General features: G+C 64.2%; 51 protein-coding genes, 1 tRNA gene and 1 riboswitch (1 of these 53 cut by a window edge). Of the genes, 26 read left to right on the forward strand and 26 right to left on the reverse strand.

Features of this window, described 5'->3' with window-relative positions; all coding sequences use genetic code 11:
- Positions 1–559 (forward strand): MerR family transcriptional regulator (locus AC4D16_RS14600; protein ID WP_490955501.1); only part of this gene is annotated, 559 nt, incomplete at its 5' end.
- A gap of 763 nt (positions 560–1,322) precedes the next feature.
- Here AC4D16_RS14600 and AC4D16_RS14605 read toward each other — a convergent pair.
- The gene (locus AC4D16_RS14605) at positions 1,323–2,063 is read right to left on the reverse strand and encodes an SDR family oxidoreductase (RefSeq protein WP_490955502.1); all 741 of its coding nucleotides are present in this window, start codon (positions 2,061–2,063) and stop codon (positions 1,323–1,325) included.
- A 32-nt stretch (positions 2,064–2,095) separates the two neighbouring features.
- On the opposite strand from AC4D16_RS14605, the gene AC4D16_RS14610 reads away from it, so the two are divergent.
- The gene (locus AC4D16_RS14610) at positions 2,096–2,476 is read left to right on the forward strand and encodes a MerR family transcriptional regulator (RefSeq protein ID WP_490955503.1); all 381 of its coding nucleotides are present in this window, start codon (positions 2,096–2,098) and stop codon (positions 2,474–2,476) included.
- A 611-nt stretch (positions 2,477–3,087) separates the two neighbouring features.
- On the opposite strand, the gene AC4D16_RS14615 is transcribed toward AC4D16_RS14610, so the two are convergent.
- Together AC4D16_RS14615 and AC4D16_RS14620 are read right to left on the reverse strand one after the other, a co-directional pair.
- Complete coding sequence (locus AC4D16_RS14615; RefSeq protein ID WP_490955504.1) at positions 3,088–3,891, reverse strand: hypothetical protein; 804 nt, start codon at positions 3,889–3,891, stop codon at positions 3,088–3,090.
- Positions 3,878–4,624, reverse strand: a complete 747-nt coding sequence (locus AC4D16_RS14620) for an ABC transporter ATP-binding protein (RefSeq protein ID WP_490955505.1) — start codon at positions 4,622–4,624, stop codon at positions 3,878–3,880. Before AC4D16_RS14620 ends, AC4D16_RS14615 begins: the two co-directional genes overlap by 14 nt.
- A 349-nt stretch (positions 4,625–4,973) precedes the next feature.
- Here AC4D16_RS14620 and AC4D16_RS14625 point away from each other — a divergent pair, with 349 nt between their 5' ends.
- Together AC4D16_RS14625 and AC4D16_RS14630 are read left to right on the forward strand one after the other, a co-directional pair.
- Positions 4,974–6,284: a sensor histidine kinase gene (locus AC4D16_RS14625; RefSeq protein ID WP_490955506.1), complete on the forward strand. Its 1,311-nt coding sequence runs from the start codon at positions 4,974–4,976 to the stop codon at positions 6,282–6,284.
- A gap of 41 nt (positions 6,285–6,325) precedes the next feature.
- Positions 6,326–6,931: a response regulator gene (locus tag AC4D16_RS14630; RefSeq protein ID WP_490955611.1), complete on the forward strand. Its 606-nt coding sequence runs from the start codon at positions 6,326–6,328 to the stop codon at positions 6,929–6,931.
- Positions 6,932–7,257: 326 nt separating this feature from the next.
- On the opposite strand, the gene AC4D16_RS14635 is transcribed toward AC4D16_RS14630, so the two are convergent.
- The 5 genes from AC4D16_RS14635 to AC4D16_RS14655 form a co-directional block, all read right to left on the reverse strand.
- The gene (locus AC4D16_RS14635) at positions 7,258–8,895 is read right to left on the reverse strand and encodes an alpha/beta fold hydrolase (protein WP_490955507.1); all 1,638 of its coding nucleotides are present in this window, start codon (positions 8,893–8,895) and stop codon (positions 7,258–7,260) included.
- 62 nt (positions 8,896–8,957) lie between these two features.
- Positions 8,958–9,698, reverse strand: coding sequence for an SDR family oxidoreductase (locus AC4D16_RS14640; RefSeq protein WP_490955508.1), 741 nt, complete (start codon positions 9,696–9,698; stop codon positions 8,958–8,960).
- A 269-nt stretch (positions 9,699–9,967) separates the two neighbouring features.
- Positions 9,968–10,753, reverse strand: coding sequence for an MBL fold metallo-hydrolase (locus AC4D16_RS14645; RefSeq protein ID WP_490955509.1), 786 nt, complete (start codon positions 10,751–10,753; stop codon positions 9,968–9,970).
- A 427-nt stretch (positions 10,754–11,180) separates the two neighbouring features.
- Positions 11,181–11,588 carry a RidA family protein gene (locus AC4D16_RS14650; protein ID WP_490951006.1) on the reverse strand — a complete coding sequence of 136 codons (408 nt, stop codon included), beginning with the start codon at positions 11,586–11,588 and terminating at the stop codon, positions 11,181–11,183.
- A 96-nt stretch (positions 11,589–11,684) separates the two neighbouring features.
- Positions 11,685–12,311 (reverse strand): TetR/AcrR family transcriptional regulator, encoded by a 627-nt coding sequence (locus tag AC4D16_RS14655; RefSeq protein ID WP_490955510.1) that lies wholly within the window; start codon positions 12,309–12,311, stop codon positions 11,685–11,687.
- Between the two features lie 188 nt (positions 12,312–12,499).
- Here AC4D16_RS14655 and AC4D16_RS14660 point away from each other — a divergent pair, with 188 nt between their 5' ends.
- From AC4D16_RS14660 to AC4D16_RS14670, 3 genes are all read left to right on the forward strand, one after another.
- Positions 12,500–13,177, forward strand: coding sequence for a GOLPH3/VPS74 family protein (locus tag AC4D16_RS14660; protein ID WP_490955511.1), 678 nt, complete (start codon positions 12,500–12,502; stop codon positions 13,175–13,177).
- A gap of 151 nt (positions 13,178–13,328) precedes the next feature.
- Complete coding sequence (locus AC4D16_RS14665; protein ID WP_490955512.1) at positions 13,329–13,688, forward strand: putative quinol monooxygenase; 360 nt, start codon at positions 13,329–13,331, stop codon at positions 13,686–13,688.
- A gap of 367 nt (positions 13,689–14,055) precedes the next feature.
- Positions 14,056–15,957 (forward strand): S9 family peptidase, encoded by a 1,902-nt coding sequence (locus tag AC4D16_RS14670; RefSeq protein ID WP_490955513.1) that lies wholly within the window; start codon positions 14,056–14,058, stop codon positions 15,955–15,957.
- Positions 15,958–16,081: 124 nt separating this feature from the next.
- On the opposite strand, the gene AC4D16_RS14675 is transcribed toward AC4D16_RS14670, so the two are convergent.
- The gene (locus AC4D16_RS14675) at positions 16,082–16,807 is read right to left on the reverse strand and encodes a GOLPH3/VPS74 family protein (protein ID WP_490955514.1); all 726 of its coding nucleotides are present in this window, start codon (positions 16,805–16,807) and stop codon (positions 16,082–16,084) included.
- 743 nt (positions 16,808–17,550) lie between these two features.
- Between AC4D16_RS14675 and AC4D16_RS14680 the strand changes: the two genes are divergently transcribed.
- Together AC4D16_RS14680 and bla are read left to right on the forward strand one after the other, a co-directional pair.
- Positions 17,551–18,252: a CPBP family intramembrane glutamic endopeptidase gene (locus AC4D16_RS14680; protein ID WP_490955515.1), complete on the forward strand. Its 702-nt coding sequence runs from the start codon at positions 17,551–17,553 to the stop codon at positions 18,250–18,252.
- Between the two features lie 604 nt (positions 18,253–18,856).
- Positions 18,857–19,774 carry a class A beta-lactamase gene (gene bla / locus AC4D16_RS14685; protein ID WP_490955516.1) on the forward strand — a complete coding sequence of 306 codons (918 nt, stop codon included), beginning with the start codon at positions 18,857–18,859 and terminating at the stop codon, positions 19,772–19,774.
- 525 nt (positions 19,775–20,299) lie between these two features.
- On the opposite strand, the gene AC4D16_RS14690 is transcribed toward bla, so the two are convergent.
- From AC4D16_RS14690 to AC4D16_RS14710, 5 genes are all read right to left on the reverse strand, one after another.
- Entirely contained in the window at positions 20,300–20,668 is a 369-nt protein-coding gene (locus AC4D16_RS14690; RefSeq protein WP_490955517.1) for a hypothetical protein, read from the reverse strand.
- Between the two features lie 399 nt (positions 20,669–21,067).
- Positions 21,068–21,874, reverse strand: a complete 807-nt coding sequence (locus AC4D16_RS14695; protein ID WP_490955612.1) for a phosphotransferase enzyme family protein — start codon at positions 21,872–21,874, stop codon at positions 21,068–21,070.
- 443 nt (positions 21,875–22,317) lie between these two features.
- A complete protein-coding gene (locus AC4D16_RS14700; protein ID WP_490955518.1) occupies positions 22,318–23,358 on the reverse strand; it encodes a PDDEXK nuclease domain-containing protein in 1,041 nt (346 codons plus the stop codon).
- 209 nt (positions 23,359–23,567) lie between these two features.
- On the reverse strand, positions 23,568–23,885 hold the full coding sequence (locus AC4D16_RS14705) for a hypothetical protein (RefSeq protein ID WP_490955519.1): 318 nt from the start codon (positions 23,883–23,885) through the stop codon (positions 23,568–23,570).
- A 717-nt stretch (positions 23,886–24,602) separates the two neighbouring features.
- Positions 24,603–24,677, reverse strand: a tRNA-Ile gene (locus AC4D16_RS14710).
- 1,466 nt (positions 24,678–26,143) lie between these two features.
- On the opposite strand from AC4D16_RS14710, the gene AC4D16_RS14715 reads away from it, so the two are divergent.
- Positions 26,144–27,277: a helix-turn-helix domain-containing protein gene (locus tag AC4D16_RS14715; RefSeq protein WP_490955520.1), complete on the forward strand. Its 1,134-nt coding sequence runs from the start codon at positions 26,144–26,146 to the stop codon at positions 27,275–27,277.
- Between the two features lie 60 nt (positions 27,278–27,337).
- Here the strand turns inward: AC4D16_RS14715 and AC4D16_RS14720 are convergent, their stop codons facing one another.
- On the reverse strand, positions 27,338–27,685 hold the full coding sequence (locus AC4D16_RS14720; protein ID WP_490955521.1) for a hypothetical protein: 348 nt from the start codon (positions 27,683–27,685) through the stop codon (positions 27,338–27,340).
- Positions 27,682–28,098, reverse strand: coding sequence for a hypothetical protein (locus AC4D16_RS14725; protein WP_490955522.1), 417 nt, complete (start codon positions 28,096–28,098; stop codon positions 27,682–27,684). The genes AC4D16_RS14720 and AC4D16_RS14725 overlap by 4 nt, the downstream gene beginning before the upstream one ends.
- 582 nt (positions 28,099–28,680) lie before the next feature.
- Between AC4D16_RS14725 and AC4D16_RS14730 the strand changes: the two genes are divergently transcribed.
- Complete coding sequence (locus AC4D16_RS14730) at positions 28,681–29,751, forward strand: hypothetical protein (protein WP_490955523.1); 1,071 nt, start codon at positions 28,681–28,683, stop codon at positions 29,749–29,751.
- Positions 29,752–30,060: 309 nt separating this feature from the next.
- On the opposite strand, the gene AC4D16_RS14735 is transcribed toward AC4D16_RS14730, so the two are convergent.
- From AC4D16_RS14735 to AC4D16_RS14750, 4 genes are all read right to left on the reverse strand, one after another.
- Entirely contained in the window at positions 30,061–30,837 is a 777-nt protein-coding gene (locus AC4D16_RS14735) for a hypothetical protein (RefSeq protein WP_490955524.1), read from the reverse strand.
- Positions 30,838–30,840: 3 nt separating this feature from the next.
- On the reverse strand, positions 30,841–32,385 hold the full coding sequence (locus AC4D16_RS14740) for a relaxase/mobilization nuclease domain-containing protein (protein WP_490955525.1): 1,545 nt from the start codon (positions 32,383–32,385) through the stop codon (positions 30,841–30,843).
- A gap of 76 nt (positions 32,386–32,461) precedes the next feature.
- Positions 32,462–32,899, reverse strand: a complete 438-nt coding sequence (locus AC4D16_RS14745) for a YybH family protein (protein WP_490955526.1) — start codon at positions 32,897–32,899, stop codon at positions 32,462–32,464.
- A 14-nt stretch (positions 32,900–32,913) separates the two neighbouring features.
- Complete coding sequence (locus AC4D16_RS14750; protein ID WP_490955527.1) at positions 32,914–33,864, reverse strand: EamA family transporter; 951 nt, start codon at positions 33,862–33,864, stop codon at positions 32,914–32,916.
- Positions 33,865–33,936: 72 nt separating this feature from the next.
- Between AC4D16_RS14750 and AC4D16_RS14755 the strand changes: the two genes are divergently transcribed.
- Together AC4D16_RS14755 and AC4D16_RS14760 are read left to right on the forward strand one after the other, a co-directional pair.
- Positions 33,937–34,857 (forward strand): LysR family transcriptional regulator, encoded by a 921-nt coding sequence (locus AC4D16_RS14755; protein WP_490955528.1) that lies wholly within the window; start codon positions 33,937–33,939, stop codon positions 34,855–34,857.
- A 134-nt stretch (positions 34,858–34,991) separates the two neighbouring features.
- Positions 34,992–35,399: a four-helix bundle copper-binding protein gene (locus AC4D16_RS14760; protein ID WP_490955529.1), complete on the forward strand. Its 408-nt coding sequence runs from the start codon at positions 34,992–34,994 to the stop codon at positions 35,397–35,399.
- A gap of 9 nt (positions 35,400–35,408) precedes the next feature.
- Here AC4D16_RS14760 and AC4D16_RS14765 read toward each other — a convergent pair whose 3' ends face one another.
- The 3 genes from AC4D16_RS14765 to aqpZ all read right to left on the reverse strand — a co-directional run bounded on the left by AC4D16_RS14765 (position 35,409) and on the right by aqpZ (position 37,672).
- Positions 35,409–35,657, reverse strand: a complete 249-nt coding sequence (locus AC4D16_RS14765; RefSeq protein ID WP_490949963.1) for a DUF2798 domain-containing protein — start codon at positions 35,655–35,657, stop codon at positions 35,409–35,411.
- Positions 35,658–35,733: 76 nt separating this feature from the next.
- Complete coding sequence (locus AC4D16_RS14770; protein ID WP_490955530.1) at positions 35,734–36,783, reverse strand: SGNH/GDSL hydrolase family protein; 1,050 nt, start codon at positions 36,781–36,783, stop codon at positions 35,734–35,736.
- 151 nt (positions 36,784–36,934) lie between these two features.
- Positions 36,935–37,672 (reverse strand): aquaporin Z, encoded by a 738-nt coding sequence (gene aqpZ / locus AC4D16_RS14775; protein WP_490955531.1) that lies wholly within the window; start codon positions 37,670–37,672, stop codon positions 36,935–36,937.
- Between the two features lie 191 nt (positions 37,673–37,863).
- Positions 37,864–37,966, forward strand: a riboswitch (glycine riboswitch).
- Positions 37,967–38,117: 151 nt separating this feature from the next.
- Between aqpZ and gcvP the strand changes: the two genes are divergently transcribed.
- The 3 genes from gcvP to AC4D16_RS14790 are packed head-to-tail and all read left to right on the forward strand — an operon-like array spanning position 38,118 to position 43,494.
- Entirely contained in the window at positions 38,118–40,976 is a 2,859-nt protein-coding gene (gene gcvP / locus AC4D16_RS14780) for an aminomethyl-transferring glycine dehydrogenase (protein WP_490955532.1), read from the forward strand.
- Between the two features lie 11 nt (positions 40,977–40,987).
- Complete coding sequence (gene gcvT / locus AC4D16_RS14785) at positions 40,988–42,124, forward strand: glycine cleavage system aminomethyltransferase GcvT (RefSeq protein WP_490955533.1); 1,137 nt, start codon at positions 40,988–40,990, stop codon at positions 42,122–42,124.
- Positions 42,121–43,494 (forward strand): L-serine ammonia-lyase, encoded by a 1,374-nt coding sequence (locus tag AC4D16_RS14790; protein ID WP_490955534.1) that lies wholly within the window; start codon positions 42,121–42,123, stop codon positions 43,492–43,494. Before gcvT ends, AC4D16_RS14790 begins: the two co-directional genes overlap by 4 nt.
- A 6-nt stretch (positions 43,495–43,500) precedes the next feature.
- On the opposite strand, the gene AC4D16_RS14795 is transcribed toward AC4D16_RS14790, so the two are convergent.
- Positions 43,501–43,686: a hypothetical protein gene (locus AC4D16_RS14795; protein ID WP_490955535.1), complete on the reverse strand. Its 186-nt coding sequence runs from the start codon at positions 43,684–43,686 to the stop codon at positions 43,501–43,503.
- Between the two features lie 527 nt (positions 43,687–44,213).
- Here AC4D16_RS14795 and AC4D16_RS14800 point away from each other — a divergent pair.
- Genes AC4D16_RS14800 through AC4D16_RS14810 form a run of 3 tightly spaced genes read left to right on the forward strand, consistent with a single transcriptional unit; the run spans position 44,214 to position 47,470 of the window.
- Positions 44,214–45,194: a carbohydrate ABC transporter permease gene (locus AC4D16_RS14800; protein ID WP_490949970.1), complete on the forward strand. Its 981-nt coding sequence runs from the start codon at positions 44,214–44,216 to the stop codon at positions 45,192–45,194.
- Positions 45,194–46,066, forward strand: coding sequence for a carbohydrate ABC transporter permease (locus tag AC4D16_RS14805; protein ID WP_490949971.1), 873 nt, complete (start codon positions 45,194–45,196; stop codon positions 46,064–46,066). The genes AC4D16_RS14800 and AC4D16_RS14805 overlap by 1 nt, the downstream gene beginning before the upstream one ends.
- 51 nt (positions 46,067–46,117) lie before the next feature.
- Positions 46,118–47,470, forward strand: a complete 1,353-nt coding sequence (locus AC4D16_RS14810) for an ABC transporter substrate-binding protein (RefSeq protein ID WP_490955536.1) — start codon at positions 46,118–46,120, stop codon at positions 47,468–47,470.
- Between the two features lie 317 nt (positions 47,471–47,787).
- Here AC4D16_RS14810 and AC4D16_RS14815 read toward each other — a convergent pair whose 3' ends face one another.
- The gene (locus tag AC4D16_RS14815) at positions 47,788–48,231 is read right to left on the reverse strand and encodes a MarR family winged helix-turn-helix transcriptional regulator (protein ID WP_490949973.1); all 444 of its coding nucleotides are present in this window, start codon (positions 48,229–48,231) and stop codon (positions 47,788–47,790) included.
- Between the two features lie 119 nt (positions 48,232–48,350).
- Positions 48,351–49,187, reverse strand: coding sequence for an alpha/beta fold hydrolase (locus tag AC4D16_RS14820; protein ID WP_490955537.1), 837 nt, complete (start codon positions 49,185–49,187; stop codon positions 48,351–48,353).
- Positions 49,188–49,299: 112 nt separating this feature from the next.
- On the opposite strand from AC4D16_RS14820, the gene AC4D16_RS14825 reads away from it, so the two are divergent.
- The 7 genes from AC4D16_RS14825 to AC4D16_RS14855 form a co-directional block, all read left to right on the forward strand.
- Entirely contained in the window at positions 49,300–50,058 is a 759-nt protein-coding gene (locus tag AC4D16_RS14825; protein ID WP_490955538.1) for a response regulator, read from the forward strand.
- Positions 50,059–50,128: 70 nt separating this feature from the next.
- Positions 50,129–51,811 carry an ABC-F family ATP-binding cassette domain-containing protein gene (locus tag AC4D16_RS14830; protein WP_490955539.1) on the forward strand — a complete coding sequence of 561 codons (1,683 nt, stop codon included), beginning with the start codon at positions 50,129–50,131 and terminating at the stop codon, positions 51,809–51,811.
- Between the two features lie 136 nt (positions 51,812–51,947).
- Positions 51,948–53,138, forward strand: a complete 1,191-nt coding sequence (locus tag AC4D16_RS14835; protein ID WP_490955613.1) for an MFS transporter — start codon at positions 51,948–51,950, stop codon at positions 53,136–53,138.
- A 32-nt stretch (positions 53,139–53,170) separates the two neighbouring features.
- Entirely contained in the window at positions 53,171–54,217 is a 1,047-nt protein-coding gene (locus tag AC4D16_RS14840) for an ATP-binding cassette domain-containing protein (protein ID WP_490949982.1), read from the forward strand.
- Positions 54,218–54,303: 86 nt separating this feature from the next.
- Positions 54,304–55,089, forward strand: coding sequence for an ABC transporter permease (locus AC4D16_RS14845; protein ID WP_490950134.1), 786 nt, complete (start codon positions 54,304–54,306; stop codon positions 55,087–55,089).
- A gap of 180 nt (positions 55,090–55,269) precedes the next feature.
- Positions 55,270–56,235 (forward strand): ABC transporter ATP-binding protein, encoded by a 966-nt coding sequence (locus AC4D16_RS14850; RefSeq protein WP_490955540.1) that lies wholly within the window; start codon positions 55,270–55,272, stop codon positions 56,233–56,235.
- Positions 56,236–56,237: 2 nt separating this feature from the next.
- Positions 56,238–56,911, forward strand: the 5' portion of a protein-coding gene (locus AC4D16_RS14855; protein WP_490955541.1) for an ABC transporter permease. The gene runs 214 nt beyond the window's last position; 674 of the gene's 888 nt are visible here — the first part of the coding sequence; it begins with the start codon at positions 56,238–56,240; its stop codon lies beyond the right edge, outside the window.

Genomic DNA, 56,911 nt, shown 5'->3' on the forward strand with positions numbered 1-56,911 from the left:
TGTGCCGCTCGACCGGATCAACGAGGTCACGGACGACGACGATTCCTCGACGGAGACGCTCAAGCTCATCGATGCCGAGCTCGCGGCGAGCATCGAGAGACTGCAACGGGCCAGGGTCGAGATCCGCGCGATCCTGGCGGGCTCCTCCGTCGCGGGAGTTCCCGCGGGGTTCGAGGACGTGGCCTCGCACCTCTCCGAGCCGGACCGCTCGCTGATGCTCATCTACGAGCAGCTGTACGACGACGCCGCCATGAAGGATCTACGTGAACTCCTGACGGCCGATCCCGATGCGGCGAGCAAGGAGTTCGACGCCCTGTCCCCGGATGCCGAGGAGTCGGTGAGAGGCGACCTCGCGGTTCGTCTCGCCATCACGCTGGCCCGCACCATCGCCGACTACCCGTGGCTCCTCGACCCCGGGGAGCACCTGTCGAAGAGCCTTGCCGTGACGGAGCGGACGTTCCTCGAATCGGTCACCGCCCTGTACAACCCGGCGCAGCTGGACGTCCTCGCCCGTGCCGGCGAGATCGCGAAGAAGCTCCGGACACCCGACGAACCCTGAGGGTCGAGCGGCCAGGTTTGATCGCCCGACGAACAGGCGTCCTGCTGCAGCGCCCCCACCGTCGGCGGGGGTGCTGACATGGGCCAGTGGTGCGCGAATCGACCCGGTCCGACGGCGAGCCCGTACTGCTGGCCGATCACGACCGATCACGATGGAACGAGACCCCCATCGCTCGCGCACACGCAGAGCTGTAACGCGCCGCCCGGTTACGTCGGCTCGGCCGGCAGCCGCACGCCGCGATCGACGCGTGTCACACCGATGCCGAAACGGCACCCGAAACCGACTGGCCACAGGTCCTCGTTCTTCACGACGTCCTTCTCGGCTACGACCCATCGCCTATGTGCGGCTCAACCGCGCTGTCGCGCCGGGTCGGGTTGGAGCCCCCAACCGCCGCGCTCACCGAGATCGACACCCTCAGGAACGACCTCGAGGGTGCTCACATCTGGCACGCCGTGCGCGCGCACCTCCTGCAGGGGACCATCGTCGCCGCTTTGGGTACGGGCTGCTCGACACCGGGGCGCGTGAGGAGCCTAGGGATGCTGTTGATTTCCAGTCACCGCCCTTGACCGCGCCATCCGCATGCAGCTGCTGGTCCGATGGGAAGGGCTATCTGACGATCCCGCCGATCTGCTTGCGTCAATACAAGCCGAGGCGATTTTCGAGTATCGGCGATTTACAAGCTGTTCGGCCGCACGCGATCTACTTCGCACCACGACCTGCTACCAGGTCGTGGTGCGAGGCAAGCTGCGCTTCTGTCGTGGTCTCAGCGAGCGATGTCGAGCTCAAGCTGCTCATATAGGTCGGCTGGATCCTTGTCGAGGAACGACTTCACCCAACGCGTCCAATCGTCGGTCAGCACCTCAATGTCGCCGCGTTCAACGCCTTCCAGGAGGACGCGGGCGATGTCTGCCGGGTCCTCCTTCGGGCCGTCGTACCCAGCCGAGAATTCCGTGTCGAACGCTCCGGCGTGGACTCCGATCACTCTCGTCCCTTGACCCGCCAGCTCCAGCCTGAAGCCGTTGGTCAGTGCCCAGGCTGCCGCTTTGCTTGCGTGATAGCCGTTGGTGCCGGGGTAGGCGAACCATGACTGAGCTGAAAGGACGTTGACGATGGTTCCGCTCTTGGAAGCAGCCAGTGTTGGGGCGAATGCCCGCACCATGCGTAGGATGCTCCCGTAGTTCGTGTCCATCTCCGCTTCTAGGTCGGAGATGGGGCTGCTGAGGAGTGAGCCAGGGCGACTGATGCCGGCATTGTTGATCAGTAGAGTCACATCGGATGCTACGTGTGCCGCGGCCTCGATCTGTTGGGGGTCGGTCACGTCAAGGACGATGGGAACAACGCCCGGAAGGTCGAAGCCCAGGGGTGAGCGGACACCGGCGTATACCTTCGCGGCCCCGCGCTCGAGCAGTTGTGTGACGAGGTGCCGGCCAAGGCCACGATTCGCGCCGGTCACGAGAGCCACAGAGCCGGAGATGGATGAGGATGGATCAATATTTGAGTTCATTCCAGTACTGTAAAACCTGACGCTAACGTCAGATGCAAGTTCAGGATTGTCGCGAGGAGAACGCTGTGAGGATAGGTGAATTAGCTACGCGTGCCGGCGTGAGCGTTCGCGCTCTGCGGTACTACGAGGAGCAGAAGTTATTAGAGAGTGAGCGTACCGCCGGCGGTCAGCGTCATTACCCTGACAGTGCCGTGGAACGGGTCCGCTTTTTCCAGGCGATGTTTGCCGCTGGCCTCTCGAGCCGGCGGATCGCTGACATGTTGCCGTGTTTTGACAACGGCACGACGAATGCGCAGCAGCGGGAGATGCTTGCCGAAGAGCACGTGCGGATCAACGAGCGCATCGCCGAGCTGATGGACGCCCGAGGGCGACTTGAACAGCTCATCGTCGCGGCAAGCCAACGCGCCGCCTGATCCTCAAGCCCGTTCAGCTCCAGGTAGTAGTTAGTCGTTCAGTGGACCTAGCGACGCCGCAGGTCCGCACCAGCAGCGTGGGAGAGGCGAAAGCGATTCCTCCCGCGTTCTAGCCCGGGAACACAGTAATTGCGGATAGCTCGTTGATCGGTAGGTCGACTGAAACTGTCCGCTTCAACCCGTTCGATGGTGCGACGATCGTCCTGCAGCCTTCGCAGCGTCAGTTTTCCTGGCGGTGCCCCCAGCACGCGTCCACTTGAGGGCAGGTGTATTGCGGGCGAGATCGGATGTACAGGCGATGAACTCGGACGACGCACCTTCCCATGTCAGTTCTGCGATCCGGGGTGTGAGGTTGTTCTTGCTGAGGTGCGTCTGCGGCACCGGTGAGCCTGAACGAGCAGTACTGCGCATGCGAGGGCCGTCACTCCAGTGGGGATCGAGACAGCTGGAATGGAAGTGATCGTCGTGGTCAGGATGTTTGCGATCAGTGCTGCGATGAGCGCTGCCCAGAGGACGGCAGCGCGCCCGAAGCCGCGTTTTCGATCAGAAGGATTGTGAGTCATGTGAACTACGTCCAGGTCAGTGGGTTGGGTAGGGGTTAGGTCCGGGAGTCAGAGGCTGCGACGTTCCAGGGTGAAGGCGGCGCTGCCCAGCAGAAGTGCGGTCAGGACGGCAAGCCCTCCAAGAGTGGTTGAGGCGGTAACTGCATCGGGCGCGCTGATCAGGGCATGGGACAAGGTAGTCGGCATGAGTTGTGCCCAGATCGGAAGAGTGCCCGTGGCGATCTGGACGATCGCGAGCAGGATCGGTTCCAGGACGAGGACACCAAGCATGACGAGGACCGCGGTGAGCTGGTTTCGAAGCAGCAGCCCGACAGCGAGTCCGATCAGGCTCAGAAACGTGATGGCCAGGACGCCGCGGCCGAGTGTGCCCAGCATGTCGGGCAACGTCGCGGTCAGGGTCGCTCCGTCGAGGACCAGGGCAAGGAGCAGCGTGATGGCGGATACGAGGGCGAGGACGAGTCCCGTTGAGACGCCAATGATCGCGGTGGCTCCACTTTTGGCCAGGACGATTCGTGCGCGGCGAGGTTCGGCCAGTGCCGTGCCGACCATTCCTCCGAAGCGGAAATCACTGATTCCAGCGAGGACACCGAGGAGTACGACGGCGAGGAGGACGATCCCGATGGAACCACCAGCTCCGAGGGGGCTGAGGGCGGCCAGCTGTTCGGAGGCCGTCGTCATATCGATCACCGGCAGGTCACTGGTGACTTCTGGGCCCGCGGCTCCGCTCTCGACAAGGTAGGGCAGGAGAACGGTAGAGGTGAGCTGCGTGGTGAGCAGGCCCAGTACCGCAATGAGGATCGCGAGTTTTGTCGCGCGTACGGTGGTGAGTTTGAGGATTTCAGCGCGCAGCATGGGTGGTCCGTTCCGTGGAGCTGATCATAGAGAGGTAGAAGTGCTCGAGGTTTCCCTCGGACGCGGTGAGGGCTTCGGTGAGGGTTGTCGCTGAGCGCACCTGCCCATCGGCGATGATCACGATGTCATCGGCGATCTGCTCGACGTCGGCGAGGATGTGGGAGGACAGTAGGACGCTGCCGCCGTTGTCGGCGAAGGAGCGAAGGTATTGCTTGAGCCAGTAGATGCCTGCGGGGTCCAGGCCGTTCGCCGGCTCGTCGAGCACGAGGATCTTCGGGTCGCCGAGGATCGCTGTGGCGATGGCGACGCGCTGGCGCATGCCGAGGGAGTAGTCACGGATCCGGCGATCGGCATCGGCGCTCATACCGACGATCTCAAGGACCTCTTCCACGCGGGTTCCTGCGTGATAGCCCTGTGCGGCAGCGATCCGTAGATGTTGGCGTGCGGTGCGGCCGGGATGAAGGCCCCCTGCATCCAGCACTGCTCCGACAAGCCGGGTGGGATCGGACAGGTGACGGAAAGGACTACCGAACACCAGCGCCGTCCCCGAGTCGGGCGCGATTAAGCCCAGCAGCATACGAATCGTCGTGGTCTTCCCAGCACCGTTGGGCCCGAGCAGGCCTGTGACACGGCCGGCGTAGACACCGAAGCTTACGTCCGCGACTCGCCGGGTGCCACGAAAGGACTTCGAGAGGTGCTCTATGAGCAGTGGTTCATTTTCATGCTGGTTCATACCTCTAACCTGCCAGCCGTACTGCTTCAGTGCCCCAGCCGCAGGACCAGTCCTTCACTAGCCAAAAGGACAGTCCGCTCATTGCAGCATGGCCGACCCCTCTTCTCCTGGCCTCGGAGAAAGACTCTTATGGCAGGGACATTGTTTTCGGTCCGCGTCCCGGCCTGAAGGACGAGATCGATGAGTTCCCTCGACTCGAAGGTGATAACTCACCGATGAAACCCTGTGGTTGGTCGTGATGTGCCGTTGAAGTGAGCATGGAGGACGGCGATGGCACTGGCGAGTTCATCCTTCCTTTGTCATGAGTTGAGCGCCTGTGCGTCCGTGATTGACTTATACCGTGCTGACTATGCGAACCTGGCAAAAGGCTTTAGACGGCGTCCCCAGCACAATGACGGGGTCCGGCCAGCCACGCTCACTTCGACGCGTAGTTGTCGTCCCCGGCGTCGTTCTCGCAATCGTTGCCGTCTCCCTCATCATCGAGAGCATCGATACGCTGGAACCGCCTCAGCCGCTGCATCTGACTGCGCTTCAGGCGGTTCTTGCAACTGGGCAGGCTGCGGCACTTCTGTTTCGCTACCGCGCCCCAGAGCCGGTGTTTGCTGTTATCGTGATGCTGCAGACGGTTCTCCTTGTTACCGGCGGGGCGGATCTAGGGTTAGGGAGCCTGGCAGTAACAATCTCGACCTTCTACCTCGTTCGATGGGGAGATCGGCCCCGGAGTTGGTACGTCCTAGCGGCGCTTGCGCTGACGAGCAGCGTCGTCGTCCTCGGGTTGGCACTGGACGGAAGCGATACCCCCCCTCTGATTCCCGTCGCCTTGGTCGCCGGGCGCTTGGCCGCCGAGTACACGGCACCGGCTGTGGTCGCCGAACTCGTTCGCAACCGCTCTCACCTTGCCACTGCTGCGCAGGAGCGGGACGAGATGATCCGTCGTGAACAGGAACGGGATGAGGGTCAGCGCCGGCGTGCCGAGCAGACGGCCCTTGCCAGGGAGTTGCACGATATCTCGGGACATCACCTATCCGGCATCATCGTGACGGCACAGGCGGCAGGAAAACTGGCCGAGAAGGATCCGCTGCGCACACGCGCCATGCTTCGTGAACTCGAACACGAGGCCCAGACGATGATGATTGATTTACGCAGGACTGTCGGTCTGTTGCGCCCGGACCCGGAAATAGAAGGTGCCAACGGTGAGATTCGGACGTCCATTGGCATCCCGGGACTGAGCGATCTTCCGGAGCTGATCGACGCAGCCGTGCGCCGCGGCCAGAACGTCACACTCAGGACCACGGGGCACACGAATCAACTCGGGCCGATTGCCCAGGCGACCGTGTACCGGGTAGCACAGGAATCGCTGGCCAACGCCGCGCGCCACGCTCCAGGCGCTACATGCTCAGTGACGATCGAGTATCGACCCGAGGCCACTGTTTTCACCGTGGAGAACACCTCGAGCATCCACTACCGGGAGATCACTTACGCTCAGCCGAAACCGATCCATGAGGGTGCGCACCACGGTTACGGGCTTATCGGCATGCATGAGCGGGCAAAACTCATCGGTGCCCAGTTGACCACCGGGCGCATGCCGACCGGCGGCTGGAGCAACCGATTACGAATCCCCAACCTCGCCCAAGGAGCACCACCATCATCCGCGTTCTGATCGTCGACGATCAAGTTATCGTTCGTGCCGGACTGTCAATCCTGCTCGACTCAGCCGCAGACATCACCGTCGTCGGGGAAGCCGGAAACGGGCAGGAAGCTATCCGTTTAGCTACCGAGCTCCACCCCGACGTCATATGTATGGATATCCGCATGCCCGTCATGGATGGCGTGACCGCGACACGCAACATCTCCGCCGATGCCAGCCTGACCAGCGAGATTCTGATCCTGACCACTTTCGACATCGACGACGACATCTTCTCCGCTCTCGAAGCAGGGGCAGCGGGTTTCCTCCTCAAGGGCGCCGACGAAGACACACTGCTCACCGCCATCCGCTCGGTCGCCCAGGGCGACGGTACCCTCGACCAACGGCTCACACGTCGGATCCTGCGCGAATTCGTGCAGCGTCGACCACCGACTCCATCTGGGTTGAACGCCCCTCTTCCGACGCCGCTGACCGACCGTGAGATCGAGGTCCTGCAACTCCTTGCGCAGGGCCTTTCCAATACTGAGATTGCCGCCCAACTATTCATCGAACAGTCAACCGTCAAGTATCACCTGGCACACCTACTTCAAAAAACCAACTCTCGCGATCGTCTACAGGCTGTCCTTTGGGGCATCCGAACAGGGATCGTGAGCGTTCAGTAAGAGCCACACCGTTGATGTCGTAATCGAAAGCTCGGCATCCCGATCCGCCTTCGAAGATGGCGTGTGCCGTGCAGCACCTGCGGGCAGTCATACCTGCGCCTGAGGCAGTGCGGACCGCTTCCCTTAAACGGTGTGATCCACCGTGAGGGGAAAGTCGGTAGGGGAACGCCGGTAGAAGCGGCGCCTGGTTCGAGAGAGGAACCGGTTGCTGAACTCAATGTCCCTAGGGTTGAACTAGCTCACGGTATACCGAACACACCGGAGGGCGTAGCGCTTTGCCCTCCGGTGTGCCCTGGGGTGGGGCAGCAGATCTGGGAGTGCCTAGATCAGCGTGAACAGTCGGGCATCTCGACAGGCAACTCAAGATCGATCAGATAATTGGATGCCACCTCATTGACGCAGTCATTCGTACCCTTGCTCACGATGGTGTGCTCGGCTCCCTCGAGCGTAAGAAGCGCGCTATCGAGGGCTTCTGCCAGTGCAATGGCTCCGGTGTGCGGCGTCGTGGGATCGCCGGTGAAAGATATGACGAGAGTATCGGTCAAGCCGTCAATGTTCTGGGCGTAGGGGAAGCCGAGCGTAGGCTCCGACGGCCACTGTTCACAAGCGTCCCGCGCGCCCTTCGTAGGGTCGCCGCCACGGTCCATGAATGGGGCACTCTCGTAGGTCAGTTCGTTCAGCCGCACGATGTCGTCAGGTGAAAGGCGTTGCTCGTCCATACAGTTGATGGCGAAGGATGCCTCGAACTGGTTCTGATTGACCGCTGTACTGGGATTTGCGGTGCTTGCGGTCGCGTACTTCAGCAGAGCGTCGCCGCGGCCCTGCTTCACTTCGGCGATTCCAGCGATGAGGGTCGGCCACGTTTCGGTCGAGTACAGACCGAGGATGACTGCGCCGATGGCGGTATCGAAGTCCAACTCCCCATCGAGGGCTGGAACTGGTTCGTCGTTCAGGGGCTGCATGATTTTCTGGAACGCTGCAGTCGCGTCGGCCGGATCAGTACCCAGCGGGCACTGTGCGTCCTGGGTGCAGTCTGCAGCCATCGCGTCGAATGCCGCCTGGAATCCGGCGTACGTCGTCGAGAATCGTTCGACAGTAGGTAGCGTCGGATCAAAGGCTCCATCGAGGATCATTGCCCTGACCCGCTGGGGGAACTCCTCCGCGTAGACAGCGCCCAGGCGGCTGCCATAGCTTTGGCCGAGGAACGTCAGTTTCTCATCCCCCAACGCTGCGCGCAGGATATCCATGTCCTTGGCAGTCGTCCTCGTACCCATTTGTACAAGGGCGTCAGTGCCACCGGAGCCCTCTGCGCAGCGATCTAGCACTGCCTGGGTGTCCTCCTCTGTGAGGGACGGTCTTTGAGCGAGGGTGGGGAACAATTCGTCACCGCGAGTAGTGCCGTCCTCTGAGTAGCAATCAGCAGCGGGAGTGGTGGCTCCCACGCCACGCGGGTCGAAAGAAACGATGTCGAACTGCTGCGCGAGGCGAGTCGCTGACGGTGGCCCGCCAGGTGCAAGACCACCGAGCTGTGCTCCGAGTGCTAGGGTACCCAGCACTCCTGATCCACCGGGTCCTCCGGGGTTGAAGACGAGCGAGCCTGTTGCCTCGCCGGTTGCACGCATTCGGCTGACTGCGACGGAAGCGGTTGGACCGCTGGGCTCGTCGTACCGCAACGGAACCTTAAGGAATGCACAGTCTGCGGGGCTCGCGGCAAGTATTTCTGCTTCTCGAGGGCTTGTGGCGAAGTTTTCATCGCACTCACCCCACGCAAGTTCCTGTTCGTAGAACTCATCCAGCTCCGTGTTGATCTCGGCTTCCGTGGGCTTTGCCTGCGGGGTTCCCGACGTACACGCAGTAACCGTCATCATGGCAGTGATCACAACGGTCAGCAGTGTCCACCGCCGTCGGTCGCGCTGTACATGTGGGTTCTGGATCGGATCTCTCGAGGTCATCTCGTCATTCATGTTCACAGTTCACGGCCTGTTCTCACCACAGAGTCAAATGACCTCTTGGGACCGGCTACCTCTTATGCCAGTCCGCCTCCTACCAGAATGTTCTGGTTCGTCACCCACCGGCCGCCAGGGCTGGCAAGGAAGGCAATCAGCTCGGCAATCTCTTCGGGTTGTCCCAAGCGGCCGAAGCTCGAAAGCGACTCCGCCAGCTCAAGCATCTCGGGCTGGAATGCGTCCGTGTTTGTCGCGCCAGGAGAAACGGCGTTGACCGTGATGTGACGGGGGCCGAGCTCTTTAGAAAGCACACGCACGAATTGCTCCACGGCTCCCTTCACGCCCAGATACATGCCCATCTGGGGCAATAGCATCCGAGTGTTCACACTTGAGACCGCGATGATGCGCCCGTGTTCGCGCACCCGGCGAGCTGCTTCCCGGAGGGTCAGGAAGGCCCCTCTCAACTCTCCGACCAACTGCTCGTCGAAGTCCTGCGTTGTGAGCTCTGCGAACGGTCCGACATACTGCCGCGCGGCGTTGGCAACAACGATGTCCACGCCTCCGAAACGATCGATGGTCTCGTCGAAGAGCCCGATGAGATGATGTTCGTCTCCGACGTCACCTGCCTTGGCGAAAGCTCGGCCTCCTCCTTGCTTTATGAGGCCTACGACGTCTTCGGCCGCGTCATGACGCTCTCGGTAGGACATGACGATGTCAGCACCTCGGGAAGCCAGAGCAAGAGCGGTAGAGCGTCCGATTCCCCTCGAACCTCCTGTCACGATCGCGGTCTGACCAACGAGGTCCATCGATTCTTGCTTCAAGCGGTACTCCTAGAGGTTCAAACGGTCTGGCAAGTGTCATTTGTGACTCCGGTGCCGAGCGCGTAGTTATGAAGCGCGCTTGTGCGCGCATGCTTGCGGCACCTTGATGGCCGCTTAAGATATTCGAGCGGCGTGGTCTCGCACCCGGCCAATGATGATGATTGGACCCGCCGAGCCGGAGGCGACCCTTTGTGAGTCGCGGTTGGATGTGACCGGCGCACGTCCTACAGCTCAGCGAGATCGCGCTGAGCAGGTATTACCACGCATCGTTAGATGCGGTAATCCTCGCCAACTTCGAGGACTACCGGTTCCACTCCCACTTCCCGTGCCTTAACTTCGAAGCGATTGATCGCATCGGGGGCTTGGGCATAGAGCGGTGGATGGTCAAGTCCGTAGTGGATGGGGACTGCAATGGGAGCCCCGAGTAGGTACGCCGCTATTGCCGCCTCTTCGGGCAGCATCACAGCCGGTTGAGGGCTCGATGGGTGAATGTTGGGTACATCGACCAAGGTCGGACCGTTGATCGGAAGGAACGCCACGTCAATCGGGCCGAGCCTCCGGACTATCGACCACCAAAAGCCGTGGAACATAGTGTCACCGCCATGGAACACACGGGTGTTCCCGCCCTCGATGACCCAGGAGACTTGCGGGTCGCCCAGCCCGTCAATTGCAGGGCAGGCAGTTACCCGGAAGGGGCCCACGGTGCGGCTCTCCCACAGCGGTACGGACTCGGCCCTGACACCGTTGAGGCTCAAGGCGTTCTCCACCGTCGATTCATGGTGCCGGTCGCCGAAAAGCCCTGTGTCGGGTTCGGGGCGGTACAGAGGGGCTCCCGGAGCGAGTGCTCGTCCGAGCGCTTCAGCGTCGGTGTGGTCTGTGTGCATGTGCGACACCAAAGCCGCATTCGTACGTCCGGGACGAGATGGGGGAGTGAGAGGGAAATTGAATTCAAGATGCTCGGACAACGGCGTGTGATCCTCGAGGAGATCGACGACCAACACATGGTCTTCGAGCTCAATCTCGATACCAGCCCACCCCAACCTGCGTAACCTCATGCTCTTCCTTTCTGATTCCACGCACATCTAGCTCCGCCCATAAATTGTTCCGTGGGAGTAGCTGACGAAAGCCAATATTGGTGCATCAACTCCTCATAATCGGTTCATGTCCAAGCATGAGCCGAATCAGGACGAGGTGCACCTTGCGGACGGTTGCAACGGTGTAGGAATAACGCCAGGGCAAGAGGCGTCACTATCGCCTCTTGCCACCTGGGCGCCACCTATGGATCGCTCCGCACGTCACTTCGAACGTGACCTGATCATCTGATGTGTAGATGTGCGATTATGAGCTGTGGAGCAGTATTCGCTTTTGAAAGGCTTCCGCGAAGACCCCTCAGGTTACTGCTGCACTATCCGTCGCGATCTTGATTTTCGACCAGCGGTCCACGTCCACTGGAGGAATATCTGTCGCAACGCTTGTCGGATATCAGTCCAGGATTGCTGTTGCCTCGATCTCGACGAGCAATTCAGGCACCCATAGTGCCTCGACGCCGATCACGGTGATGGGCGGCAAGGGGGAGCTGTAGCCATCACTCTGCTGGGCACGCGCCGCCCCTTCGAGCACTTGAGCGCCCATTTCCGGCTTCCACCCCACGACGTAGATGGTCATCCTCGCGATGTCGCTTACATCGCCACCTGCTCCCTTGACCCCGAGGACGACGTTCTGCATCGCGGAGTGCACCTGGCCGGCAACGTCTGTCGCGGTCACTGCGCCTTCAGGAGTGACGGCGCACTGACCTGCAAGGAGGAGGAAACGCGTGCCGGTCGCTGATGCGACTGGGGCGTAATCGTCCTGCGCGAGCAATCCCTCGGGGCGACTGAGGCTGACTGTCATTGGATTTCCTTTGCTTGCCGATGTGGGTGGTCGATTTTTGGCGGGGTTCCCGCTCGACCCACTCTAGCAGTGCTAAAGTCTAACTGTCTAGCACCGCTAGATGCTCAGCTCATGCTGTTCTATCCGTCGAAGTGAGTTGAGGACGAACCGTACGTGTGCCAGACGCAGCTGCTCCTTCTCTTCCTCAGGCCAGGCAGACATTGGTGTGTCGATGAGTAGAGCTGCGAGGCCATGGCAAGCTGCCCAGACGTGCAGTGCGTCCCGGCGAGGACCCGAAGTCATGTCGAGCTGCTCGGTGTGTGTGGCGACGGCTTGCTCGAGAATTTCGAATGCTGCGAGTCCAGCTACGCCGCGCGCGGCCTGCGCCGGCCGTATCAGCTCCTCGGTAGAGGAGTTCAGCACTATGACCTGGAACAAGCCTTGGTGGTCTCGCGCGAAGTGCATATACGCGAGGCAGGCGGCAGCTAGACCTGAGCCTCTGGAGGACAGGGTGTTGGTAACCGCGTCGCTGAGAGCGTCGGCGAGTTTGGCGGTGGCGCGCCGGCTGACGGCGAGGAGTAGATCAGCCCTGTCCTTGTAGTGCCAGTACGCGGTTGCTGCGGAAACGCCTGCTGCTCGTTGAACGGCACGAAGTGATAAGGCGGAGGGTCCGGAGGCGGCAGTGATGTCGTAGGCGATCGTCAGGAGGCGCTCGGCAAGATCGGAGGTTGGAGTTTCAGGCATAGTCCATTGTGCGATGACGGACGGTGTCTATGGCAGAGCACAAAAGCCTCCGTTCCACGGAGCTATAGGTGAACGAGTTGTCGTGCTGGACTTGAAGAGGGTTGCGGTCGACGGACATTGGGTGTCGAGCAAGACGCTGATAAGGGGAGATTTGACGTGTATGACAGCAACATTCGCGGGACGGCGCAATGACTGCATGTGAGCCGACACTGGTCGAAGATGTGCTTCTCTTGCTTTTTCAACCGTCATCGGGTGCCATCGCCGGTGAAAGCACGTTGTATTACGTTCTTGGCGGTGCTGTCATCGCTGATCTGGCGTTAGCTGGGAAGGTGGAAGCCAGGCTTTCTGGTCACTTCTCGAGTACCCTGCACCCGATTGGTGAGGATTCGCCTGCCGATGAGCATCTTCGATCAGCATGGCAGCAGATGGCAGCTAAACCGAGAAGTGCGCAATCCCTGATCGCATCAATCGGTCCAGCGCTTCGAGCGCCGATACTGGAACGGTTAGTTGATCGTGGTGATCTGCGTCGTCATTCCACCAAAGTTCTCGGCATCTTCAACTCGACCAAGCTGCGTGTTGGGAGTGAGCGCCGCGAGGGGCTCTTGACTGCCATCCGAAACACCCTCACCGAGGGTAGAGAGCCGGACGCTCGAACCGCCGCGTGTATCGCTCTTCTATCCGCGAGTGGCACGCTTCCGCAGTTCAACCAGGAGATTCCTTGGAACACGGATGTCTATGTTCGAGGAAAGCAGGCCGAGCAGGGTGATTTGGGGGCTCAAGCTGCTGGAGCCGCGGTAATCCGAACGTTGACAGCAGTCACGGTTAATCCTGTGATTGCCTCGACTTTCCTGCGATCTGAGAACTGAACTGCTCAGCTCCGGGCTTGAGCCTAGCTGATCGTAGATCTGCTCAAAGGAGATTTTCTCCTACGACCCGACGGCGTGCTGGGCGGGCAACACATACTCCTCCAAACCCTACCAACCCCATAACCAGCACATCTTATGAAAGGGACCCGCCATGGACACGACAGACATCAAGAGCCGCTCGATAAAGACCTCGTTCATCTTCAACTCCTACTACCGAGTACATCCCGAGGACCGCCAGAAGTTCATCGATGCGGTGGCAGAGCACATCCCCCCTACCGCGCAGATGCAGGGATGCGTGTATTACGTATTCGCTGCCGACATCCTTGACCCCAACACCTTCCACCTCTCCGAAGGGTGGGAGAGCGAAGAGGTCATTGCGCGCCACCATCAGTCGGACCTGTTCCAGGAAGCCCTGAAGAAGGCGACGACGACGGTGCGGATCCTCGACAATCAGGGGCAGCGCTACGAGGTCGCCGCGCAAAGTGACGGTCGTCCGCCGCGCCTGAACTGACGTCGGAGCTCACACCTGGACACCATCCGTCGCTGGAGTTCCGACGCGGTTCGTGCCCTGTGTACTTGCGCGGAATGCCCTTGAGGTGGCCTTGTCTGGTGTCACCGAGTGATCGATGCTGTGTCTGAGCTGAAGTCCTTACTGCAAGCTACAACGGCAGTTCACTCCGCTGATCCTCCGGTGGGCCACAGGGCTAACCTCGCTATTTGCTTGCGGGAGACGCGGGATCCCTCTGTAAAGAGTAGGTCCAGGCATGTGAGCATGACATCCCAAGCGTTGTGTGTACCTGATGTGCCCTTGTCGCCAGCGCGTCGATGGACGGGGTAGCAGGCGGAGGGCAGCGGAGGGCAGCGGAAGGAGCAGTGCTGTGGCAGGTGATCAAGAATCTCCAACCGGGCAGATAGAGGTCGAGAACTTCTTCGTAGACCCTGCTTTCTCCCATCCGCTGATCTCACCAGACGGGTCACAGATCGCGTACCTGGCTTCCGCTCTAGGGCGGCGAAACGTGTGGGTTCGCGGTGTCGACCAGGACCATCACCACGCAGTACGCGTAACCCATGATTCCCGACGTGGCATCACAAGCTATTTCTGGGCGGAGGATTCGCGATGGTTGCTCTACCTGCAGGACACCGACGGTAACGAGGATTGGCACCTGTTCAAGGTCGATTTGCATGCCCCAGAGCAACCCGCAACCGACCTCACACCGCTTCCGGCGGGGTCACGGGTATTCGGAGCTGAACCGCTGCCATCAAGGCCAGACACTGTGCTCGTCTCCATGAACAAAAGACCGACGGCCATCGACCTGTTCCGCGTTGATCTGGTCACAGGGGAGACAGTCTTACATTACGAACAGACAGATCCGTCCGAGATCGTCCTATTGAACTCCCTTGGAACGCCGGCCTTCTCGACCAAGATGACCGTGGAAGGCATACTCGAGATCTTCGCGATCGACGACGATACTGACAGGCGTCGTCTCCTCCGGCGCCTGGGAGGTGCTGAGTACCCGGTGGGTGTACAGCCCCAGGTCGTAACTCCCGACGGTAAAGGCCTGTTGATCGGTGCGTATCAGGATTCTGATGACTTGCGTCTCCTTCGAATCGACCATGAGTCGGGCGAGGAAAACGTAGTTGCCGCCGTTGCCGGGCACAGCCTGGACATCCTCGGCACGATGGCACCAGGTCTTCTCCCTCCAACAATCTTCACCAGCCGGCGAACCGGAAATGTCATCGCCGCACGGTTCGTCGACGACCGGCCCCGCATCGAAGTCCTGGATGACACTTTTGCCGATGTATACGCTGAACTCGCAAAGCTCTCAGATGGGGTATTGGGCACGCTGTCATCTGACCTGTCCGAGCAGCGATGGGTCGTTACCTTCATCCACGACCGCGATCCAGCGGTGACCTGGTTGTACGACCACGCCACCGGAAAGAGCCAACTTCTCTTCCGCCCTTACCCGCAACTCGATCCGGCAAGCTTGGCGCCAATGACATCGGTTCGTCTGAACGCTCGTGATGGGCTCCCCTTACACGGGTTCCTCACTCTCCCCACCAGCAGCGGATTGGAACCACCTGCGCTCGTGCTTCTTGTTCACGGTGGACCTTGGCAGCACGACACCTGGGGCTACAACCCCCAGGTGCAGCTTCTGGCCAATCGCGGCTACGCGGTGCTCCAGGTGAACTTTCGTGGTTCTACCGGATACGGACGAACCCACACTGTGGCCGCGATCGGGCAGTTCGCCCGCGCGATGCATACCGACCTCATCGATGCCTGCGACTGGGCGGTCGCGCAGGGTCATGCCGACCCGCGACGCATCGGCATCATGGGAGGGTCCTACGGAGGCTACGCCGCTCTCCTAGCCGCTGCCATTGCTCCCAAGTACTTTGCCGCGGCGGTCGACTATGTCGGCATCTCCGACCTCGAGAACTTCCTACGGACCCTGCCTCCATTCACGCGCCCTTACAGCATCAATAGCTGGTTCAGGTATGTTGGCGACCCTGACGATTCCGCTGCTGCTGCCGAGATGTTCAAGCGATCGCCGATCTCGATGATCCATCAGATCACCATTCCACTGCTGGTCGCTCAGGGAGCGAATGATGCGCGGGTCGTCCAGGCTGAATCAGACAATATCGTTACACCGCTGCGCGAACGCGGCGTTCCGGTTGAATATCTGCTAGCCACTGACGAGGGCCATGGTTTCGATAACCCGGAGAACAACATTCGATTGCACCGTGCGATCGAACATCACTTCGCGGAAAACCTCGCTAACTGATATGGCTGATGTTCTTTTCGGTGAAGTCCTTCTCCGTTTGCACGCCGGAGGGCGAGTGCTCGGATAGTTCGAGGTCGACCGCGTCGATGTGGGGATTCCCCTGTAGCGCCCGTCGATGGGGCAATCAATCGGGACGCAGAACCGTCGCGGCGATCAGAGGGTTGACCGTGATGGCCGTCATTGTCCTTGTCACTGCAGATCCGGCAGCATCGGCGCCCCAGTTCCCCTTCTGGATCTGCTTGCCACGGGTGTAAACGTCTTCGCTCCAGCGGATTTCGGGGTGGAAATGTGAGAGGGTGCCGCTGGCCGAGAGAAGGGCAATGGACGCGGCGGTCCGGGGATCGGGATCCCTGCCTTCGGTCAAGGCTGCCCGGACGGGGTCGAGGATCGCTGCGCGGCGCCTACTCCCCAGTGCGAGGCTCGTCGAGTTGAAGATGCCGAACGTCTTCGTCGCTCGGCTGCTCAGATCTCCTCGAGTAATAAGGCGTTCCAGTAGTGGGGCACGAAGCACAGGACCGATAGATGCGAGCACCGACTGCACGTTTCGGGGCTTCTCCGCAATGTATTCCCACGCGGATCGGAGATGCTCATCGGCAGGTGGATCCTCGCCGAGTGCATGCAAAGTACTGGAGAAGCGACCAGCTTCCCTAACCTCCGCTCTCCCTTTTAAGGCGAGATCAGCGATCACGGCACCTCCCAGCACGTAGAAGAGCGTGGTCTCTCCGGCGATGGTGCCCGAGGACGGCTGAAACAGCAGAAGAAGCACATCCTCCACAAGCGTCGGCGCAGGAATCACACCATCGCTTCTACCTTCCGTCGTCGAAGGGCTCTCATGCTCACTGCTCATCATCGTCTCGCTTCCACCAAGGTCTCGAACAGGTCGTCAAATCTCGTATCCCACTCCCACCCCCATGCCTGACAAACACTTGTCAGCCGGATTGGACGCGGGACGATACAAGCACTCGACATCTCATCTGATGCAACACCCTGTTCCAGCCACATGGTCAAGGAAGAGTTGGCTCTCGGACATCGACACCTGATAGTCAGCTTGATGAAGAAGGTTCGATCGATTGCTTCGGAGTGTCCCAGGCACAGTCGGCGCAGCACCCACCGGCCACTGCTCGTTCCCGTATAACCACCCCAACTTGACCATGTACCCGGAACACGGTGTCAGATCACGAATACAGCGATGGAAACTTCAATGCCATCCTTCGACATTCGAGAGGAACGCGTGGTGGGTATTCGGCAGCATAAGGAACTGGAAGAGGACTCGGACGCTATCAGCTCAGCGAAGTTGGCAACTCGGTTCGAAGGAAGACGCCGTCCTTCGGCAGCGCCTATCGGCCCGGTGGGGGTGACGAACCTTTGACCAGCGCTGAACTTCCCCAAGATCGGCAGCCTCTCCGCCTTGAGCGGAGCGACAAGACCGCTGAGGCTCTCATCCACACCAGACCTTTTGGCGTGCACACCCTAATGCCACGGTGGAAGTCCCTGATAATCCTTGGTGCGGCACCATTGACCTTGCTCATCACGCAGATCCTTCTATTCCAAGTAGTCGTACAGATCGAGGGTCCTGCTGATTCACTCCGACCAGTGCTCACTCCACTGACGATTCTCGCGGTCGGCCTCAGCACCGCCATTGCTGCGCTCATCACAACAGCGCTGATGGCCGGCTTGTCAGGCACATCGTGGCGGAGCATGTTCCGACATAACCGGTCATTCGACTGGCATCGCCTGCGCACTTACACCTGGGGCGCAGCCGCGCTGGTCGCACTAGGAACCCTCGTCACGACGCACATCGCCCCCGAAACCACTGGTTGGGGCGACCTCGAAGTAGGAACCACTGCACTCCTCCTCATCCTCATGGCTCTGGTAGCAACTCCGCTACAGGCAGCAGGCGAAGAGGTGTTATTCCGCGGAGCAGTCGTGCCCGCAGCTAGCTCCTGGTTTCGTGGCGTGCGTCCGGCGATCATTTTCGGCATCATCGTCTCAGGCGCGCTGTTCGCCGTGGTTCACGTGTCGGTGGAGCCATGGTTCGTCAGCTACCTCTTCGTCTTCTCCGCCTGCACGGTGATCATGGGGCTCATCAGTGGAGGGCTTGAAGCCGCGATTGCGTTCCACGTCGCCAACAACGTCGTCGTGGGGATCCTCAACGCGCTGTTCTCAGGCGATGGCACCGCCGCGCTCGACCGCGGCGCCGACTCCGGGCCGGGGCCGGCCATGATCATCCTGATGCTCATGAACGTTGCGGTAGTGATCATGGTGTGGCTACTTGAACGTGCGAGACGCACATGACACTCGTCGGACTCCTCAACCGGCAGGCCCATCCGACCTGAAGGTCGAGGTGTCCTCGCATCCTGACGGCGTTCCGAATCCGTTGATTCGCGGGAAGGCCGATGATCGTGGAGCAGTGGATCCGCGGGATCAGCAGTAGCCGGCAGACGCGCTCGCCTCGAATGGTCCGGCGGGTCGGTGCTCGCCGGACCACTTTTCTTCGAGGCAAGCATCTAACATCGTCCACACGATGCGTCAGGCCTAGACCCGCAAACATTACCGTTGCAAAAGCCGCGAAGGGACCCTAGAAAAAATAATCCCAGCCCATTCGGACTGTTGTGTTGAGGTGTACCTCAACGCCACACATGTGAATTGCAGCGGTGATAAGCGTTGGTTTCGCAGTGCTGTGTGGCCAGACAAGCCGCACGAGTTCCTTCCCCAGCGCGGAGCTAATAAGCGAACTCGTGTGTGCCGAATGCCGAATTAACCTGAGAGTTTGGCCACTGCTGCTTCCAACAGCTAACGTTGAAAGGCACCATTTGGGAGATTCCCACTTAGACGGAAAGGTTTCTACTTGTTTGATCGACAGCCCTCTCCTACTAGGCATGCCCTTCTCGGAGCGGTGATGATTCTCGCCCTGACCGGATGCGTCGGTGCGCCGGCGCCATCAAAGGAGGCAGCACCAACGCCTACCGCTACCTCGTCCGAAAAATCCTCCTCGACCCCTACATCTGGTCAAACCCTTATCCAGAAAAAAGACCAGGTTGAAGCAGAAATTGCAGCGCTTGAAACGGAATTTGATGCACGAGTGGGTGTGAGCGCCATAGAGACGGCCTCAGGTGGAACGGTGACCTATGGGGCTGAGGAGCGGTTCGGGTACGCGTCCACTCTGAAAGTCTTCGCTGCAGCGCAGATGCTGCGTCAAGTTCCATCAAACGAACGAAATACCAGAATCACCTGGACGCAGGGCGATGTCGATGCGGCGGGATACTCGCCAGTCACTAGCGCGAGCATCGACGAAGGCATGACTCTTATTGAGCTTGCCGAGGCCGCCGTTCGGGCGAGTGACAACACAGCTATGAACCTGGTGCTTGAACATCTTGGCGGCCCGCAGGCACTCGATGTGGCACTCCAGGACCTGGGCGATAACACCACCGAGGTCGTCAACAAAGAACCCGATCTGAACATCATCGAAGTGGGCCAGCTGGCTGACACCACAACGCCGACCGCTTTTACCGCCCTGCTGGCATCGTTGCTCGAAGAAGGTTCCATGGCGCCAGCGGACCGCGCCATCCTGATCGAGTGGATGAGCGATAACGCCACCGGGGATCCGCTGATTAGAGCCGGAGCCCCAGCCGGGTGGCAGATATCAGATAAATCGGGCGGAGCAGGACCTATACGCAACGACATCGCCGTGGTCACACCACCTGGACGAGCCCCGATCATACTCACCATCTTCACCACCCGAAACGACCCCGCGCAGGACTACGACGATGCTCTCGTCGCACGAACCGCCACCACGGTCCTGACCGCCTTCTCCTAGGTCCGCGTCGGACCATACATTCGTTGCGGTGCTACTTGACGCGCCAGGTGTACCCCAACGCAACAGGAACGCGACTGGTCGAACGCGCCGAGAAGCAGTTGAGTCGCGATTGAGTGGGTTGCACTCCTAGGGGAAATGAAAATGACCGGTTGCAAGCGTCGACCCACTGGTGCCTGAACGGTGATCGCCCGTTTCAACGAGGCTCGCTATGCTGGGGCTCATGTGGACCTACTGAGTCTTCTTCGACTCCCATTCATGCGCCCCTCTGCGGCGCGATCGAAAGGTTCACCATGACCACCTCCCTACCTCTGGAGCGTGTACACCCAGCACGTCATCGGCGACATCTCAGGCTCCTGCTTCGCAGAGGGATCCTTATAGATCAGTAAGTGCGATATAGGTGGTGTATGGCTGGTCGCTGTCAGCGCGGCATGCCATATATCCGCGTCAAGGGCCGTGTCCGGGCTTGAACTAGCGCTGAGGCGCGGTGCGCTGATGTGGGGCGGAAGCCGTAATCGGCTTTAAGGCCTACTGACTGAGGATTTTCTGGGCTGCTTGTTGTTCCTCTGGGTAGATCCCGTTCCAGCCGAACCAGCCGTCTTCGGTCTCAATGACAGCCCAGGTGTCGCAGACGAAGACCGTGGGGACGAAGGGGTTGGGAATCCAGTCAGGCGTGAAGGTCGGGGCTGATTGGCGACGGACTTCGGCGCATTCGGTCATGTCCAGGGTGCTTGTACTCGCGGCCAGGAGTACTGCTTGTTCGGTTGTTGTTGCTGCTTGCGTTCTGATCATGGTCGCGTCCGAGGGAAGCCAGGGTGCGGATCGGTCCCAGTTCCGGTTGAGGTCCTGCACCGTTGCGAAGTCCGCACTAAAGCGGTTGGTCACCAATTCGCGCATTGTTTGGATGGGGCTACCGAAGGCCGAATCCTCGATTGCGTCAACAGCGGAATGGAAGAGGGGGGTGCTACTCAGGCTGATGCCGCATCCCAAGATGACTACACTAAGGACCCCAATGATAAGGGGCTGGATCGGGCTGTGGCTTGAGAGAGTAGGGTTCCCGTGCGAATCATCAGGCATCCGAATAGTCTAGTGCTAGGCGGGACCCTGGGTCAGGTGGCCCCACCCACCAAAGGAGCCCTAGTATCGGCCATCCAAAGGACCTCAACAGAAGCCAGAAAGTCTCGGGCTGAGGACTCGTAGGGACCGCTTGTCTACGGCGGCTGGCACGTCCACCCCGCATCACGAACCTACATGCACAGGCGTTCATGACTACGCATCAGCTCGTCGCCGTGAGTGTTACGTCAAGTACACCCTGCTCAACGACGTCCCTAGAGAACGGCTGCCCATCCGCCGGTATCGTGCATCAGGGATCGCGTTGATGCCCAACCACAACACCAGTGCTTCGAGCCAGCGTCGCTCGGTCAACGTGAACGGTCGGACGCTTTCATACCCCTCGCGTAACGCGAGTCGGGTGGCGTTGTTCGTTGGGCCCCATTCTGTGAAACGGGTGCTGAGATAGACGCTTGCCTGTGCGAGGTCGTTGACTCGGTTATCGACCTGCACGTCATCGAAGTCGAGGATCCCGACAACCTCAGAGTTCCGCGTGAGGATGTTGGCAGCGCGGAAATCACGGTGTACCAGTTGAGGCTCATCCTCCAAATCGGGTAGCTCGTTTACGAGTTCGCGGAGTCGCAGGGAGTCCTCGGGGGCCCATCCGCGATCCCGATCACTCAGCCAAGTCGTCACTCGATCCCGGAGGTTCTCCGGGATCGGTGCCATCATCACGATGTCGTCGGAAACTTTCTCGAGGGCTTGATGGACTCGTGCCAGCCAAGCGCCGGCCGAGAAAACTGCAGTACGGTCTTCAACATTCAGCCAGCTCCCTCGTAGTGCGGGAAGTACCGTCGTCGAAAGAGGCCCGATCGGCCCATTCAACACGATCCGATCACGACCTTCCCTCGTCGGAAGTGGTGGTGCCACCGGGATGCCATTGGTGGCCACTGTGCGCAGGAGTCGGGTCGACGCGTCCAGATTGGCAAACTTCTCTCGTGCGCAGGACAACTTCACGACGACCTCGCCCAGGTTGGTCTCCGCCCACGCGATCGCGTTCTAATCACTTATCACCAGCCGTAGGCACCTGACGAAGTCGAGGCCCCATGTCTGGTCGAGTACGTTGGAGATCCAACCGGCAGCTGCGTCGAACCCGTCAAAGCCGAATCGCTCTCTCAGTGCGGACGCTGGCTGAACTGATTCCCACAGCATCGACAATCCAAGGGGTAGTGGCTCCTGATCCCCAGTCATGGGAGTAATGCTTGCATCCTCTCGATCTGTTGCGTTGGGGTACACCCCAACGCAACTGCGCAGAACACGCATGATCGCGTTGCAATGAAGTCGTCATGAAGCCTGCGCAACGAGTTCCTGGCACGGTCTAAACATGACGCATCGCAGGGCTCCCAGAGACAAATGGTGAGCGCCGCTGGTCGCCGAGTGGACCCTTAACAAATCGCCGATAACATAGGTTATGTCAACCTATGTTGACGAAACCCCTACTCGCTGCTGCTCGAGCTGATCTGGTCAAACGCTGCGGTTAGGTCATCAGCGGCTGGTAGGGCGCGTTGCTCGGCGGCCGGCAGGTTCTCATACGTGTAGGTCGAGACGGCCATCGGCGAGTCCGATCGTCCCAGGGCGTAGCGGACGGTGTGGTCGTTCTTACTACCGCAGATCAGGATGCCGACGGTGTCGTTGTGTGCATCGCGGCGAAGCTTGTCGTCGACCAGGGCTACGTAGAAGTTGAGTTTTCCGGCGTACTCGGGCTGAAACCTACCCGTCTTGAGCTCGATGACGAAGTAGCGCAGCTGCTCGACATGGAAGAACAACAGATCAATATAGAAGTCATCGCCCTCTACCTCGAGGTGCACCTGTCGGCCGACGAACGCGAAGCCGGGCCCGAGCTCCCGGAGCGTGTCGACAATCCGGTCTGTGAGGGCCTGCTCGAGGTCGCGCTCGGCAACCTCCCCTGTTAACCCGAGGAACTCGAAAGCATAAGGGTCCTTGGCTACCTGCTGGGCCAGTTCGGAATCAGGAGAAGCAAGCTGCCGGCTGAAGTTCGACGACGCCGCCCCCGTGCGCTCCATGGTCTGGTTCATGATCATGTTCATCAGCACGTTCCGTGACCACCCGTACTCGACGGCCGCCGCGGCGTACCAGGTACGGGCTTCAGGGCCGAGGTTCTTGTCGAGGATCGTGCGGATGTGACCCCACGGCAATTGCGCCACAGGCTGTGGCGCAATTGACTCCCCCTGCCAGTGCTTGGCGAAGGTAGCCATGTATTGAAGGTTCCGGGGCGAGAAACCGGTCATGTCCGGGAACTCGCTGCGCAGGTCGGACGCCAGCCGAGCAATGACCTTACTCCCCCACCCGTCCTCATCCTGACGGGCAAGCACATCTCGACCAACACTCCAGTACAACTCGATGAGTTGCGTGTTCACTGTCCTCTGCGCTGTCGAGCGCGCCAGACGGACACGATTCTTCAGTCGAAGGAGGGTTTCCCCGTACTCATCTGGCAGCACGGCGTCCGATGAACTCATTGGCTCATTCTGGCAGCTTGGATCTTCCTCCGCCCCCACAGACGAGTAGGCCTTCCGCGTCATACCTGTCGCGAGGCCTCCACTGCCGCAGCGACCTTACGCCAAGTCAGATTCGCGACGACGCAGCGAACGATACATCCGATAGCGTGCGGAGGTCGGGGCCATAAGTTGCCCTACCAGCTCCCAGCCCCTGCAGAGCCTCGGCAGGGTCACGAGGAGAATATTCGTTTGATCCCAGCCCACGCGCCTCGCTGAGGGTTCTGAATGGTTAAGTTGACCTGCTTCGTCGGGTCTGTTGTTGCGGCTTGGTTGTAATAAGTGCTCGCCGCTTGGAAGTCCTCGGAAACGCGTCGTGCAGCGAGCCCAAAAGTCACGACGAAGATACTTACCAGGAAGGGCCACGCCCAGCCCAGTACTTCAAGCCAGTCAGCGCCGATAAGCACTGCATCGGACCACACCTGCGAGGTGTAGTTGTTGAGGAAAACTGGCAGTTGCACACCGAGCAGCGCGGCACCTGCTAGGAGCATGGCCTCTGCTTGGTAGCGCAAGCTTTGCGCTCGAGACGCTGTCGTTCGAGCGTATGCCCGACACAGGATCGGGCTCATCCGCCTGTCATCCGAGGACGCGGGGCTCGGCCATCTTCCGGGCGTCAACGGCCATTCCGCAGGCAGGCTTGCCAGAACCTCATCTGTCACGTTGATAGCGGGGAACCGAAGAGACTGTCGCCACGAGCGCCACGAGGAGTTCACCTGCCCATACAGGTAGCGAGCGAGCCAAATGAACAGGGCAAGCACAGCAACGATGATGAGTAGCACGGCAAGTATCACGATTGAACCTCTGGCAGATGAGGTGCGGGAAGAGTGAGCACGGGCCAAAGGCTCGAGAAAAGCGCCAGTCCGGCGGCGAGTATCAGAAGCACAAGCAACACAAGTCCTGCCGCACTCAACCAACTGTCGCTGAGTGCTGAAGGCCAACTCACATGTACAGCGACAAGGCAGCACATCACCATGCTCCAGAGAGCAGTTACTAGACTAGCGCCCCAAAAAAGGAAGCGAACAAAGGAACGATGTGGTGTGTTCAACTCGATTGGCTTAACCGATATAGCTACCGCATCCCGTGAGGGACGTGGTTCGTTCATGCTGCTCTCTTTCTTGCATCTGCGCAGCAAGCTGAGATACACAACTGGCATGGAGTGCACAAAGATTTGATATGAATCTGGCCCCGGTCAGCGACCGGGGCCAGGAAGCCTAGGCGGGATTCGAACCCGCGACCTCAGACTACGTATCAGGTAGGCGCTCTATCCGCTGAGCTACTAGGGCACGAAGTGCTGACGAGACTCAGCCGTTACTGAGAAGCGCCAGCGCTCAGTGCGAGGTAACGAAAAAATAGCATTGGACGGCGATTATTGCCACCTGGTGCTGTGTATGTCGACGCGTGCAACTCACTTGGTTGTTGCCGGCTGCGTATACGGCTGAGGCCGCCCGAGAAGTACTCGAGCAACCTCAGCCAACAGCCTCATCCCTTCCCCAAGGTTGAGGCTGCCTGTGATTTCGTTGCCTTGCTCGTTGAGTTCGAAGCTAACTTCGAGCCCGCCTTCGAGAGAGCTGCCTTTGAGGGCTTGCCACCTTTGCTCATAATGTTCACCTCCTTCGTCTGGTTCCGCACACGAGCATCGGGCTGGCGTCAGCCGCTGTACTAGACGGCTATGCCTTGCTCTTCAGCACCCAGGTCACGGCCTTGCCCGCATACGGAGGCATAACGTTGCCCCTCGCGATCGGCGCGGTCGTGCTCGGGGATCCCTGCACTGCCCACACTCCACTTTCCGGGCATTTCTCGCCGGTCTTCGCTGTAGCTCCAACGTTCGCCATCTGTTGATCCGATCTGTCGACTGCCCGGCCGGAGGAGGCCGGTGCAACCACTCTAGGCTGGAGCCCTGCGACTAAGCAAGCGTTTTACTTAATTTCCTAACAAGCCATTAGTGCTCGTACTACATCACAGCCGTAGCCCTATGTGCTTCGCGCGCCGTGCTTTACTCGTCGTATGTACTCTTGGGATGACGTCGGAAGCAGCTACCTAGACGACGCTGCGGGGCGCCTTCATGAGGTTGGGGTCGTTGAGTGGTTCCACCAGACCATTACGGATGTGTGGCGCATCAACACTGCCCGGTTCGAGCCTGACGCGCTGGGAGACACGGCTCGAGCGTTCGGGATCTTGTCCTCTGACAACATTCAGCAGCGAACGCTTGTCGCTTCGCGGTCGGAGTCTCCCCCGTGGCGGCGGGACGAAGTGCGGGTACGGAACCCCGAGGGTTCACTACTTGTCTCTGCGTGCTCTTTCGACCTACACGTTGTGAAGGCCCCGAGCACCCTCAGCAGGATCCCCGCATGGGAGCAAGACTTCAACTGGACATCGAAAAGCCAGACGCGGCTGTCTGCCGCGACCAGGAATGCGGCTCGCCTTGCACCTGTTCTCGGAAGTGAGAATCAGTTCGCCCTCTTCGATCAGTACCCCCAAGCAAACGCTCACTTGGCTGTTGAGGCTTGTAGGGATCTTTTCATCGTTTGGAGCGGCGAACTCGCGACAGGTCTAACGGCGGGATGGCTGGGCATCCCGCGCGTCGGAGACTCCGCCTGGCTGGCGGTCCAACCACTGTGGTGGGACGAACCCGACCTACGGGCGGGCGCGAGAACCAATGAAGGTTCCGACCAGCCTGCAGGACCGTTCGGGACGCAACGAGTTCCCGAACCGACAGTGAGCCTGAAGCCAAGACGAGGGAAAGAAACAAATGTCAGATGAGCCGGAGAAGCTTCAAGCGGCGCGACGCAGGCGCAGCGATGGCGTGGTCACTGACTTTGATGGCCAGCGACTTGCACTTGCACGCCGTCTTGCTCGCCTGCAGAAGACCACCTTGGCGGCTAAAGCAGGAGTCACAGCTTCTGCTATCAGCCAGTTCGAAAAGGCGCAAAGCAGACCAACACGCACAGTTGCTGCTCAATTAGCTTTAGCTCTGGGAGTGCCTCAAGAGTACCTCTTGCACGGACGTCCAATAGATTTCCTTTCACCTAGTGAAGCGCATTTCCGCTCTCTTCGCGCAACCCCGGCCCTTAGCCGTGACCAAGCGCTGGCATTCGCCGAGACAGCTTTGGCGGTCATTGACGTGCTCGAAGAGTATGTGCAACTTCCCGATGTAGCTATTCCGACGTCCCCAATAGGTGAGCAACCCAGTGCGACGGAAATTGGGACTGTTGCAAACTGTACTCGTACGGCTCTCGACGTAGGTCCTGGTCCTGTCCCTGACGTTGTGAGACTGCTCGAGGCGAAAGGAGTCGTCGTGCTACGCCTACCCGGCTTCATCGACCCTGGTGTCGACGCATTTTCAAGTCGGGCTGGCCAAAGGCCCATCGTTTTGCTCTCGCCTCAGAAGAATGATCGAGCACGAAGTCGCTTCGATGCAGCCCACGAACTTGGGCATTTGGTTATGCATGAGGGCGTTGAACCCGGTTCTAAGGTCGTTGAGAACCAAGCACACTCCTTTGCAGCAGACTTCCTTATGCCTAGAGACGAAGTTCTTGGCGACCTTCCGAAACGACTTGACTGGGATGCGATGCAACGCGCAAAGAAGAAATGGGGGGTTAGCCTCCGCGCACTCGCCTATCGCGCCCACACTTTAGGCGTCTGGTCTGATGCCATATATCGCCGAGCGAACCAGCAACTGACGGTAATGGGTCTTCCTGAACCTGGATCACTCGGACAACCTGAATGCCCGAGCGTGCTCGGCAAGGTGGCCTCTCTTCTGGGTCAAATTGACGTCTCGCTGCAAGACATTGCCATCGCAAGTCGCCTGCCGTTAAACAGCCTAGAAGCAGTAATAGCTAGCGGAAGTCAGCGGCGTGAGCGACTACGTGTTGTCGTCGACTAAGATCCCGAGCGCTTTTGCTCCGCACAGTCCCGATCAGTGACCGCCCGCACGCGGCGAAGATCACAGCCTTCGAGGCTTCGAGCTGAACCCACCGGCGCCGGCGCCAAGCACCGCCAGGGTGCGCCGCCAGCCGGCCGCAACGGCGATGACGCCCGTCCAGGAATCGACGTCACACTGCCCGTCACCGTTCCATCCGGTCGCAACGACGGTTCCCTCGGCGGTGAGGCCGATGGTGTGGGCACGACCTGTGTTGGGAGCGGTATGCACGTTCCCTGCTGCGACCGACACGATGCTGCGCCACGCAGCGACCTGGCACTCCTCGGCATGGGGATCACCGGCGCTCACGACCGCACCGTCGAGGCTGATGCCGACACTGTGCCGACGGCCGGCGGCGACCCGACCGCTCATCCCTGGCCCTCGAGAGCCGATCGCCGCGTTACGCGCGCCTGCTCAGCGTCGTGGGCGTGGCAGAGCAGCTCCAGGATGCGTTTGGATGTCCGCTCCCCTGGGTTCACCACCATCGGCGAAGCCGCCGCCGTCATCGATGGGTTGCATGCCGACATCCATGCGGATCGATTGGCGGCTCTGGAGGCCCGCCGCGGGGTCGACCTGATTGAAGCAGAAGCTGGAGATGTCTTCGACGCCCGGGCGACAGTATGAGCGAGGACGGCGGCGACTCCTTCGCGTTCGACGCCGGTCGTCCCGACCCGCTCCATGAGGAAGTCCGCGAGCTTGGCTCTGCGGTCCTCTGAGTCCCAGAGTTCCTCGGCGTTCGCGGCCGCGTTCTGTGTGTCGACGTCGTTCTGCAGGTCGCCGGTCACGATTGCTGCTGACTCCAGTTCCGCGGCCGTACCATCGCGCTCGGCGTCACCGATGAGTTGGAGCCTAGGGACAACAGCTGTCCGGCGATCCGTGGGGCATGCCAGCACACTTGAGGAACGCTAACGTCTGGGATCTAGGAATGGTCCGGCCGCATCTGACGGGATGTGCTCTGGTTTCCGCGACTTGAAGAGAAATACGATCCCTACGAGGAAAACAAACAGAGCAAAGCCGAGCAACGCTGAGTCGCTTGATGTGGCGGGACAGCCGGCCGAACTGTCGTCAATTTCGGGGCAACTTCTCCATGGCTGCAGGAACATTATGAAGCTTCCCACGCCCCCTAACAGTGTTAGCAGGAGCCCTAATACTAGATAAAAGATCTTTCGCGATCTGGTCATGATCCAACTGAAGCATCTGGCTTGCTCCGAATCCTCATCCTTGAGGACGAGTCTTCACATACATCATGCGATTCATCTACTACAACAGGGCAAGAAAAGCAAGAGTCGCCATGAGAGTGTTGACATACAGGAGACCACGTGCTTCCGTTCTTTTGAGCACACCTGTGCTCCTAAAAAGGGGGAACGTTGCATTTCAACAAAACATTTTGTCGGGTTGGCATATCGACGCTATTTGCGTCAGTGCTTCTGTCAACTATAAGCGCTCCTAGCTTCGCCGGCGAGGAGCGATCATCATCCGCAAATGCTCAAGGCGTTGAACAGGCAATCAGCAAGATTGCCCCTGAAGTCTTCAACGACAAGCATACGGGACTGCAAATTGGGCGTGACGACGTAGTTGCTTCCATCTCGGAGGTTGTATCGAAGCCTGTGGAAGGTGGTTATGAGAATCGAACAGTCGTGAAGGAAACCACAATCCCTCTGGATTCTTCGAAACCAATTACCATAGGTGTCAATGGCGACTCCGACGAAGTAGGCATCTATCTTCCTTTTTCGGACTCAACGGCGGATGGGGCGGTGCTCGCCGACGGAACGACTGTCTTCGACCACCGGAACGGCTCTTCATCGACGCCGGTGGTGAAGGAAGACGGCTCTGTTCAAATCACCACAACCATCTCTGACCCCTCCGGCCCCACGCGATACGCGTATGAGTCGGCAGTATCCGGGGCGTCGGTCATTGAACAAGTCGACGGTGGAATGCTTATCTACCGCAGCGCGGAAGGACAGTACCTGGCCGCAATCGCTCCTGCATGGGCGAAGGACGCACGGGGCACGGCTGTGCCAACTTGGTACGAGGTCGAGGGAACTAATGTCACTCAGGTAGTTGATCATGCTGCGGGTGACTTCGTTTATCCGATCATCGCAGATCCCTATATGGGGAGAGATCTATTCGCGTACACAAGTCGAGGAACTGCAGAAGGCCAGCCGAAGTTTTCGGCTGTGAAATCCGCTTTCGGGCAGCAAACTCATCTTCCTGGAGTAGGTTGGGTCGTTTTCGCTAACGAAGGCTGGAACGAGTTGAAAGCGAAGCAGCCAGGAGTTACGGCAAAATCAAGCCTGAAGCACCAGTATGACTGTCACGTAACTGGTGGTTACTTCAATTTCGCCGGTGCTTCATGGGACCTAGAACAATTTCGTCGCGACTGGCCATTGTGGGCGCTCAATCCGATCGAGCTAGCCAGGCACAGGTGTAATTGGTAATAGCATCTTCGAATGATGACTTATCGGCGCCCTTCATGCTTAGCATGAGGGGCGCCTATATTTTTAGAGACCCTCGACGTGTGTAACATGCAAGCAGAGGGCCACGACATGCGTGCAGTTGGGTTTGAAGACGACCTCCTCGTTGCCACTTACGTAACCGGCGGCCCTTGCCGGCGTCACAGGTACCGTTGCTGCCGAACTTCGGGAACTCACCGCGCCGCTCCAGGACGCCGACAACCGTGAGTGGTTCAACGCCGACCGGTAGACACAGTCAACTCCCGGGCAGGACGAGTTCCCCTGCGTGGTGTTCTAGCCAAGGCCGAAGTCCCTGTCCTGCACACGTGCGACCTGAGGTGACTCCTGCCGGCGTCCTGCACGCTTACCCTGCTTCACTTTCACTGCCGCTGAGGGTGGGGTCCCGTTACTGACGTCGGCTGCGAGGACGGCGGCGACTCCTTCACGTTCGACGCCGGTTGTCCCGACCCGCTCCATGAGGAAGTCCGCGAGCTTCGCTCTGCGGTCCCCTGAGTCCCAGAGTTCCTCGGCGTTCGCGGCGGCGTTCTGTGTGTCGACGTCGTTCTGCAGGTCGCCGGTGACAACAGCTGCTGATTCCAGTTCCGCGGCCGCGTGGTCACGCTCACCCTCACGCTTGGTCGCTGCCGCGCCGAGCTCCGGCTCGACGTCACTGATGGCTTCTGCTGCCTGCCCCTTGAGGTACTCCTCCGGGGTCAGTTCATACCGCGTGCGGATCTCGTCGTGGATGTGCTCGCGGGACAACCGCGCCATATCGTCGAACGGTTCCCACTGCTGCGCTAGGGCGTACTGGGCAGCGATGTCCTCGGGCTTCGCGCTCTCCCAGAATTGCGGCTGATGAACGGCGCCGAGCTGCGTGCGCATCACGGCACGTTCGGCCTCGAAACGCTCCTGCAGCTGCTTGCGCTGGACTTCTTCAGCGTGCACCATCTGCTCATTGCGCTCGGCTCGCTGACGGGCGAGGACCTCACCCAGCCGCCCGGCGACGGCCATCGCTGCTTGCAGCTGCGGACGGAACAGTCCGTCTGCCCCGTCTGGTGTGTCGTGGTTCATCTGTTATCTCCCTATCCCCTGATCCGGTGTGTGCAGGTCGGTCTCGTACTCCTCGGCCCCACGCACCACGCGCTCCGGAATCCGTTGTGGCACCCGCTGCGGTGGTGTGGCTTCGGTGAGGTTCGGCACTGGCTTCCGCTCAGCTCCAGCCGGGGTGCCGGCGGCATACTCGAGCGCGGGCAGGCGTGGCTCTGCGACGTCGGGCAATGGCGCTCCGACGATGCTCAGGTGCTGGCGCGCGGTGTCGTTCAGGAGCCGCGCTTCACGGAGCTCCCTGTTGCTCGCCTGCATGTCGTGCAGGAGGCGGATGGTGCGCAGCATCTGCTGCATGATGAGCGTCTGCGCGACCGGCGACGGCGCGGACGTGGCCGCGAGGAGGAACGCTGTCGTGCCGGCCATCCGCAGCGATGTGCGCACCGGCTCACTGATCGTGACACCCGACCGGTGCGCGGACCTCGCCAGGACGCGTGAGGCGTGCGCCAGAGGACCCGGCTCGGACTCCGTGGCCTTCGACCAGGCCCCGAACACACCGGACGCCTCACGGGCGACGTGCGCCCACGTCTGGTGATCGCCGGGGGCCACTGACGACATGACCCGGCGGGCGTTGGCCATGTCCAGTGCGAGCCTCCGCGCGGCGACCTCGTCGACGGCGTGACCGCCGATCATCGACACGCGCTCACCCCGCGTCATGTCCGCGGCGTCACGGTGCACGATCCGCTGGTGGCGCTTACCTGCCCACCATTCCTCGGCTGCTTCCTGGGAAGCTTCCGGGGTGTCCGTCCACGCTGTGCGCAGCGCCGGCAGGGTGAGGTCCTTTGCGAGCTTCCCCCCGCCGAACCACACCGGGTCCATCCCCGCCGGCGGTCGCTCTGCCACGGAGTAGCCGGTGACGACGGCGCGGCCGCCGTCAGCGAAACGGGCGTTCACGAGAAGCTCCTGCCGCCGGAGCCGGCGCACGAACTCCCCCTCAGTGGTCGACGCCATCGCGCTCGAGCGAACCGAACGCTCCAGGCGGTGTCGTGCAGGTTCCCGCGTACTGCCGGTGCCACGATCGACGAGCTGCTCCGCCGGCTTCAGACCCCTCTCGGAGTGCTGGCCGAGCTCGATGAGGCCGAACTGCTTCTCGAGCTTCCGGGCCGCTGTCTGCGCCTTCGGGAAGTCCGACCAGTCACTCCACTTCGTGCCGTCCTCACGGACGCGGGAGGCCACGATATGGATGTGATCGTTCCCCGCAACGCTCGTTCCGTGGTGGACCGCGACCCACTGGCAGGGTGCTTTGCCGCTGCTGTCGGTGAACCCCATGTCGTCCATGAACTTCTCGGCCATGTCCGCCCACTCGCGGTCACTGACCGGCCGCTCGTCGTCGCGTAGCGACAGGGAGCAATGCCAGACGTGCTGGTCCATGTCGACGTCATTGATCCGCTTGTTCAAGTCGATCTCGCTGGCGACCAGCACCGCGGACTGGTCGTTGAGCTGGGCGTCGTCGAACCAGGACATGATGACCGGGCTGCCGGTGACCAGGTGCGGGTCGGTGTGTCCGTTGCTCATCGAAGACCGACCGGATGCTTCATAGACAGAAGGTCCGGGAAGCATACGAATGCGCCTTCCTCCGTTCCTTCCGTGGTCAGCGCTGGAACGTACCGGCGAACGTCTCGCCGTCGATCGGCACCGAGGTGTGCTCGTGCGCGATCACCCAGGCATCGCCGTCCCGCCGCAGTACCCAGGAGAGCCGGTTGGTCATCGAGTTCGCCGCGTCGTAGGCCGAGCCGCCCTCCTCGCGGTAGGTGATCAGCGCGCTGACCGTCACCACGCCGTCCGCCCCCGCGATTCCCAGGGTGCGGACGTCGTCGAACTCCACCCTCACCCGCTCGTCACCCATCGACGCGAACCAGGCGGCGATCGCCGTGCGCCAGGCATCCCGGCCGTCGTAGAACCAGTGGTCGAAGACGTCGAAGATCCGCGTATCATCGGCGTAGAGGGTCAGCAGGGCCTCGAGGTCCCGCTCCCACACGGCCGCGGTGTACGCGGCGAGGACGGCATCCGTGCCGGGGTGATCGGTCATGGTGTTCCCTTCGATCATCGGTCCGCGGCGCGGCCCGTACCCACCAGACGGGGTTCGACGCCGGAATTCATCGCAGGTGCCCGATCCTTGCGGAAAGCTCCGCGCGGGGCAATGGCCGTCGCCACGCCGGCGAGCAGGGTCACGGCCCCGAGGATCTCCAGCCCGGTCGGGACCTCGGCGAGCACGAGCCACGCCGTCGCCATGCCCACCACGGGCACGAGGAGCGTGAAGGGCACCACCGAGGCGGGCGGGTAGACCGCGAGGAGGTGGTTCCAGATGCCGTACCCCACGAGCGAGGCGAGGACGGCGGTGTAGACGGCGCTCGCGATCGTCACCCCCTCGAGGTGCGTGAGCGCGAAGGCCACGGCCGGAGGCCCGTCCACCACGAGCGAGAGCGCGAGGAGCGGCAGCGGGACCACCGCTCCGGACCAGACGACCACGCCCAGCCCCGAGGCGGAGCGCGCCTTCCGCGCGATGACATTGCCCGCGGCCCAGGAGAGCGCGGCGGCGAGTACGACGACGAGCGGCAGCACCGGCGCCACGGCGCTCCGCCCCACCGCGACCACGAGCAGCCCGACGCCGCCGAGCACGAGACCGGCCAGCTGCAGCCGCCGGGGGCGATCACCGAGGAAGATCGCCGCGAGGAGAACCGTCAGGAGGACCTGCGCCTGCAGGACGAGCGAGGCCAGGCCTGCAGGCATGCCGAGCGCGATGGCCAGATAGAGGAGTCCGAACTGCCCGGCGCTCATGAACGTGCCGATCCCGAGGATCGCCGCCCAGCTGATGTCCGGCTTCCGGATGAAGAAGATGCACGGGAACACGACCAGGGCGAAGCGGAGGGCGACGAACAGGAGGGGTGGCACGTCCTCCCCGCCGGCGGGGTGCAGGCCGAGATCGATGGCCACGAAGTTCAGGCCCCAGAGGACGGCCACGAGCAGGGCGAGAAGGGTGTGGCGTCGGGTCATGATGCCATTCAAGCCCGGATGACAATGAAGCACCAGCGCACAGATGTACCGCGATCCATGTACTGTTCCTTCATGATCGATCCCTCAGCGCTGCAGGCGCTCGCCGCGGTCCACCAGCACGGTTCGGTGGTGGGGGCCGCCGCGGCGCTCGGCTTCACCCCCTCGGCCATCTCGCAGCAGGTCAAGAAGCTCGAACGGCAGACCGGCGTGGTGCTGCTCGAGCGGCACGGGCGCGGAGTGCTGATCACCGAGCGGGGGCTCGCGCTCGCGGACTACGGCCGCCGCATGCTGGCGGACCTCGAAGAGTTGCAGTCCACTCTGCTGGCTGTACCCGGTGCGCCCCGCGGACGCCTGCAGCTCGTCGCCTTCTCCACCGCGTGCAGGGGGCTGGTGGGGCCGGTGCTCGGGCGGATCGCGGACGGGGGCACCGACCTCGACGTCCGGGTGACCTCCGACGATCCCCGTGAGGCCGTGGCGCGGGTCGCCGAGGGAAAGGCGGACCTGGGGATCGTCCACAACTGGAACTCCGTGCCCCTGGCCGTCCCCGAGAACCTCGTGCTGGAGTGGCTCTGCGAGGACGTCGCCGATCTCCTGGTCCGCGAGGACCACGCGCTGGCAGGGCGCACCGAGGTGGGACCCGCCGATTTCGTCGACGAGACGTGGGTCAGCACCCCCCAGGGTGCCATCTGCAACGAGGCCCTCCTGAAACTGCACGCCGACCTGGGGCGTCTCCCGGACATCAGGATGTACGACGACGACTTCGCCACGCACATCGCCCTCGTGGAGCAGGGCGTCGCCGTGGCCCTCGTGCCGCGGCTCGGACGGCCCGCGCTGCCGGCCGCCGTCGTCGCGGTGCCCGTGGTGCGGCCCACGCCGGCACGGCAGGTGGGCGTGGTGCACCGCCGCACCATGGCGGAGAGCCCGGGGATCCGCCACCTCGTGGCGCTGCTGCGCGACGCCGCGCGGGAGAGCGTGGCGCCACCCGCGTCGTAGGGAGCTCCCGCACCCGGGGTCGTTGCATGATCCGGACCGTCGCGCATCCGGTCCCGGCCCTTGCCGGGTGCTGGTGGGCCCCGCCGTCGGGCGGTTAGCGTGTCGATCACCAGCCAGGGAAGAGGAGCGGAACCATGACCCACATCACCTCTATGCTCGACGCGTACCCGAAGGTTCTCGGCGGCGTGGACCGCGACAAGCTGGCCGAGTGCATCGCGGCTTGTTTCGAATGCGCCCAGACCTGCACGGCGTGCGCGGATGCGTGCCTGAGCGAGGACATGGTCGCCGAGCTCACCACCTGCATCAGGACGGACACCGACTGCGCCGACATCTGCCTCACCACGGGCCGGGTCCTCTCGCGGCACACCGGCTACGACGCGAACATCACCCGCGCCCTCCTGCTCGCCTGCGAGGTGGCCTGCAGGACGTGCGCGGACGAGTGCGAGCAGCACGCCGGCATGCACGAGCATTGCAGGATCTGCGCGGAGGCCTGCCGCCGCTGCGAGAGCGCGTGCCGGGAGTTGGCCGCCACCCTCGGCTGATGGATGCGGTCAGGCAGTCCGCTTCGACGCGGCTGCCCTGTCGGCGGGGGTACGCCGGGTGATCCGCTGGGCCAGGGGCGTCATGAGGGGCGTCAGGACCGTGGCCACGGCGATGGCGATCAGTACGTTGGGGATGAACGAGCTCCAGAACGTCTCCGTGAGGCCCACGTTGTAGACGGTGAGCACGAAGGAGAGCGGCGTCGAGATCAGGGCGGAGCCCACGAAGGACTCGAGGAGTGTTCCGAGTAAAGCACGCATGCGCTCATCCTCGCAGGGAGCATCAGCCCTGGGAGTGCCCGTGGAAGTGCGATGCGACCCGCAGATGCAAGCGGGGTCAGCGCAGGTTCTGACGCGCCTCGGCCGCCCTGTCCGCGCGGTCGATGCTCGCGCGGTCCTCGAGATCCACTCCGGCGCGGGCTGCCGCGGCACGCGCCGCAGGACTCTTGAGGTCCGGGAGCACGAAGGTCTCCGGCACGATCCGGGAGTCCTGGACGGCAAACCTGCGCTGCTGTTCGGCGAGCGCCGGCGCGGACGCCTCCGCGGCCGCCGTCGTGGAATCGGTGACGGCGAGACGGCTTCCCGTCACTGCTGCCCCCATGAGCGGCACGTAGCCGGAGGCGTGGCCGGCGCGGTTCGGGTGGTAGGACTCCGCGATGGGACTCGAGAGGCCGTTGAGCCACTCGACGTCGTCGCACACCGCATGCCCGGTGAAGGCGGACGTCGGGTTCCGGAACGCGAAGCCGGCGGTCGCCGCCGCTGCCGCCGTCGTCCGGTTCAGCAGGTCCGCCGTCTCGTTGAGCCGTGCCTCCTCCGCGGGGGAGAACCAGGTGGCGGCGTTGCAGTCCTCGCCGTTGAAGACGCGCGGGTAGCCCGCGATCGTCACGGACGCCCGCGGCGCACGCGAGCGCACCTGCCCGTACAGCGAGGCGAGGCTCCCGGGGAGCTGTCGCGTGATGAGGGCCTGCGAGCGGTCGATCGCCGCGTCGCAGTCGCTCATCCACGCCGGTTTGGCGCACTCGGTGAGCACCGAGACGAAGGCGGCGTCGTTGCCGCCCACGCTCAGCGAGACGTAGGCGGTGGACGGCGTCAGGGCACCCAGCTGGGTGGCGACGACGTCGGGCACCGTGGCGCCCGAGCACGCGCGGAAGTTAAGCGCATATCCCTTCGCGCTCGCGATCAGCGAGGGGTACGCGTACACCGAGCGCTGGCAGGCCGAGCCGTCGGCGAGGTAGGAGCGGGTGCCCGTCCCGGAGGAGTAGGAGTCACCGAGCGCCACGTACGGCTCACCCGCAGCGCTCGCAGGGGTGGCGGGGGCGACGGCGGCCAGGAGCGCGGCGAGCAGCGCTGCGGTGGCGGCGAGGGCGGACAGGCGGGGAAGCGGCATCGGTTCCTCCGGGAACGGTGGGTGTGACTGCGCTCACGCTAGCGCCCACTGGTGACGGGTGGCGCCAGAAGGCGTCGGCACGGCGGATCTTTCCCTCCCGCCCTTCCCGAGGGCGGGAGGAGGCATTACGATCTGCCCGGTCGCCGTCCCGCTACCGTTCGAGGACCACGCTCTCCTCGTTCGGGAACAGCACCCTGTAGCTCAGGCCCGCGATGGCGGCACCGATCAGGGGGGCCACGATGAACAGCCACACCTGACCGAGAGCCTCGGGACCGGCGAACCAGGCGACGCCGAGTGAACGCGCCGGGTTCACGGACGTGTTCGTGACCGGGATGGCGACGAGGTGGATCACCGTGAGGCCGAGGCCGATCGCGAGCGGCGCGAATCCCTTCGGGGCCCTGGAGTCGGTGCTCCCGAGGATCACGTACAGGAAGACGGCAGTGAGGACGACCTCGATGACGAGTGCCGCCACGAGGCCGTAGCCGCCGGGCGAGAGCTCGCCGTACCCGTTGGAGGCGAAGCCGGACTCCACGGCGTCGAAGCCCGGCCTGCCGGACGCGATGGTCAGGAGGGCCGCGCCGGCAACGGTCGCGGCGGCGATCTGCGTGAGGACGTAGGGCGCCACGGCCTTCCACTCGAGGCGCCCGGCGAGCGCGGCGCCGAGGGTGACCGCCGGGTTGAAGTGCCCGCCCGAGATGTGGCCGACGGCGTAGGCGGCCACCATGACCGACAGACCGAAGGCGAGTGCCACACCGAGGAAGCCGATTCCCACGTCGGTTGCGCCGTCGAGGAACTGCGCCGCGAGCACGGCGCTCCCGCATCCGACGAACACGAGGACGAACGTGCCGAGGGCTTCGGCGGACAGGCGGGCTGGGAGGCGGGGGTGCATGGCTATTTCCGATCGTGGAGCGATGAGGGACACCCGTAGGTCGAGCCCGGACGAGGAATCCGCACGGCGCACGGACGTGATCCGCGCCACGTCGGGTTCCCGACGTCATTGCCCGGCGCAGGGGGCGGGCGGTAGGCTGTGGGGCGGTCACGGGCTCACACCCCGGCGCCCACTCCAACTGAATACGCCCGTGATCTGCAGCGGGAGAGTTCCGCCGTCCTTCCCGGACCGGCGGGCGCCGTAGGAGCAAATCCTCCCCAGGAATCTCTCAGGCCGAAGGACCGCTGCGGCTAGGCAACTCTGGAAAGCAGCCCCGGAAGCCACCGGCGCTCACCGACGGTGCAAGCGGACTCAAGGTCCGCGGAAACTCTCAGGTCCCTTACAGAGCGGGGAGGAACCCGACAGTCTCGCGCGCCGCGCACCCTACTGACGTACGGAGTTCCCCATGGCTCATTCTCCCGCTGCAGCTACCTTCGCCGACCGCCACATCGGCCCGCGGACCTCCGACGCCGCACGGATGCTCGAGGTCCTCGGCTACCCGAGCCTCGAGAAGCTCGTGGACATGGCCGTACCCGCGAGCATCCGCCTCGACAGGGCGCTGGATCTGCCGGGCGCCCTGAGCGAGACCGAGGTCCTGGCGCAGCTCCGCCGGATCGCCGGGAAGAACCGGACGGCCGTGCAGATGATCGGCCAGGGCTACTACGACACCGTCACGCCGCCGGTCATCCGGCGCAACGTCCTCGAATCGCCCGCCTGGTACACCGCGTACACCCCGTACCAGCCCGAGATCTCCCAGGGCCGCCTCGAGGCCCTCCTGAACTTCCAGACCATGGTGCAGGACCTCACGGCCCTGGACATCGCCAACGCGTCCCTGCTTGACGAGGCCTCCGCCGTGGCCGAGGCCGTGCTGCTCATGCGCCGCTCGGGCAAGAACAAGGGGCGCACCGTCATCGACGCCGACGCCCTCCCGCAGACCGTCGCCGTCGTCCGCGGCCGCGCCGAGGCGCTCGGCTTCGAAGTGGAGGTCACCGATCTCTCCGCGGGACTGCCCGACGGCGACATCAACGGCGTCGTCCTCCAGCAGCCCGGCGCCTCGGGCGCCCTGCGGAACCACGCCGCCGTCATAACGTCCGCCAAGGAGCGCGGCGCCCTCGTCACGGTCGCCGCGGACCTCCTTTCCCTTACGCTCATCACCGCCCCGGGCGAGCAGGGCGCGGACATCGCCGTCGGCTCCGCCCAGCGTTTCGGCGTCCCGCTCTTCTTCGGCGGCCCACACGCCGCCTACATGGCCGTGCGCAAGGGCCTCGAGCGCATGCTTCCGGGCCGCCTCGTGGGTGTCTCGAAGGACGCCGACGGCGCCCCCGCCTACCGCCTCGCGCTGCAGACCCGCGAGCAGCACATCCGCCGGGAGAAGGCGACGAGCAACATCTGCACAGCGCAGGCGCTGCTCGCCATCGTCGCGTCGATGTACGGCGTCTACCACGGCCCGGAGGGCCTCACGGCGATCGCCCGCACCATCCACCAGCGCGCCGTCGAGCTCGCGGCAGCCCTCGCGTCGACCGATGCCGAGGTCGTCCATGACTCGTTCTTCGACACCCTCCTGGTGCGCGTGCCCGGGAAGGCCGCCGAGTACGCCGACGCCGCGGAGGCGGCGGGCTACAACCTCCGCCGTATCGACGCCGACCACCTCGGCATCTCCTGCGACGAGACGACCACACGCGAGCACGTCGCGGCCGTCGCCGCCGTCTTCGAGGGAACGGCCGCCGCCACTGCGGAGGCCCCGGCCGAGCGCATCCCGTCGGAGCTGCACCGGGCGTCGTCGTTCATGACGCACCCCGTGTTCTCGCGCCACCGCTCCGAGACCGCGATGCTGCGCTACCTGCGGAAGCTCTCCGACAAGGACCTCGCGCTGGACCGCACCATGATCCCGCTGGGCTCCTGCACCATGAAGCTCAACGCCACCGTGGAGATGGAATCCATCTCCTGGCCGGAGTTCGCCTCGATCCACCCGTACGCGCCGGAGAGCCAGACCGAGGGCTGGCGCGAGCTCATCACCGACCTCGAGGAGCGCCTCGCCGAGATCACCGGGTACGACCGCGTGTCGCTGCAGCCCAACGCCGGGTCGCAGGGCGAGCTCGCCGGACTCCTGGCCATCCGCGGCTACCACCGCTCGCGCGGCGACGAGAACCGCACCATCTGCCTCATCCCGTCCTCGGCGCACGGCACCAACGCCGCCTCCGCGGTGCTCGCGGGCATGAAGGTGGTGGTGGTCGCGACGGCGGCCAACGGGAACATCGATCACGACGACCTGCTGGCGAAGATCGAGCAGCACGCGGCTAACCTCTCGGCCATCATGATCACCTACCCGTCCACGCACGGCGTGTTCGAGGAGGACGTCCGCTGGGTCTGCGAGCAGATCCACGACGCCGGCGGCCAGGTCTACATCGACGGCGCCAACCTCAACGCCCTCGTGGGCCTCGCGCAGCCGGGTGAGTTCGGCGGCGATGTCTCGCACCTCAACCTCCACAAGACGTTCTGCATCCCGCACGGTGGCGGTGGGCCCGGCGTCGGCCCCGTGGCGGTGGCCGCGCACCTCGCGCCGTTCCTGCCCGGCGACGCGAACCGCGCCGTCGCCACGGATGGTGGCGCGAGCGCCGAGGGTGGCACGCCCGTGTCCGGCTCGATGTACGGCTCGGCCGGCGTGCTGCCCATCTCCTGGGCCTACGTGGCCCTGATGGGGTCCGAGGGCCTCACGAGCGCGACGGCGCACGCCCTCCTCGCCGCCAACTACGTGGCCGCGCGCCTGACCGAGCACTTCCCCGTGCTCTACACCGGCGTGCAGGGACTCGTGGCGCACGAGTGCATCCTCGACCTCCGCCCGCTGACCGCGGAGACCGGCGTGACCGCCGAGGACGTCGCCAAGCGCCTCATCGACTACGGATTCCACGCGCCCACGTTGTCCTTCCCGGTCGCCGGGACGCTCATGGTCGAGCCCACGGAGTCCGAGGACCTCGCCGAGCTGGACCGCTTCGTGGAGGCCATGATCGCCATCAAGGGCGAGATCGACCGCGTGGCGGCAGGTGACTTCACGCTCGAGGAGAGCCCGCTGCGGCAGGCACCCCACACCGCGCAGGTGCTCATCGGGGACGAGTGGACCCAGGCGTACCCGCGCGAGCTCGCGGCCTACCCGCTGCGGTCCCTCCGCCATGACAAGTACTTCCCGCCGGTGCGCAGGATCGACGGCGCCCACGGCGACCGCAACCTGATCTGCTCCTGCCCGCCCATCGAAGCCTTCGAGGACTAGGACCGCCGTACATGACCGACGACACGAGCAGACACACCGCGCTGTTCACGCAGCACGAGCTCCACGGTGCGTCCTTCACGGACTTCGGCGGCTGGCAGATGCCCCTGAAGTACCGCAGCGAGCTGGAGGAGCACCACACCGTCCGCAGGGCCGCGGGAATCTTCGACCTCTCCCACATGGGCGAGGTCCTCGTCACCGGGCCGGATGCCGCGCGCTTCCTGAACTACGCGCTGGTGAGCAATCTCGCCGTCATCGCCGTGGGCAAGGCGAAGTACTCCCTCATCTGCACCGCCGAGGGCGGCGTGATCGACGACCTCATCACGTACCGCCTCGCCGAGGACTCCTTCCTCGTGGTGCCGAACGCCGCCAACGCCGAGATGGTGGCGGAGACGCTGCGCATCCGGGCGTCGAGCTTCGATGTCGCCATCGAGGACCAGTCGGAGGCGACCGCGTTGATCGCCATCCAGGGGCCCACGTCCGAAGCCGTCCTCCTCGAGCTCGCGCGCCCCGAGGACGCCGCGACCATCAAGGAGCTGAAGTACTACGCTGCCGTCGAGATCGAGCTCTCCGGCCTGCCCGTCCTCCTCGCACGGACCGGGTACACCGGCGAGGACGGCTTCGAGATCTACGTGGGCACCAACGTCGCCGTGCGCCTGTGGCAGGCCGCCCTGACCGCCGGTGAACCGTACGGCCTGCTGCCCTGCGGGCTCGCGGCACGGGATTCGCTGCGGCTCGAGGCCGGCATGCCCCTGTACGGCAACGAACTCGGTCTCGACACAAACCCGTTCGAGGCGGGCCTCGGTCCGGTGGTGAGCACAAAGAAGACGGACGACTTCGTGGGCCGCGCCGTCCTGGAGCCCCTCAAGGCGGTGGAGCCCGCGCGTCGGCTCGTGGGTCTCCGCGGGGTCGGCCGCCGGTCCGCACGGGCCGGGTACGACGTCGTGGTGGACGGGGTGCCGGTCGGCACCGTCACGTCCGGGCTTCCCAGCCCGACGCTCGGATACCCGGTGGCGCTCGCGTACGTGGCATCGGAGTACGCGGCCCTCGGTACGGAGCTGCAGGTGGACCTCCGCGGACGGCCCGAGGCCTTCACCGTGATCCCCACGCCCTTCTACCGGCGCGAGAAATCGGCCGGTACCGCTCTGTGACGATCAGCGCGTTCGACCTCTTCAAGATCGGCATCGGCCCCTCGAGCTCCCACACCGGCGGACCGATGACCGCTGCCCACCTCTTCACTCGGGTGCTCCGCGCCGAGGGGCTTCTCCCGCGCGTGCAGCGTGTGCAGGTGGATCTCTTCGGTTCGCTCGGCGTGACGGGGCACGGCCACGGCACGGTGAAGGCCGTCCTGCTCGGTCTCGAGGGGGATCAACCGCACCTGGTGGATCCCACCTCGGCCGACGCCCGCGTGGCGTACATCGGGGAGTGCCGCTCGCTGCTGCTGGCGGGGGAGCAGCGCATCGCGTTCGATCCGGAGACGGACGTGCTGCTGCACCGCGGTCAGCGCCTCGACTACCACACGAATGGTATGCGCTTCACGGCATACGACCCAGCGAACGAAATTATACGGACGAGGGAATACTTCTCGGTAGGTGGCGGCTTCGTGCTCGACGAGGACGAGATCCGCTCCGAGACGGCCGCGGTGGCACCCTTGCCCGTGCCGTATCCCTTCGATTCGGCGGATCAGCTCCTGCGTATCTGCGGAGCCACCGGCAGGCGCTTCTCGGATGTCATCTTGGCGAACGAGTTGGCGGTGCGCTCGGAGCACGAGGTGCGTACGGGCCTGCTGGAGATCTGGGACGTCATGCAGGACACCATCCGGCGCGGCACCACCACCGGTGGCATCCTCCCCGGTGGCCTCAGCGTGCGTCGCCGCGCGGACAAGCAGCGGCAGCTCCTCGAGAAGGCCGATGATCCCAACGACCGCCTCGGGACCATGGAGTGGGTCACGCTGTTCGCCCTCGCCGTCAACGAGGAGAACGCGGCCGGCGGCCGCGTGGTCACGGCGCCCACCAACGGCGCGGCGGGCATCATCCCTGCCGTCCTGAAGTACTACGTGGACTTCGTGCCGGGAGCGGACGACGACGGTGTGGTCCGGTTCCTGCTCGCCGCCACCGCGATCGGTGCCTTGTTCAAGAAGAACGCGTCCATCTCGGGCGCGGAGGTCGGGTGCCAGGGCGAGGTGGGGTCGGCGTGCGCCATGGCAGCGGGCGCGCTGGCCGAGGTCCTCGGTGGCACACCCGAGCAGGTGGAGAACGCGGCGGAGATCGGGATCGAGCACAACCTCGGCCTCACCTGTGACCCCGTGGGCGGTCTGGTGCAGATCCCGTGCATCGAGAGAAATGCCGTCGGAGCCATGAAGGCCATCACCGCGGCCCGTATGGCGGTCCGCGGGGACGGTCAGCACCACGTCTCCCTCGACGTCGCCATCAAGACGATGCGGGAGACCGGCGCGGACATGATGGACAAGTACAAGGAGACCGCGCGCGGCGGCCTGGCCCTCAACGTGGTGGAGTGCTGACGCCCCTCAGATGAACCGCAGGGTCTTTTCGTCGTCGACCCGGGGCCGCTGGGGAAGCTCGTCGATGAGCTCGTTCAGAGCGAGGGCCAGGAGGTTGTGGGCCCAGACGGGGAGCTCAGGTGCCTCGAGTGCGCCGTTGCATCCGACATAGCGCAGCCGGATCACAGGCAAGGTGAGATTCACCTCGCGCATCGCACGGTTCGTCAGCTGGGGCTGCAGAACCCTCCAGCGGTCGTTCATTGGCTTCCGCCGGACCCGGAGGTGTCCGCCGATTGTCCCTCACCAGTGTGATGAAGGCTTCGGAGGCCTGAGGGATCAGCCGCAGCGCCGTCCGGACGATATCCGTCAGCGGGCCCTCGCCGTCGTCGCGGTGATGCAGGTTGCGGGCGAGATCGCCCAGATGATCGGCGAGGCCCTGGACCACGGTGCCGTCCGTGGCAGCCCCCGCTCGCGTGACGTCCGGCTCGTTCACTGTGTCCTGCTGTGCGTTCGGTGCCTGGACAATGTACCGCCGATGCCTTCCCGACGCCGCCCGGCGCCACGCGGTCCGCGTCCGGCAACCAGAAGGCGAACAGCAAGTCACGAGGCTGAACCGGCGGTGAACTCTGGCGGACAACTCGTTCGTGAGAGCCGCTTTCGAGGTTCGTGCGGCCGCCCGCTCCCTACCCTTGCAATGGCATGGGGCCGAAGCGAAGCGAAGGGGTGAAGGGATGGGCCAGGTGACGGATACCGCTCGGGTACGCCCGGCAGTGCGGTCCGACGGCGTAGGACAGGTCCCGCCGTCGTCCTCGGGAACGGGCCCGGGGGCCGTGGTCCAGCGCCGTCGCCGCACGCCGTGGAAGCAGTGGCTGCTGTTCCTCGCCTTCGCGGGCCCCAACGTGGCGCTGCTGGTGATCTTCACCTACAAGCCGCTCCTGCAGTCCCTGCAGTACTCCACGCTGCAGTGGAACATCGGTTCCCCGGTCGCCATGCCGGTCGGCTTCCAGAACTACATCGACTGGTTCACTGATCCGACGACGCCGCGCATCGTCACCGTGACCCTGGTCTTCACGCTCGCCACCGTGGGCGGCGGCATGGTCATCGGGCTCCTGCTCGCGCTGGTGCTGAACCGGAAGCTGCGCGGCACGGGCGCGGCGCGCACCGTCGTCGTCGCGCCGTACGTGCTCTCAGGCGTCGCCGTGGGCCTGCTCTGGCTGTTCGTGTTCGACCCCAACTTCGGCGTCACCGCCGCCCTGCTCCGCCTCGTGGGCCTCGCCTCACCCGACTGGTACAACGATCCCCAGTGGGCGCTCGCCATGGTGATCATCGTGTACCTGTGGAAGAACGTGGGCTATGTGGCGCTCATCTACCTGGCCGCCCTGCAGTCCGTGCCACGGGACCTCGTGGAGGCCGCATCCATTGATGGCGCCTCCGCCGTGCGGTCCTTCCGGGCGATCGTGCTGCCCCTGCTCGGACCCACCACGTTCTTCCTCGCCATCACCACGCTGCTGACGTCGCTGCAGTCCTTCGACATCATCCAGGCCATGACCAAGGGTGGTCCCCTCGGCGGGACCACCACGATGATGTACCAGATCTACCAGGAGGGCTTCCAGAGCGGCCGCGCCGGCTACTCGTCGGCGATCGCCACCATTCTCTTCGTGGTGCTGCTCGCGGTCACGTTCGCCCAACTGAAGTTCGTCGACCGGAAGGTGCACTACTGATGGCCGCCACCCTGACACCGGGCCCCGCACGGGCGGCCGCGGCACCCCGCACCAAGGCACCGACGCCGTGGGGCAGCTACCTCACGCTTCTGCTCGCCGTCGCCGTGATGGTGCTCCCGCTCGTGTGGATGGTGCTCGCGGGGTTCAAGGAGCGCGACGAGATCTACACCTCGCCCATCCAGTGGCTGCCCGGTTCGGTGGACGCCTCGAACTACGAGACGGCGATGAGCCAGGTCCCGTTCGGCAACTTCTTCGTCAACAGCGCCATCACCACGGTGATCGGCGCGGGCCTGAAGATGATGCTGGGGCTCACCACGGCGTACGCGCTCGTGTTCCTCGAGTTCCCGTTCAAGAAGGTGGTCTTCGGCGTCGTCATCTTCGCTCTGCTCGTCCCGCAGCAGATCGTCATCATCCCGAACTACACACTCGTGGCCGAACTCGGCTGGATCAACACCTACCAGGGCATCATCGTGCCCGGACTCGCCTCCGCCTTCGGCACCTTCCTCTTCCGCCAGCACTTCCTCACGCTGCCGATCTCCATCCTCGAGGCGGCCGCGCTCGACGGCGCCGGTCACTGGCAGCGCCTGTGGCGCTTCATCGTGCCCATCTCCGCGCCGACCATCGCCGCCGTCGCCCTCGTCTCGATCGTGGCGGAGTGGAACGAGTACCTGTGGCCGCTCCTCGTCGTCGACCGCGCCGAGATGATGACCCTGCCGGTGGGCCTGACCCTGCTGCAGAACAACGACGGCATCCCCGACTGGGGCGTCCTCATGGCAGCGACCGTGCTCGTCACCGCCCCCGTGCTGATCGCCTTCTTCGCGCTGCAGAAGCGCATCGTCTCCGGCCTGACCGCCGGGGCCGTCACCGGCTGACCTTCCTTCCCTTCGCCGTCCGTCCGTCCGACCAACCCGAGGAGTTCCCCCATGTCCCCACGCCCGCAGTTCGACCTGAACCGCCGTCAGCTCCTGCAACTCAGTGCCATGTTCGGCGGCGCCGCGGCGCTCGCGGCCTGCAGTGGCCCGGCGGTCAGCACCGACGTCTCCGGTGGCGCCGCCACACAGGATGCCACCGACTGGGCGTCCATCACGCCGGCCACCGAGATCACCTGGTGGAGCAACCACCCGGGTGCGTCCAAGCCCGTGGAGGAGGAGCTCATCAAACGCTTCACCGCCGAAAGCGGCATCACCGTCAACCTCGTCACCGCGGGCGCGAACTACGACGAGGTGGCACAGAAGTTCCAGGCGGCCACCGGCACGGACGCCGGGCCCGACGTCGTCATCTCCAGTGACGTGTGGTGGTTCCGCTACATGATCAACGGGCAGATCCTGCCGATCGACCAGCTCGCCGAGCACCTCGAGATGGACACCGCGGATTACAACGAGACCCTCTACGGCGACTACCTGTACAAGGACTCGCACTGGGCCGTGCCCTACGCCCGGTCCACGCCGCTGTTCTACTACAACAAGGATGTCTGGGCGGCTGCGGGCCTGCCGGACCGTTCGCCCGCCACCTGGGACGAGTTCCGCGAGTGGGGGCCGCAGCTCGCAGCCGCGGGCATCACGCCGCTCGGGCTCGGCAAGGGGACGTCCTGGGTGGCCTGGTGGTTCTGCAACTTCCTGTGGGGCCGCGGCGGCGCCTACTCGAACGAATGGACCACCACGCTCGACACCCCCGAGGCCATCGAGGCCGCCACCTTCGTTCAGTCCATGATCTTCGACGACAAGTTCGCGGCCGTTGCGGCGAGCGACAACGTCGCGGACTTCGGTGCCGGCCTGACCGCCTGCACCATCGGATCCACCGGATCCCTGACCGGCATCCTGGAGGCGGCATCGTTCGGGGTGGGCACCGGCTTCCTGCCCGAGGGCCCCGATGGCCCGGCGTGCCCCACCGGCGGCACCGGCGTGGCGATCAACGCGAACCGCTCGCCCGAGCAGCAGCTCGCCGCGGGTATGTTCCTGAAGTTCCTCACGAGCACGGAGAGCACGGCGTACTACTCCTCCAACACCGGCTACATGCCCGTGCGCACCTCGGCCCTGGAGAGCGAGACCATGGCAGCCGTGTACGCGGAGTCGCCCCAGTTCCGCACCGCTGTCGACCAGCTGGCCACCACGCGCACCCAGGACTGGGCGCGGGTGTTCGTTCCCGGCGGTGACAAGGAGCTCACGACGGCGCTCGAGGGCATCATCCTCCAGCAGGCCGACCCGGCTGAGGCGTTCGCGACCGCGAGCACCGCCATCCAGCGCTCCTACGAGCAGAACGTGGAGCCTTACCTCTGACCCCTGGGAAGGAGTAGGGCCGGCCGGCCCTACTCCTTCACCACCCGGATGGTCTTCAGCGATGCGTCGCCGGGGTCGGGTCACCGCCGTCAGGGAGCGCCGTACCGCACACAGAAGCGGCCGCCCCGGGGGGCGGCCGCTTCCGTGTTCTCTTGAGAAATTCGGGGGCTACGTCTCAGACCANCCCTGTTTTCCTTTCGTTTCTTTCTCTCGTTTTTCTTTCCCCCCCTTCTGGGCACCCCCGCCCCAACCACAAAGCGCCCTCCCCTTGGTCCCACCCGCTTCCGTGTTCTCTTGAGAAATTCGGGGGCTACGTCTCAGACCACCACGGCGGTGGTCTTCTGGCGCTGGGGTGCGAGTTCGCCGATGATACCCCGCAGCAGGGTGCGGAGCTCGAAGGACTCCAGTCCCTCACCGACCATGAGCGTGCGCTCGATGTTCTCGGCGGCGGTCAGGGCGTCGAGGCCGGCGGGGGTGATGGTGATGCGCTGACTGCGACGATCGATGCTGTCACGGATCCGCGAGATGAAGCCCTGGCGTTCGAGCTTCTCGATGGTCTTGCCGATGGTCTGCGCCTGCACGTGCACCGCCACGGCGAGCCGTGCGCCGGTCATGGTGCCCTGTCGGGCGAGGACGCCGAGCGTGGTGTACCCGGCATGGGTGATGCCGATGTCGAGCAGTTTCTCGTTCCACGCATGGTCCACGAGACGCGCGGCGGTGGTGAGCAGGCGGCTGGTTGACCACTCTTCCAAGTCAGACATGCGATCCTCCGGAGCGTTGGAACCCCCTGCCGGTGCTGTGAACCAGCCCCGGCAGGGCGTTGTGTCATCGCAACGAGATCACGTGATCAGGGGACGGGATCTTCGTTGCTGTAGACCCACTATGCGCTTGTATCTTCAAGTTTCCCCTTCGCCCTTGCCGAAGACTGGAACAAGTTCTGCGCATCGGCCCGGGGTGGGCGGCGTCCGAATGCCGCGATCTCCGCGGCGACGTGCGCGGCAGCGAGCATCTGCACCACGTGCGCCTGACCAGTGATCTCGACGAACGAACCGTCCACCGCGCGGTCAGCGAGCTCCCGGCACCACCGTCGTCGCGCCACCGGGTCGCGGCCTCCCCGGATCACCAGGACCGGGCACGGCACGGCCTCCACCGCGCGCTCCAGCGGGTACTCCATCATGGGACGCAGCTGGCGCACGTACCATCGGAGGCCGGTGCGGAGGTAGTCCGTGTACACCACGGCATTGCTGCGCGGGCTCTCCCGGAAGGTGTCGTGCAGCAGGGAGACGGACTGCTGCAGAACGGTGCGCCTGAGCCTGTCCACCACGGGCCCGAGAAGCACCACGCGCTCCGGCAGCCCCGGGGCGGCGAGTGCGGCGGCCGTCACGAACTGGGCTCCCATGGAGTGGCCCACCAGCACGGCGCGTCGGATCCCGAGCGCGGTCAGCGCCGCGACGATCAGCGCCCCGTGGTCCTCGGCCGTGAGCTGCGCCCGCGGCTGGGGGTCCCAGCCGTACCCGGGAAGATCGATCGAGTGCACGACGGCGTCCGCGGCGAGTTCCACGGCGAGCGGCTCCAGATAACGGTGCGTCATCCCGAGACCGTGGACCAGGACGTACGGCGGGCGGTCGGCGCCGTGGCATCCGGCGGCCGAACTCGTGGTCCTCACGGTGACCGTGAAGCCGCGGATCTGCACGGTTCTCACGAGGGTCGAGGGCATCAGAGCAGCTTACGGGGTCCGGCGCCCCGACCGGGCCCTTCCGCCCGCGGCCCTCCTGACAACCGGCCCCGGGCACCTGCCGGAACACGGGAGTGTGTGGAAGGCTGGGATCATGTCCGATCCCACGAGCCAGCGCACCGCGTTGATCGTCGAGGACGACCCTGACATCCGTGATCTGCTCGTCACGACGCTGCGCATGAACGGGTTCACCACCTTCGAGGCGGCATCCGGGGGCGAATGCCTGGCGCTCCTCAGGGAGCATCGGCCGGACCTCATCACCCTGGACCTCAACCTTCCTGATCTCGACGGCGTCGAGGTCTGCCGGCAGTGCCGTGCCAGCACCGATGCGTACATCGTGATGGTGACCGCCCGGCAGGAGGAGATCGACCGCCTCATCGGGCTGGAGACCGGCGCCGACGACTTCATCGGCAAACCGTTCAGCCCACGCGAGCTCTCCGCCCGGGTGACGGCGATGTTCCGGCGGCCCCGGCGTCCCACGGCAGCCCCTGCGACGGCTGCTGCCGTTCCCCCACCAGCAACGCGGGACGACGAACCGGTGCTCCTGCGCCACGGGGCGCTGGTCATGGATGCCGCAGGACGCATGGTGACCGTCGACGGACGGGAACTGGCCCTGACGCGCATCGAGTTCGATCTCCTCGAAGCGCTCCTCACGAACGCGCAGCGCGTCTGGACCCGCGAGGCACTGCTCACCCGGGTGTGGGGAGAGGGCTGGGGACAGGATCACCACCTCGTCGAGGTGCACATCGGGAACCTGCGGAAGAAGCTCGGCGACGACATCAGCAACCCCACGTTCATCCGCACCGTCCGCGGGGTCGGCTACCGGATGATGCCGGTCGCCTCGAAGGGCTGACCTGCGCCGCCGGTGAGCCGTCATCCGCCGTCGTTCTGCCGTGCTTCGCCCCGGATGGAAGACTGGGAACGTGGCTCACCTCGACGTATCCGGTATCGACTACTTCCTCTCCGACGGCAGGCAGCTCCTCAACGGCGTCGCCTTCAAGGTCGGTGAAGGCCACAAGACGGCGCTGATCGGCCCCAACGGCACGGGTAAGACCACGCTGCTGCGCATCATCTCGGGCGACCTCTCACCCGACGAGGGATCGGTGGGGCGCTCGGGGACCATGGGCATCATGCGGCAGTTCGTCGGCCAGGTACGCGATGACACCACGGTGCGCGACCTTCTCGTCTCCTCCGCGCCCCCCGTGCTCGCTGCTGCGGCGAAGCGGATCGACGACGCCGAACTGGCGATGGTGGAGGCCGACGACGAGCCCACCCAGATGGCGTACGCGCAGGCCATCGCGGACTGGGGGGACGCCGGGGGCTACGAGCTGGAGACCACCTGGGACGAGGTCACGATGGCCGCCCTCGGGGTCCCGTTCGACCGCGCGCAGTACCGGGCGGCGTCGTCGCTCTCCGGTGGTGAGCAGAAGCGCCTGGTGCTGGAGGCGCTGTTCTCCGGACCGGACGAGCTGCTCCTCCTCGACGAACCGGACAACTACCTCGACGTGCCCGGTAAGCGCTGGCTCGAGGCGAAGCTGGGGGAGTCGAAGAAGTCCGTGCTGTTCGTCAGCCACGACCGCGAGCTCCTCGCCAACGCCGCCACGCGCATCGTGACGCTCGAGCCGGGAGCGCTCGGGGCGTCGTCGTGGACCCACGGCGGCGGCTTCGAGACCTACCTGAAGGCGCGCGAGGACCGCAATGCCCGGTTCGAGGAGCTGCGGAAGCGATGGGACGAGGAGCACGTCAAGCTCAAGGAACTCGTCAACATGTACAAGAACAAGGCCGCGTTCCGCTCCGACATGGCGAACCGGTACCACGCGGCGCAGACGCGGCTCGCGAAGTTCCTCGAGGCCGGCCCGCCCGAGGCCATACCGCTCGAGCAGAACGTGTCCATGCGCCTGGCCGGTGGCCGCACGGCGAAGCGCGCGGTCGTAGCGCAGAAGCTCGAACTCTCCGGTCTCATGAAGCCGTTCAGCACGGAGATCTGGTTCGGGGACCGCGTGGGTGTGCTCGGCTCCAACGGCTCCGGTAAGTCCCACTTCCTGCGGCTGCTCGCCGCCGGGGGATCGGACCCCGACAAGGAGCACCTGCCGGTGTCCGACGTCGACATCGCGGAGGTGCCGCACGAGGGTTCGGTGAAGCTCGGCGCGCGTATCCGCCCCGGGTTCTTCGCGCAGACGCACTCGCGGCCGGACCTGCTGGGGCGCACGCTCGTGGACATCCTGCACCGCGGTGACGAGCACCGTTCCGGGCTGGGCCGCGAGGCGGCGTCGGCCGTGCTGGACCGGTACGGCCTGGCGTCCCAGGCGGAGCAGCCCTACGACTCGCTCTCCGGCGGGCAGCAGGCACGCCTGCAGATCCTGCTCCTCGAGCTCTCCGGAGCCACGCTGCTGCTGCTCGACGAACCCACCGACAACCTCGACCTGCACTCCGCCGAGGCCCTCGAGCGGGCCATCGACGCCTTCGAGGGGACCGTCATGGCGGTCACGCACGACCGCTGGTTCGCGCGGAGCTTCGACAGGTTCCTGGTGTTCGGCTCCGACGGCAAGGTGTACGAGACGAAGGAACCGGTCTGGGACGAGAGCCGCGTGGTGCGCGCCCGCTGAGCGGGTTCTCCACTCCTGTCCACACAATGCCCACAGGGTTGTCCACAGTGTGTGGAGAGCCCCGCGACCGGCCGATTGTGGTGCCTGCCCGCAGCCGCCTACCGTTGGACCAGTGACCTCCTCCGTCCGCGCGGCCATGCTCGCCACCTACACCATCTTCGGCCTCAACGGACTCGTCTTCGCGAGCTGGGCGGCCCGCATCCCCGCGGCGTCGGCCACGCTCGGGCTCGGACCGGGACAGATGGGTGCCCTCCTGCTCGTCGGCGCGATCGGTTCCGTCCTCTCGCTGCCGCTCGCGGGTCTCCTCTCGTCACGGGTCGGTACGGCGAACACGGTCCGCATCGGCGGAACGGCCGCAGCGATCGCGGCGAGCGCCGTCGCCGTCGGGCTCGTCACGACTTCTGTGCCCGTCGTGGCCGTCGGGCTGTTCCTGTTCGGCTGCGGGATCGCCCTGTGGGACGTGGGACAGAACATCGAGGGGGCCGACGTCGAACGCCTCGTCGGCCGCACCATCATGCCGCGCTTCCACGCCGCCTTCAGTGGCGGCGCGTTCATCGGTGCGCTCGTGGGCGCCGGCCTCTCCGCGCTCGACGTCGGACTGCCCGCCCATCTCGCAGCGGTCGCGGCGCTCAGCCTCGCCGTCTCCCTCTGGACACCGCGTCATTTCCTCCCCGAGGCGGGCGCAATGCACGACGACGGCGCCTCCTCCGCGGCGCGCGGCAAGGGGTTCGGTGCCTGGGGTGAGCCGCGCACGCTGCTCATCGGTCTGGTGGTCCTCGGGGCGGCTCTCACCGAGGGCGCCGCGAACGACTGGGTGGCGAAAGCCAGTGTGGACGGACTCGGGACGAGCGAGAGCACGGGCGCGATCATGTTCGCCGTCTTCGTGGCCGCCATGACGGCCCTGCGTTTCTTCGGTGGCGGAGTCATCGACAGATTCGGCCGCGTCCGTGTGCTGCAGGCGAGCCTCGGATCCTCGCTCGTGGGGCTGGTGATCTTCGTCGCGGCACCCAATGTGCCGCTCGCCGCCGTCGGAGCCGTCCTGTGGGGCGCCGGCGCGGCACTCGGGTTCCCCATGGGGATGTCCGCAGCGGCCGACGAACCGGAGCGTGCGGCGGCCCGCGTGTCAGTCGTCTCGACCATCGGCTACACGGCGTTCCTCGCGGGTCCGCCGCTCATCGGATTCCTCGGTGATGTCGTCGGTATCCGCACCGCACTGCTGGCCGTGGGCGTCGCCGTCCTCGCCTCGTTCCTCGTGGCTCCTGCCGCACGCGAAAGGAGCGCGGAGGACGTCGGGGCATTGCGGACAGGTTCTGACCGACAGGTCTAGGTGGAGCGCGCTAGCGGTTCTACCCTGACTGCATGGCGATCATCGAAGCAAAAGGCCTCACCAAGACCTATTCGTCGAAGAGCGGACCCGTCCACGCTCTCGACGGCATGAACCTCTCCGTCCCGCAGGGCACGGTCAAGGCCCTCCTGGGCCCCAACGGCGCGGGGAAGACCACCGTGGTCAAGATCCTGACCACCCTCATCCAGCCCACTGCGGGCACCGCGCACATCGACGGCATCGACGTCCTCCGGGATCCGCAGGCAGCGCGACGGATCATCGGCGTCTCAGGCCAGTACGCCGCGGTCGACGAGAACCTCACGGGGTTCGAGAACCTCGAGATGGTGGGCAGGCTCTACCACCTCGGAGCGCGCGAGTCGCGCCGCCGGGCCACCGAGCTCATCGACCAGTTCGAGCTGACCGAAGCGGGCAACCGCCCGGTCAAGGGCTTCTCCGGCGGCATGCGGCGCCGGATCGACCTCGCGGGAGCCCTGGTGATCAACCCCAAGATCCTCTTCCTCGATGAGCCGACCACCGGCCTCGACCCGCGGAGCCGCCTCTCGCTGTGGGGCATCATCAAGGACCTCGTGAAGGACGGCACCACGCTGCTCCTCACCACCCAGTACCTCGAGGAAGCCGATCAGCTCTCCGACGACATCGTGGTGATCGACGGCGGCAAGGCCATCGCCGAGGGAACGGCGGACGAGCTGAAGGCGCAGATCGGCGGCCACCGCGTGGTCGTCTCGCTGGTGGATGCCTCCGACGCCGGCACCGCGAGGGAGATCCTCGGGCGGCACGGTGCGGGCGTTCCGTCGGTGGGCGACGACGGACGCAGCATCGAGGTCGCCGTCGAGGACGGACCGCGGGCACTGCAGTACGTCCTGTCCGAACTGGGGGCGAGCGGCGTCAGCCTGCACGACGCCGGCATGCGGCGGCCCAGCCTTGACGACGTCTTCCTCAAGCTCACCGGACGGCGTGCCGACAACGCCGACGACGACGGCTCCGCTGATGCCGACGGCGGCACGGGCAAGGGTTCATCCAAGAAGGACAAGTCAGCACACAAGAGGGAGACAGCAGCATGAGCGTCCTGACGCGCGAGGACCGGCAGCCCGAGCACCAGCGCCCGGGCGAGCGATCCGTCACACCGAACCAGCAGTCCGACGTGTCCATGTGGTTCTCGGACGGGTGGACCGTCACCAAGCGGAACCTGACCAAGCTGAAGCGCTCGCCGGACATGTTGGTGTTCGCGATCCTCCAGCCCATCATGTTCGTGCTGTTGTTCAGCCAGATCTACGGCGGCTCCATCGCGGTGGAGGGCAGCGACTACACGCAGTACCTGATGGCGGGCATCTTCGCCCAGACGGTGATCTTCGGTTCCACGTTCTCAGGCTCCGCGATGGCGCAGGATCTGAAGGACGGCATCATCGACCGGTTCCGGACCCTGCCCATGAGTTCCTCGGCGGTGCTGATCGGCAGGACCAACAGCGACCTCGTGCTCAACACCCTGTCCGTGGTGATCATGATGCTCACGGGTCTGGTGGTCGGCTGGCGCATCAACACGTCGCCGCTCGAGGCGCTGGCCGGCGTGGGACTGCTGCTGCTGTTCTCATACGCGTTCAGCTGGGTCATGGCGCTGCTCGGCATGTCGGTGAAGTCCCCGGAGGTCATCAACAACGCGTCCTTCATGATCCTGTTCCCGCTGACGTTCATCTCCAACGCCTTCGTGCAACCGCAGAACCTGCCCGCTGCCCTCGAGACGTTCGCGAACTACAACCCGGTCTCCTGGTTCGTCCAGGCGGTGCGCGAGCTGTTCGGCAACACCGGCAGCGTGCCGGTCCCCGAGGTATGGCCCATGGAGAACGCGCTGGTGACAATCCTGATCGGGATCGTCGTGATGCTCGTGATCTTCGTGCCGCTCTGCATCAGGAAGTTCGCGTCCATCAGCAGCCGCTGACCGCGTCACCGGCGTCACCGGCGTCGCAGACGGTGCTGCCGTCGTCGTCCGAAAGGGGTACGGCGCTGCAGGAAGGGATCATCCCTGGGGCCGGTGACCGGCGCCGGCCCCGGGCCTACTGTGGAACACGAGCCCGGAACAGCGGGCTCACCAACGTTCCGACAGCAGAAGGGTGCAGCGATGATCGAGGCACAGGGACTGACCAAGCGGTACGGCTCGAAGTCCGCCGTCGATGCCGTGTCCTTCACGGTGCAGCCCGGTAAGGTCACCGGGTTCCTCGGCCCGAACGGTGCCGGCAAGTCGACCACCATGCGCATGATCATGGGCCTCGACAACCCGAGCGGTGGCCGCGTCACGGTCAACGGCCGGCCCTACGCCCAGCACAAGGCGCCGCTGCGCGAGGTCGGCGCCCTGCTCGACGCGAAGGCCGTCCACACCAAGCGGTCCGCCTACAACCACCTGCGCGCCATGGCTGCCACGCACGGCATCCCGAACAGCCGCGTCAAGGAGGTCATCGAGCTCACCGGGCTCGGACCGGTGGCGAAGAAGCGCGTGGGCGGTTTCTCGCTCGGAATGGGCCAGCGCCTCGGTATCGCGGCGGCGCTGCTCGGCGATCCGCACACCGTGATCCTCGACGAACCCGTCAACGGGCTAGACCCCGAGGGCGTGCAGTGGGTTCGGCGACTGGCCAAGGGCCTCGCCTCCGAGGGGCGCACCGTCTTCCTCTCCTCGCACCTCATGTCGGAGATGGCCTTGACTGCGGACCACCTGATCGTCATCGGCCGCGGCCGCATCATCGCGGACGCCCCGATCCAGTCGATCATCGACGGACAGGGGAAGGCGCGCGTGAGGGTCCGTACCGACCGGCCGCAGGACCTTCTCGGGCGTCTCGCCGGCGAGGGCGTCAGCTCGCAGGTCCTCGAGCCGGAACTCGTCGAGGTCACCGGCCTGGATGCTCGCCGCATTGCGGAGATCGCCCTGCGCGAACGGATCCTCGTGTACGAACTCACGCCCTTCCAGGTGTCCCTCGAGGACGCCTACATGCAACTCACCCAGTCCGAGGTGGAGTACCAGTCCCACAACCTGCCCATCACGCCGGACACCCCGGCCGAGCAGCAGGTCCCCGCTTCGATGGAAGGGCGCTGATCATGGCCACGTCAACCTCACAGGCTCCCGCCACCCAGCGGCCCCGACAGCATCGCGAGACCGGACCCGGCGTCAACTTCGGGCGGGTGCTGAAGTCCGAGTGGATCAAGGTCACCACCGTCCCGTCGACGGTGATCCTGCTCGTGTGCACCGTCGTCGTGATGATCGGCCTGGCCGCGCTCGTGGCCTGGGGTGTCACGGTGCAGGCCCAGGCCATGGCCGATCCGAACGTGCCGGCCGAGTTCCAGCCGCCCGCCGAAGGGCCCGGCAGCCTGAGCGCCAGCGCGTTGACGACACCCTCGTCAGGACTGGTCTTCGGCCAGCTGCTGATCGCCGCCCTGGCGGTGGTGCTCATCGCGTCCGAGTGGACCACCGGCATGATCCGCTCCACCATGGTCGCGGTGCCGAAGCGCATCCCGGCGCTCCTGGCCAAGACCGTGATCATCGCCCTCATCGCCTTCGTCGTCGGACTCGGCAGTGCACTGGTGTCCTATCTGGTGGCGCAACCGATCCTGCAGTCCGAGGATCTCGGGTTCGCCCTGACCGACGACGGAGTGCTCGCCAGCGTGATCAACACGGGCACCTTCCTGGCGCTCGTGGCCGTCATCGCGATGTCCATCGGCACCCTCGTGCGGAACACGGCGGGCGGGGTGGTGACCGCGGTGGGAATCTTCTT

The sequence above is a fragment of the Arthrobacter sp. TJ-236 genome (genome assembly GCF_058269235.1).

Excerpts from the sequence above, each read along its gene's own strand:
- AC4D16_RS14605 (WP_490955502.1), bottom strand. The coding sequence starts at position 2,063 with ATGAACTCAAATATTGATCCATCCTCATCCATCTCCGGCTCTGTGGCT.
- AC4D16_RS14610 (WP_490955503.1), top strand. The coding sequence starts at position 2,096 with ATGCAAGTTCAGGATTGTCGCGAGGAGAACGCTGTGAGGATAGGTGAA.
- AC4D16_RS14615 (WP_490955504.1), bottom strand. The coding sequence starts at position 3,891 with ATGCTGCGCGCTGAAATCCTCAAACTCACCACCGTACGCGCGACAAAA.
- AC4D16_RS14620 (WP_490955505.1), bottom strand. The coding sequence starts at position 4,624 with ATGAACCAGCATGAAAATGAACCACTGCTCATAGAGCACCTCTCGAAG.
- AC4D16_RS14625 (WP_490955506.1), top strand. The coding sequence starts at position 4,974 with ATGCGAACCTGGCAAAAGGCTTTAGACGGCGTCCCCAGCACAATGACG.
- AC4D16_RS14635 (WP_490955507.1), bottom strand. The coding sequence starts at position 8,895 with ATGAATGACGAGATGACCTCGAGAGATCCGATCCAGAACCCACATGTA.
- AC4D16_RS14645 (WP_490955509.1), bottom strand. The coding sequence starts at position 10,753 with ATGAGGTTACGCAGGTTGGGGTGGGCTGGTATCGAGATTGAGCTCGAA.
- AC4D16_RS14650 (WP_490951006.1), bottom strand. The coding sequence starts at position 11,588 with ATGACAGTCAGCCTCAGTCGCCCCGAGGGATTGCTCGCGCAGGACGAT.
- AC4D16_RS14655 (WP_490955510.1), bottom strand. The coding sequence starts at position 12,311 with ATGCCTGAAACTCCAACCTCCGATCTTGCCGAGCGCCTCCTGACGATC.
- AC4D16_RS14660 (WP_490955511.1), top strand. The coding sequence starts at position 12,500 with ATGACTGCATGTGAGCCGACACTGGTCGAAGATGTGCTTCTCTTGCTT.
- AC4D16_RS14665 (WP_490955512.1), top strand. The coding sequence starts at position 13,329 with ATGGACACGACAGACATCAAGAGCCGCTCGATAAAGACCTCGTTCATC.
- AC4D16_RS14675 (WP_490955514.1), bottom strand. The coding sequence starts at position 16,807 with ATGATGAGCAGTGAGCATGAGAGCCCTTCGACGACGGAAGGTAGAAGC.
- bla (WP_490955516.1), top strand. The coding sequence starts at position 18,857 with ATGATTCTCGCCCTGACCGGATGCGTCGGTGCGCCGGCGCCATCAAAG.
- AC4D16_RS14690 (WP_490955517.1), bottom strand. The coding sequence starts at position 20,668 with ATGCGCGAATTGGTGACCAACCGCTTTAGTGCGGACTTCGCAACGGTG.
- AC4D16_RS14700 (WP_490955518.1), bottom strand. The coding sequence starts at position 23,358 with ATGAGTTCATCGGACGCCGTGCTGCCAGATGAGTACGGGGAAACCCTC.
- AC4D16_RS14705 (WP_490955519.1), bottom strand. The coding sequence starts at position 23,885 with ATGCTCCTAGCAGGTGCCGCGCTGCTCGGTGTGCAACTGCCAGTTTTC.
- AC4D16_RS14715 (WP_490955520.1), top strand. The coding sequence starts at position 26,144 with ATGTCAGATGAGCCGGAGAAGCTTCAAGCGGCGCGACGCAGGCGCAGC.
- AC4D16_RS14720 (WP_490955521.1), bottom strand. The coding sequence starts at position 27,685 with ATGAGCGGTCGGGTCGCCGCCGGCCGTCGGCACAGTGTCGGCATCAGC.
- AC4D16_RS14735 (WP_490955524.1), bottom strand. The coding sequence starts at position 30,837 with ATGAACCACGACACACCAGACGGGGCAGACGGACTGTTCCGTCCGCAG.
- AC4D16_RS14740 (WP_490955525.1), bottom strand. The coding sequence starts at position 32,385 with ATGAGCAACGGACACACCGACCCGCACCTGGTCACCGGCAGCCCGGTC.
- AC4D16_RS14745 (WP_490955526.1), bottom strand. The coding sequence starts at position 32,899 with ATGACCGATCACCCCGGCACGGATGCCGTCCTCGCCGCGTACACCGCG.
- AC4D16_RS14750 (WP_490955527.1), bottom strand. The coding sequence starts at position 33,864 with ATGACCCGACGCCACACCCTTCTCGCCCTGCTCGTGGCCGTCCTCTGG.
- AC4D16_RS14755 (WP_490955528.1), top strand. The coding sequence starts at position 33,937 with ATGATCGATCCCTCAGCGCTGCAGGCGCTCGCCGCGGTCCACCAGCAC.
- AC4D16_RS14760 (WP_490955529.1), top strand. The coding sequence starts at position 34,992 with ATGACCCACATCACCTCTATGCTCGACGCGTACCCGAAGGTTCTCGGC.
- AC4D16_RS14765 (WP_490949963.1), bottom strand. The coding sequence starts at position 35,657 with ATGCGTGCTTTACTCGGAACACTCCTCGAGTCCTTCGTGGGCTCCGCC.
- AC4D16_RS14770 (WP_490955530.1), bottom strand. The coding sequence starts at position 36,783 with ATGCCGCTTCCCCGCCTGTCCGCCCTCGCCGCCACCGCAGCGCTGCTC.
- aqpZ (WP_490955531.1), bottom strand. The coding sequence starts at position 37,672 with ATGCACCCCCGCCTCCCAGCCCGCCTGTCCGCCGAAGCCCTCGGCACG.
- gcvP (WP_490955532.1), top strand. The coding sequence starts at position 38,118 with ATGGCTCATTCTCCCGCTGCAGCTACCTTCGCCGACCGCCACATCGGC.
- gcvT (WP_490955533.1), top strand. The coding sequence starts at position 40,988 with ATGACCGACGACACGAGCAGACACACCGCGCTGTTCACGCAGCACGAG.
- AC4D16_RS14795 (WP_490955535.1), bottom strand. The coding sequence starts at position 43,686 with ATGCGCGAGGTGAATCTCACCTTGCCTGTGATCCGGCTGCGCTATGTC.
- AC4D16_RS14805 (WP_490949971.1), top strand. The coding sequence starts at position 45,194 with ATGGCCGCCACCCTGACACCGGGCCCCGCACGGGCGGCCGCGGCACCC.
- AC4D16_RS14810 (WP_490955536.1), top strand. The coding sequence starts at position 46,118 with ATGTCCCCACGCCCGCAGTTCGACCTGAACCGCCGTCAGCTCCTGCAA.
- AC4D16_RS14815 (WP_490949973.1), bottom strand. The coding sequence starts at position 48,231 with ATGTCTGACTTGGAAGAGTGGTCAACCAGCCGCCTGCTCACCACCGCC.
- AC4D16_RS14820 (WP_490955537.1), bottom strand. The coding sequence starts at position 49,187 with ATGCCCTCGACCCTCGTGAGAACCGTGCAGATCCGCGGCTTCACGGTC.
- AC4D16_RS14825 (WP_490955538.1), top strand. The coding sequence starts at position 49,300 with ATGTCCGATCCCACGAGCCAGCGCACCGCGTTGATCGTCGAGGACGAC.
- AC4D16_RS14835 (WP_490955613.1), top strand. The coding sequence starts at position 51,948 with ATGCTCGCCACCTACACCATCTTCGGCCTCAACGGACTCGTCTTCGCG.
- AC4D16_RS14840 (WP_490949982.1), top strand. The coding sequence starts at position 53,171 with ATGGCGATCATCGAAGCAAAAGGCCTCACCAAGACCTATTCGTCGAAG.
- AC4D16_RS14845 (WP_490950134.1), top strand. The coding sequence starts at position 54,304 with ATGTGGTTCTCGGACGGGTGGACCGTCACCAAGCGGAACCTGACCAAG.
- AC4D16_RS14850 (WP_490955540.1), top strand. The coding sequence starts at position 55,270 with ATGATCGAGGCACAGGGACTGACCAAGCGGTACGGCTCGAAGTCCGCC.